Raw genomic sequence first — 57,671 nt, 5'->3', positions numbered from 1 at the left:
ACAACTATTGCCGCCATGATCCAGCACCGCAACGAGAATGCGGATGGGCATATTTTGACTATTGAAGACCCAATCGAGTTCGCGTACCCGAATATCAAATCTATCGTCAACCAACGGGAAATAGGGCTCGATACCTATTCCTATCGCAATGCTTTGAGGAGTTCAATGCGTGAAGCGCCTGACGTCATCGTCATCGGCGAGATCCGCGATCGTGAAAGCATGGCCGCCGCACTGGTTCTTTGTAATACGGGGCATCTTTGCGTTTCCACCTTGCACGCCAATAACGCGAACCAGGCAATGGAGCGTGTTGTAAACATGTTTCCTCAGGAACACCATAAACAACTGTTCCTGGACCTTTCGATGAATCTTCGCGCAGTGATCTCGCAACGGCTGCTTGAAGGGTTTGATGGTAAGCGTTGCGCAGCGATCGAAACTATGATCAATACGCCGCACATTGGCGATCTCATCCTCAGGGGGCACGTGGATGAGATCAAAGAGGCGATGGAGCAAAGCGGAGCGCGCGGCATGCAGACGTTTGATCAGGCCCTTTTTAATCTTTATAAGGAAGGGCGTGTCAGTCTGGATGAGGCGCTGAATAATGCAGATTCCCGTACCAATTTGGAGGCGAAGATCAATTTCGGTTGAGTGCTGCCATCCTCTGTGGTGCTTCGAGCGCCTAGGGCGCTAGCGTGGCTCGGCAAAGGTAAAGCGCCTGCCGGCTTTCCCAGTATTTTTTTTCAAACGGCGATAACGGGCGCAAAGGGATGAAGCGACTCACCTCCGCGTTCCTTCCTGTTGCCAGTCTTATCGCCTCAGCAAATTCCAACGCGTAGTTGTGCCAGTTGCTTCTCAGCTCGATGACACCACCTAGACTGAGCAGCGTGGGGAAGACTGGGTGGGCATGCCAACGCCGTTTTAGGTGTTTCTGCTTGGGCCAAGGGTTTGGGTAGAGCAGGTAATGGCGGACCAGGTGCCAACCGGCGTGCTTGGCAAGGCGCCAAAAGTCGACCAGATCAGCACGGACTAAGGCGTAGTTATCCTTGAGTTAGATGGGGCGCCCGCCTGTACGGCGATAGAGGCGGTGCCGTGACTTATCAATACCCACGACAAAGGCCTGGGGGTGGCGTTCAGCGAGGATCCGGGTGCTCTCCTCAATACCACAGCCCGAATCCAATACCAGCGCCCCCTGATGTCGGCGCCAGGTGCGATGGGTAAGCTGAAACGCGTGCAGGTTATGGGTCTTAACCGGCCTTAAGAACGGTGTGGTGAGATGCCTTGCAAGCCGTGTTCCGAGGCCCCTATGGGGATAGGCTTGGTTAGTTGAGACAGGCCGCGATGTGCCATGCATCGATGTTTCCTAAGTGGCTTTGCATGCCGCCGTCGGCGGCCGCGGATCGGGACGGTATGGCCGTACAGCTATACGGGGTAGATACGTTTAGCATCGAATACTGGACCATCGACACAGACGCGCTTCATGGTCGGCCCTTGGTCCGTTAGCACGTGTACAACACAGCCCGCACACCCACCAACCGCACAGGCCATATACTCCTCTACACAGACTTGGCAGGGCAGTTGCAAGGAGCGCGCAAGCGCCGCGACCGCACGGAGCATGGGATCAGGCCCGCAGGCGAATACCTCAACCTCGTGCCGATCTGTGTCATCCAGGGCGTGGAGGGTTGCCCGGGCCAGGTCTGTCACATAGCCCTCAAAGCAGCCAGGATAGCCAGCCAGACTGGCCAGCCGGCTTGGGATCCCCCAATCTTCCAGGAGGGGCATGGCAGCAATCACACCGTTGGGCACGCTGGGGACGAGGATCCGCGAGGGGCGCGGCTTAAAGGGAAAGGGGATCTCGGAGCCCATGAGCACCAGGGGCTGGCAGGCATTGGCGGCATTCTTGAGGTGCTCCGCGAAAAAGATCATGGGGGGAATGCCAACACCACCGCCGATCAGCAGCGGTCGACCCCGATAGCCCTCAAGCTTGAATGGCACACCGATGGGGCCGATCACACTCAGGACCTCACCGATCTGCCGTCTCGCGAGTAACTGCGTGCCTTTGCCGTGCTTTTTATAGAGGATTTCGATCCAGCCGGCCTTGGGGGCCGTGCGCATGATCGACATGGGCCGGCGCATCAGCAAGGTGGGCGCGCATTGGAGATAAACAAAGGCGCCGGGACGTGCATGGGCAGCGGTTTGGGGCGCGTTGAGGCGCATAATGAATTGGCCCCCGGCACGGGTCTCGTGCGCGAGCACGTTGGCTGCCTCGACAAAGATCGTGTCGCGCTGGTCCCGCTGCGCCATAGGGGGAGGCACGGCGTCCCCCTTGGTGTTCGTCATTGCATCTACCAAAGGATCCTCTATACGGAGCGGGTCTCTTCATACACAGTGACGCCACCGAGCAAGGTATGCGTTACTTTCCCCGTGAGTTCCCAGCCGATAAATGGCGAATTTTTGCCCGCGCTTTGCATTGCGACATCGGTCAGAAGCCAGTTGCGGTTTGGTTCAAAGATGCACACATCCGCCGGCGCCCCCGTGGCGAGCGTACCCACATCGAGTCCTAGAATCCTTGCCGGTTTGTAGGTCAATGTGGCAAGTGCGGTTTGCACATCGAAGACGCCGTCATCGACCAGTCGTAGCGTCAGGGGCAAGAGGACTTCGAGCGAGGAGATGCCGGGCTCGGTGGCGCTAAAAGGAGCAGTCTTTGCGTCTTCGTCGTGGGGCTGGTGATCGGAACAGACAGCTCCAATCACCCCATCGCCAAGGCCCCCTCTTAGGCGTTGTTTGTCGCGTTCGGTGCGCAGCGGGGGACGTACGTGGCAGTTGGCATTGTAGTGCCCGACATCCATATCGGTGAGGTGGAGGTGATAGACGCTGACGTCCGCGGTCACGGGTAAACCCCGGCGCTGGGCATCAGCGACCATGTCAACCGCGCGGCCAGTGGAGAGTCGGCAAAAGTGGGCACTGACGCCTGTTTGCTCGATGAGCAATAGATCACGACTCACTGCGACCGTTTCCGCCGACTCGGGTATGCCAGGGAGACCCAAGCGCGTGCTAACAGGTCCTTCGTGGACAACGCCCCGATTCCGCAACCAGGGATCCTCGGCATGGAGCATGACGGTAAGACCGCAGGTGGCAGCGTATTCCATGGCCCGGCGCGCAACCTCCGTGTTGGTGATAGGGGATTGTGCGTTGCTGATCCCGACGCAGCCTTCCGACTTGAGTGCGTGCATCTCCGCCAGGCATTCACCGGCGAGCCCCTGGGTCATGGCCCCAAGGGTCACAACTCGCGCCATGCCCGCATCGTCCGCACGTTGGTGGATGAGCTCGGCGACGGCTGGGGTATCGATGACCGGCCGGGTATCGGGTGGACAGCACAGCGTGGTCACGCCCGCGCTGGCCGCCGCGCGGGTCTCAGAGGCGATGCTGGCCTTGAATTCCTCGCCCGGCTCGCGCAGCCGGGCGCTGAGATCAACCAATCCGGGGCAGATGATCTGTCCTCTTGCATCGATCACCCGGTCCGGTTCAAACCCCACCGGGGCCTGCCCGATGGATTGAATGCGTCCCTCTGCGATATAGAGATCACGGATGCCGTCGATGCCATTTGCCGGGTCGATAAGACGCCCGTTGGCGATCCGTATGCGCATCAGTTGGCTTCGGAGGATACGCTGGCCTGGCTTGCCATGGCTATGGCCATCACCGCCATGCGGACGGCGATGCCATGGCTCACCTGCTGTAAGATTAAAGAATGGGTCCCGTCGGCCACACGCGATTCGATCTCAACACCGCGATTAATAGGCCCGGGGTGCATCACGATGGCGTCAGGTTTCGCAGCCGCCAGCTTTTCTTCAGTGAGCCCGTACATCCGAAAATACTCCATCTCGCTGGGTAAGAGCGCGTATTTCATGCGCTCGTGTTGTAGACGGAGCATGATCACGACATCGACGTCAGCAAGCCCTGCGCTAAGGTCGTGGAATACTTGGACGCCCAGCGATTCGATGCCGGCAGGAATAAGGGTCTTGGGTGCGATCACGCGCACCTCACTGACGCCAAGCGTGTTCAGCGCATGTATTTCGGAGCGCGCTACACGTGAGTGGGCAATATCACCGACGATAGCAACACGCAGTGCGGTGAACTCGCCTTTGTGGCGCCGGATCGTGAAGGCGTCCAATAGCGCCTGGGTTGGGTGGGCGTGGCATCCATCGCCCGCGTTAATGACTCGAATGTCCGGGGAGACGTGGGTGGCGATGAAATGCGCGGCGCCGCTGTTGCTATGGCGGACGATGAACATATCACAGTGCATCGCTTCGAGGTTTCTGAGCGTGTCCAGCAAAGACTCGCCCTTGCAGGTCGCAGAGGTGTCCACGTTGATATTGAGAACGTCGGCAGAGAGCCTTTTGGCGGCCAGTTCGAACGTCGTGCGTGTGCGCGTGCTGGGCTCAAAAAAAAGGTTAACAATGGTTTTGCCGCGAAGCAGGGGGACTTTCTTGACAGCCCGTTGTCCCACTCCGGCAAAAGATTCGGCCGCATCCATGATCCCAAGTAACAGTTCGCGGCTCAGCCCTTCAATGGTTAGGAGGTGCTTTAGGCGACCCTGGTTGTCGATTTGGATACTGTGCTCCGTCATGCCGCCTTTTGCACCACGAGCGCCAGGGGTTCGGGGCCGGTGAGTTTAACATGTTCACCTTCATTGAGCGGCATGTGCTGGCCGACCACATCCGCCTGTATGGGGAGCTCCCGTCCGCTACGCTCCACGAGGACTGCAAGGCGAACACTTGCTGGACGGCCGTAGTCAAATACTTCGTTGAGTGCGGCCCGCACGGTGCGCCCTGTGAAGAGCACGTCGTCCACGAGCACGACGTGACGCTCTTCCACCTGGAAGGGTAGCTTGGATGGTGTCACAGTCGGGTGCATGCCGATGCGGCTAAAATCATCCCGGTAGAAGGCAATGTTCAATTCGCCTAGCGGTGTCTCAAGGCCGAGCAGCTGATGTAGACGTCTTGCAACCCAGACACCTCCGGTATGAATACCGATCAGAAGTGGAGATGTATGGTTCTGGTCGGCAAATTGACGGCGAAGATCCTGTGCCATGCGAGCAAGCAACTCGTCCACGGCGTTGTCAGGCGTCATCGGTCGCCCTTTCCCACGGATGCCTCCCCATTTCTATTGTCATCCAATTTGCGTTTGTCTCGATTCAGAGCGAGCCAGGTCTCAAGGATCACCTGCGCGGCGATCGCGTCCACGGTTTGTCTTGCGCTTTTGCTGCGATCTACGGCTTCGATGGTAGACAGACGCTCATCTACCGGTTGCACTGGTAGCGGGTAGCGGCCTTGCAACTGCCGCATAAAGCGCTCCGCAGCCCGAGTCATCGCTTGGGGTGTGCCATCCATGTTAAGGGGCAGCCCCACGATCAAGGCGTCGGGTTTCCAAGTTTCTATGAGGCGGGATATGGTATCCCAGTCGGGCTGGCGGTTTTTGACCTGTACTGTCTCGAGCGGGCTCGCAGTCGCCGTGAGTGTCTGTCCGACTGCAACACCAATGTGTTTTTCACCGTAGTCAAAGCCGAGCAGCGTCTTTGAGCGCCCTGTCACGCGTGCCCGATATCGTGGGAAAGTCGATCAAGGTCCACACCAACGAGGGCAGCCGCCGAATGCCAACGTTCTTCTGGTGGCGTGTTGAACAGGATTTGCGCATCTGCCGGGCAACTCAGCCAGGCATTCTCAACGATCTCTCGCTCGACCTGGGCAGCTCCCCAGCCAGCATATCCGAGTGCCACAAGGGTGTGTTCCGGGCCGCTTCCATTGGCGACGGCCTCCAAAATATCGCGCGACGTGGCGACGCCAATGTCATCGCCTACATTGATTGTCGCTTCCCACTCCCGCGAAGGCTTGTGGATCACAAATCCCCGCTCTTGTTGTACCGGACCGCCGTGAAAGACCATAGTAGCATTGATAGCAGACTCCGGGCGCTGCATCTTCATTTGTGACAATACATCACCGAGTTCGAGGTCTAACGGCCGGTTAATGATGATCCCCATGGCGCCTTCGTTATTATGGGCGCAGATGTACGTCACCGTCTGGAAAAAATTGGGGTCGGTGAGCGCTGGCATGGCGATAAGAAAGTGGTTTGTCAGATTGGTCGGTTGCATTTCCATAGTATCGGTACTCCGAAAAGAACTTACAAGGGGAATACAACGTCTCCTCAACTACGACACTGCAAAAACGAAACGTTCTATTTACTTAGGAGTCGCTGGCTGCTCAGGAACTGCCAGGTGCGAGTGATATGAAGAATATCAACGTCCTCGCGTATGCCTTCTGGGAAAGGCGAAAAGGGTGCTGCCAAACGTACGATCCGAATCGCGGCGTCATCAAGTATCTTATAACGAGAGGGCCGGCGAATGGTTATTTGATTCACCGTTCCGTCCGGATTCAAAGCAACTTCCAATATCAGACTCCCAGAAAGCTTTCGTTTTCTCGCGTCGTCAGGATAGTTCAGGTTACCGATACGTTCGACCTTCGATCGCCACGCTTCCATATATGCTGCATACTTGTATTCTTTTGTACTTGCGGAGATGAACTTCCTTTTCGGGCGTTTTGCCTTGATCGCAAGTTTTCGCTTTATTTCGGCGCTTAAGCTTGCAATCGCAAAGCTGTTACTGATCAAAGCAGCGGCGCTTGGTGCAGGTCGAGTTTCCGTCAGGAGGGTTTTGCTGCTCGCAATGGGCTTTGGTCTTGGTTCTGTTTTCGCCTTTCCTATTTGTGTGACTGTCGGATCGGTGTTTTCGATCTTCTGATCAGGTTTATTGTTTTCGACGGGTTCTGGTATTTCTGGTGTAGTGCTTTCCGTGGCCAGCTGCCTGACTTCATGTCGTGGCGGAGGTTGCGGTGACAGCTCCTCTGGCTGCGGGGGTGCTTCCCGGACGGGAGGGTGCGCTGCGGTCGGCGGTGGGGCCGTAATCTCAGGTTGAGGAGCAGGGAACGGCGCACGCAGCGGTGCCGCGGCGCTCTCTTTGGTGTCGCTTTCTCCACCTCCTTCGAGGTTGGTTTGGGCGAGATAATCCACGTCTTCAGGGGGCGCTACGCTTTTCTGTTGCACCAGGATGATCTCCATGGCGTCGAAGCGAGGCTTGCGTTTGTCAGTTGGTGTAAACGTTATCCCTAGGATGACGATGGCGTGGACGATAATTGCAAGACAAACCGTCAGCCCAAGGCGATCCGCCGGGGTTACGCTCACGGTGCTAGAAACAGACGTCAAGGATGGGCGAGTTTCCTCAGCATGTGGTGGGCGATTATACCGCTCAGGACGCCGAACAGTAGAGCTGCGCTCATGACGATCGGCAACAGGCGGAACAGCCCTGGGTGCGGAATGAATAGCAGGTAGGCGACCGCGAACTGCCCTGACACGTGCGCCATAGAGGCGAGGATGCTGTAGCCGACCGGTCCGAGTAGGGTCCGGCCCGTTGATAACGTGACAAGACCCAAGACAAAAATGCTCGCCACAGCGCCACTCAGGCTCAAGACGAAGGTCGGGGAAAGAAACGTTCCGAGCAAGACGCTCCCTGCTGTGACACGCAGAAGCGATATCCATGCGGCCATTGCCCAACCGAAATAGATCAAGACAGCGACGGTGATGACATTTGCAAGTCCGGGTTTAACCCCCGGCAGAGGGCTCGGCAGGGCGCTCTCAAGTAGATGAATGGACACCGCGAGGGCCGTCAGCCAGGCGATTCGGAGATCATCACGGGTGGGCTGGAGTACCATATCAACTTACACCAAGCGCCCTCCCCGGCGGTCTTCGTGGAGATAAACATGTAAATCTTGGTCGGCTGCCCATGCCTAGAAGTTAATGGCATCGAATCGGGGGTGTCGGCCCAAGATTTGGATGCTGATCCGGTTGGGCAGACAGGCAGTAAATTCCCCACCATATGAAAGCCAACCGCTGTGAACGCACTGTTTCCCACGGCATGGGGAATCGATGAAACGGATCTTTCCCTCGCGCACTTCTAAACGGCTCGTGCCGAGCGTCCCTGCAACGCGAATTTCATGATCGGTTTGAAGCGACACTATCTCGTGTTCGTTATTGCCCACCAATATACGCGCATAGTGCCCGGGCGCGTCCGCTCCCCAATAGTGGGCGTACAGCCAGGCAACGAGCGCGATCCCCAGTACCAATACGACACGGTCAGCGTAGGTCATCATGACTCTGGTATGCCAATGCCGGTTTGTGGGTCGACTGTGAAGCTGATGCGTTTGGCCATCTCAGGACTCATATGGATATGCCCTCTGTGGTCAATCAGTAGCACGTAGGTTATACCCATGTCGCGCGCCGTTTGTTCCCATAGTTCTGGGCCCGCAACAAACAGCGCGGTGGCGGCAGCATCTGCGATCGCAGCCTCTGGGTGTACTACCGTAACCAGGATGGTGTCATCTGTTGGATAGCCGTTCCGAGGGTCGATAATGTGATGATAGCGCCTGCCCTCGTAGAAGAAAAAGCGCTCATAGTCTCCCGAGGTGAACACGCTTTCGTTACCGACTGTCTCAAGCCAGGCGATAATGCCGTTCTGGCGCGGATGACGAATGCCAATGCGCCAGTGGCGCTCGCCGCGCATACCGATGGCGCCAAGATCCCCGCCGGCATTGACCAGTGCGTTATCGACGCCCATACGACGAAGCTTCCGGATGGCAAGATCAATGGCACGGCCCTTGGCGAAGGCACCAAAGTCCAGCTTGATGGCAGGATTAGCACTCTTTAGCTTGATGCCGTCGATGGCGAGATCATTCATGCTGGGATGTTGTGCGACCAGCGCTCGGATCGCTGATGGCTCAGGGGGCACTGTGGGCAGATCATCTAGGTGGAAGCCCCAAAGCTCAACGAGCTTCCCAATGGCCGGATTGAATAGTCCCCCACTGGACTCGAAGGGCGGTATCGACGCATTGATTAAGCCCATTACTGATGGCGGGGCCGCGATTGGATCGCCCGTGTGCAACAAGGCGTTGATCCTGGCTAATGTGCCCGTTTGCCAAGGGTGCCAATCCTGGTGCAAATAACTGAAGTCTTCAAAAATGGTTTCCTGAGCCCGTTCTGCGGTTGCCTGGTCCACTTCCCAAAGGCTCAGTTCGATAAGGGTGCCGAAGGCGAAGAATTGGTATTGGAAAAGTTTATCTTGCTGATGACATCCCGAGGTCAGAGTAGAATACAGCAGCAGAATAATCGGCGCGGCGTATCGGATCATCTCTTTTGGGCGCCGCTGAGCTGGTGCTCAATAGCGTCGATGACTTGTCCTGCAATATTGGCCTGATAGATCGCCTCAAGCTCACGGATGCAAGTTGGGCTAGTGACGTTAATTTCCGTGAGGTAATCACCGATTACGTCTAATCCAACGAACAACAAACCTCGCTCACGTAATACAGGGCCCACCTCGGCGCATATCCATCGATCCCTATCAGTCAGTGCAACGCCTCCGGCGCTTGCGCCGACAGCCAGATTGCCGCGTATGTCACCCGGCGGTGGTACACGGGCCAAGGCGTACGGGAACGGTTCGCCGTCAATCATGAGTATGCGTTTGTCCCCTGCCGTAATCTCGGGGATGTAGCGTTGTGCCATGGCAAACTGTGCTTCATTTTTTGTCAGGGTCTCGATAATCACGTTAATGTTGGGGTCAGCGTCGCTGATGTGAAAGACTGAAGCACCACCCATGCTGTCCAATGGTTTAAGCACGATTTCCCCATGATCAGCCAAAAACTGACGTATCTGCTCGCCCTTTCGGGTGACCAGCGTCGGGGGCCGGCATTGCGGGAACCAGCTTGCGAACATCTTTTCGTTGGCGTCTCTTAGGCTTTGTGGTTTGTTGACGACTAAGGTGTCTTGGGCTTCCGCATGCTCCAAGATATAGGTGACGTAGACATACTCCATGTCGAATGGAGGGTCCTTGCGCATCAAGATGACGGAGAGTTCAGCGAGAGGGGATGTTTGCTCGCCAGTGATCTGATACCAATTACTGGGATTGTCCTCGAGTGTAATGCGCCGCATGCGCGCACACGCATATTCATTCCTTAGAAACACGTCGTCGAGTTCCATGTAGTCGATCGGCCAACCCCGTGCTTGCGCAGCCAGCAGCAGTGCGAATGTGCTGTCCTTTTTGATGTTGATCCCGCTGATGGGATCCATAATGACGCCGAGTCTTATGCTCATGTGACGTATTTTGGTAAGCTTTATTACTTCATGTCCGAGAGTGTATTCGAAGTGTATGATCGGCGCATGAGGAGCGCACGACCTAATTTGGGATTCTACCTCTGTTTCTTCCCCGCCAGATGACATCGCGCACCCTTCGCATAGCAACACGCAAAAGTCCTCTTGCCCTGTGGCAGGCGGGACATGTTCGTGACAGCCTTTGCAAGGCCCATCCGGGTCTGGAGGTTACAATTATTGGCAGCGAGACGCGCGGCGATAAGCTCGTGGATGTATCGCTGGCCAATATGGGTGGTAAAGGATTATTTATCAAGGAACTTGAGCAGGCGCTTTTGGACGGTAACGCGGATATCGCGGTACATTCCATGAAAGATGTCACCGTTGAGTTGCCCGAAGGCCTCGACGTGCCCGTGATGTTGGTGCGAGATGATCCCCGCGATGTGCTTATATCCCATCGATATACTAGCTTAAATGCCCTACCCGAAGGGGCGAGCGTCGGCACGTCAAGTCTGCGTCGGCAGTGTCAGTTGCGGGCCTATCGCCGTGATCTGATGATCAAGGATCTGCGCGGCAATGTCGGTACTCGGCTAAAAAAGCTGGACGAAGGGAATTTCGATGCCATCGTAGTAGCGGCTGCCGGTGTTAAGCGCTTGGAACTAGCTCGGCGCATCACGGAGTATCTAGAGCCCGAAACGATCTTACCGGCTATTGGCCAAGGGGCCATTGGAATCGAGTGTCGTGCAAACGATAAGAACGTCTTGGATCTTATAGCGCCTTTGAATCATACGGAGACACAATTGTGTGTGGGTGCCGAGCGGGCTGTGAATCGACGCCTCTATGGCGGCTGCCAGTTACCCATTAGCGCCTTTGCCGAGCTTTCCGACGGTGTGCTTTCGATCCGCGCGCTGGTTGGACGTATTGATGGTTCGCGGCTTTTACGCGCCAGCATTCGCGGGCGCGCGGAGGATTTTGACGTACTCGGCACTCACTTAGCTGAGGAGCTCTTGTCCCGCGGGGCCGATGAGGTTCTTGAGGAACTCGTTCCACGTGAGTGACGTGGCACCGTTCCTGTTGACGGACATTTGCGTGATGGTCACGCGGCCAGCTCATCAGGCAGATGGACTCTGCAGACGTATCGAAGCCGAAGGGGGCAACGTGATGCGTTTTCCGGTGATAGCAATTCGAGAACCTGCCGATCCCGGACGCGTGGCGGCCGTAGTGGATAGGCTCGCCGAATTTGAGGTCGCCGTCTTTGTAAGTCAGAACGCTGTTGACTGGGGAATGCGGCTCATCCAGGATCGGGAACAGTCGAGCACGCACCTCAAGATCATTACCATCGGACCCGGGACAGCCGCCGCATTGCATCGTTACGGCGTTACTAACGCCGTCTTTCCCACTGAGCAGGCCAACAGTGAAGCGTTGTTGACTCTACCGGAACTCGCGCCAGGCGCGGTTAATGGGCAGCGCATCCTCATCTTCCGGGGGGAGGGGGGGCCCGATTTTTTGGGTCAGGAGCTTAGCGTTCGTGGCGCTCTGGTTGACTATGCGGAGGTCTATCGACGGGTTCGGCCTGTGGCGAAAGCTGCTACCATCACAGATCCGGGGGGACTAAAGTCCGTTGATATTATTATGACCACCAGTCGTGAGGGACTTCTGAACCTGTTTAATATGATCGGTAAGGACACGCGCGAGCAGTTGCTGCAAATCCCGCTTGTTCTCGTCAGCCAGCGGATGGTGGGGCTGGCGAAAACACTCGGGTTCACCTCAGAATTGTTAATAGCAACGGCGGCGAGCGATGAAGGGTTGGTGGAAGCCGTGAAGGCTTGGTCTTATACATATAAGGAGTCGGAGGAATAAGCGGTCATGGTAAGCGATCCATCTGATCAATCTGACGAGATGACCGAGCAAGGGAGTACCAAGGGCACAACTGGCGGGGATCACACCGAGCGTGCGGTGGCTAGCGCCCCTAACACAGGTCGCAGCCCAACCACTTGGGGTTGGGCCTTTGGCGTCTTGTTGGTCCTCGTCATCGTGGGATTGGGTGTCGGCGCCCACTGGATTTGGGGCGACTATACAGCCAGAAGTCAGCAGATGGCGGAGCGCATCCAGACCCTAACCCGGCAGCTCGCTGCGGTGGAGATGCACCTCAGTGCCCAGGGGGAGGCGAGGCAGCACGATCGATCCGAGGTCGAGGCATTGCAACGTGAGCAGCACGCACTGCAGGAGTCGCTGGCGAAAGTCTATTCACGCGCTCGCACGGGCCCTGTTGAGTGGACGCTCGCGGAAGTGGAATATCTTCTCATTATCGCTTCTCAGCGCCTTGCGCTTGAGTCGGATGCGGAGACGGCGCTTGTGGCACTAGAGGCCGCTGATGCGAGGTTGCGGGATCTCGGCGATCCGGACCTCATCCCGATACGGGAGCAACTCGTCAACGACATGAACCGGCTTCGCGCGGTCGAGACTGTGGATATAACGGGGCTCGCATTATATCTTGCGGACCTACAATCACGCGCAGCTGAACTGCCACTGAAGCAGACGGTGCTCGCAAGAGACCCTGAGCCCGTAACGCCTGCAAGCCCAAAGCACGCAGGTAACTGGCGGGAGTTGGTAGACATCATTTGGAAGGAGATTAAATCGTTGGTCGTAGTGAGAAAGGATGCGCAGGATGATTCGGTATTCTTACTGCCGGACCAGCGTTATTTTTTGTATCAGAATCTGCGACTAGAACTCGAAAGTGCTCGGCTGTCAGTGCTTCGCCGGGATACAGCGAATCTGAATGCCTCCATCACGGCCATCCGGGAATGGTTGGTCCGCTACTTCGACATCAAGACGCCAGCGGTGGCCAACGTTCTGGAGACCCTCGATCACATGGAGCGGCTTAATCTTGCCCCTTCGCTGCCGGGTGTTTCCTCATCCCTTGCTGCCCTTCGGACCTATGTCGAGAAAAAGGAGGCTGAGATCGGTGGAACGACGCCGAACATGACGGAGCCTCCCTCATGAGGTTGCTCGTCATGACATTGCTGGTGTTGCTGGTGGCGGTGGGGCTCGGTATTGCCGCCCGCTACGAGCCGGGGTCCGTCGTCGTTGGCTACGGCAGCTGGACCGTACAGATGAGCCTTGCCTTTTTTGTGACGGCGCTGGCACTTGGGTTTTTCCTCCTCTACGTGGTTCTGCGTCTCCTCGCCCAGCTATGGGGGGTGCCGCAGAGACTGCACTTGTGGGCTCAGGGGCGGCGCAAGCGGTCGGCCGAGAAGGCACTCTTTCGGGGACTCATTGCCCTGTCAGAAGGTGATTGGCGTCTGGCTGAAAAGACGTTGACACACGCCCTACCGGAGAGCGAAAAGGCAGTCGTCTACTATCTTGCAGCGGCACGTGCGGCACAGAAACAGAATGCCCTGGACCGTCGTGATAGTTATCTGCGGTTAGCCCACGACAGCATGCCTGAGGCGGATATTGCAGTGGGTCTGACCCAGGCAGCGCTGCAAATTCGCCAGCGGCAGATGGAGCAAGCGCTCGCCACGTTAACGCACCTACGCTCTGTCAAACCCAAGCATGCCTACGTTTTGTGGATGCTGATGCGGCTCTACCGTGAGATGCAAGATTGGGATGGGCTATTGGCTCTTCTGCCGGAGCTCAGCCGTCGCCATGTGGTCTCAGCAGAGAAGCGCAAGGGTCAGGAACTTGAAGCCTATACGGCACTCCTGCAGTGTGCTGTACAGACACCCACGGTCGAGTCCCCGGATGCCGTGTGGGCGCGCGTGCCTAGGTCCCTACGTCAAGAGGCCAGTTTGCTTCAAGCCTATGTCGAGGAAAAGGTCAAACTGTCGGATACTACTCGTTGTGAACGACTCGTTCGGGAAGCGTTGCAGCATGAATGGCATAGCTCCCTGGTCCGGTTGTATGGCTTAATTGAGGGCAAAGACGAAGCAAAGCAGCTTGCCCATGCCGAAACATGGCTCGAGTCTCATGGGAAGGACCCAGTGCTGTTAGTTACTATTGGTAGATTGTGCATGCGCAATGCCTTGTGGGGCAGGGCGCGAAGCTATTTGGAGGCCAGCATCAATCTTCAGGCCTCTCCAGAGAGTTACCGTTTGTTGGCGGATCTGTTAGAGCAGATGGGGGAGCCCGCGGCGGCAGCACTGTGTTATCGGGAGGGGCTGGTGCTCGCCACCGGTGAGAACAAAAGCGAGCCCCAGGCCGGGCTTCTTGGTGACTCGTCTAATCAGTCAACCCCCCGCCGCGTCGCGAGCGAAGCGACCAGTGGATCTTCTCCCGCTTAATCATTAGCCATCTCAAATGTTTTGGAGTAGATAAACTCGGGCGGGTCATTTATGTGCGAGTGGTGGAGCCAGCGATGTCTCGCATCAGTCGGATCACCCAGGGATGCTCCTTGTGCTGTTTAGCCATCGCAATAGAGGGACCCATTGTTCCATGTCGTAGTAGGTCATGGATGGTGCTAATTCAAAAATGGTAAGCCCCTGGTCCGCTGCGCGGACGTAGTTTTGGCTGGCTCGGAGCACAGTGAGAAACGGTAATCTCTTGCCGTTCGGGAGCTTCAGCCCCTCAAGATAGGTTTCAAGGCGGTAGGAGACGAGTGTGTCTTCGCGCACCCTGTTAGCCACTGTGGCCAGTTTCACGTTGTGGCTTAGAATTCGACGCAACCTTGTCAGTTCCACAATGAAGCGGCTTGCGGCCCGCATGTCAAGCGGTGACGGAAGGATCGGGATGACGAGGCTCTGGGCGCGGCGCACCAAATCCGCTAGGGGCCTATCATGAGTAGCGGCCTTGGCATCCATGATTACGTACTCGGTTCCCCGGGGTACGTGAAACCCGCTTGAGAATGCCTCGATTCCGTGGATTGGGGGACGATCGCTCGACCGTTCCATTAGCCAGTCAGTGCTGGATCCCTGCGGATCGCAGTCCGCAAGGACCACCTTCTTGCCGCGTAGCGCGTAATATCCGGCAATATTCACAGCAAGTGTGGTTTTCCCGCAACCCCCTTTTGGATTAAGGACCAGAATTGAACGCATCGGTGAGCTCAAATCGGTTGATTAGTGGCGATAGTATATCGGTTCTCATTCGCCTGCACCTTATTCTGCATAATCGTACGCGCGGGCGCGACGCATTTTAATTATTTTTTTCCAACATCATACGGGATATCGCTGGGCCCAGGATCGTTTGTAAGGCATCAATCATCATTACACCGGGTACTACGATGGTTGTGGGCCTTGATAGAAATGATCCATCAAAGTCAGTGACGAGCGCTTTCAAGTCTACCTCGATCTTGCTCGGATCTTTAACGTGGATCACAACGTAACTCTCAGCACTTGTGGGGATCTCCGTCACAGCAAACGGATTGGCTGTGTCAATGGTCGGGACGCGTTGAAAGTTAATATGGGTATGTGAAAACTGTGGCATGATGTATTGCACGTAGTCGTGCATTCGTCGCAAAATCATGTTGGCAGCTTCTTCAGTCGTATAACCCCGCTCTTCCTTGTCACGATGAATCTTCTGGATCCATTCAAGATTGACGATGGGCACGACACCGATCAAAAGATCCACATAAATAGCAACATTTACCTTATCGGTAACGACACCCCCATGAAGACCATCATAGAAGAGCAGATCCGTGCCCTCAGATATGGGCTCCCACGGGGTAAAGGTGCCGGGTGGTTGTTTGTAACGGGCGGCCTCGGCCGCATCATGTACATAGAATCGACGCTGACCCGTGCCGTTCGTCGAATACTGTTTGAAAAGCTGCTCTAGCTCCTCAAATAGGTTCGCTTCCGGTCCGAAGTGGCTTAGGTTTCTTCCTTCTGCTTCGGCGGTTTCCATGGCTGTCTTCATTTCAGCACGCTTAAATCGATGGAAGCTATCCCCCTGGATAATCACAGGATCGATGCGCTGCGCGTCGGCGATCCGTTCAAACGCGGCCGTCACACTGCTCGTTCCTGCCCCAGATGATCCGGTGACAGCGACAATAGGGTGTTTGCTTGACATGCCGTACTCGCAAATAGATAAATTTTTCGCCCAACTGTCGATGTTGGCACTCGTTGGCAGTGCTTATTGTATATAAATTTGAGAGACCGAGTCTCGAAGGGCGGAGGCCGGCTGCGTTAGGGTATAATCACGGCCTTGATCAGGAGAGGCTCAACCATGCGTTTTCACTGGGCTTGGAATCCTCCGGGATGAAGTTCGAGACGGCAAGCGGCATTCGATTATATTTGCGACTGCTCCGCTATGTCGTGCCGTACAAGCGCATCTTTATTTTAAGCATACTCGCCATGGCGGTATACGCGGCAACAGATCCCGCTCTGGCGGCGCTGATGAAACCGCTGCTCGATGGCACCTTGATCGAGCAAGATCCAGATGCATTGGTACAAGTGCCGTTGCTGTTTCTGGGCGTGTTCCTTGTACGTGGTTTGGCCGCGTTCTCAAGTGGCTTTTCAATTCACTGGGTCGCCAATAAGGTGCTCATGGATCTGAGAGCCGAGATGTTTGAACGGCTAGTCGCGTTGCCGGCCAGTTTCTACAACGATAACCCCTCCGGCACGCTGATCTCCAAGTTCACCTATGACGTGGCACAGATCAATACTGCCGCGACATATGCGACCTTGGTGTTGGTGCGCGATTCGCTCGCAGTACTCGGTCTTCTTGCGTTTATGTTTTATGTCGATTGGTTCTTGGCGTTAATCGCATTGATTAGTGCGCCCGTCGTTGTACTGATCGTGCGCTATTTTAGCAATCGCCTGCGGACTATGAGTCGAAACCTTCAAGGATCGATGGGAGAGCTGACCCATTTTCTTGAGGAGGCAATTAAAGCCCATAAGATCATCAAGGTATACGGTGGCCAGCAAGAAGAGATTGGACGATTCCGCCATACCATCAACTGGGCTCGCCGCTATACGATGAAGTTTGTCACGGCTGCAGTGGCGACGGGGCCATCGGTTCAGTTCATCTCTGCTGTGGTGCTCGCTTTGATCATCTATGTTGCTGCACTGCAGTCGGCTGCTGGCAAGCTTTCGGTTGGTGACTTCGTGTCCTTTTTTGGCGCGTTGGCGCTCCTGATGGGTCCTCTGAGACGGCTGGTGAAGGTCAATGAGTCCCTGCAGCCGGGCTTGGCGGCATGTGAAAGCATTTTTGGCCTCCTCGATCAAGAAACAGAGCGGGATACGGGCACGCAAGTCATTGCACGTGCCAAGGGAAAAGTTGAGTTTCGGCAGGTTTCTTTGCGTTACGCCCGTATCAGCACGGATGCGCTAACCGACATATCGATTAGAATCCGCGCAGGGGAAACGCTAGCACTGGTCGGTGCCTCCGGTAGCGGCAAGACGACGTTTGTGAATCTGATACCGCGTTTCTTTGAGGCAACATCCGGTCGGATTATGTTAGATGGGGTGGATATCCGGGACATTACCTTGGCGTCATTGCGCGCAAACATTGGCTTGGTCAGTCAGGAGGTCGTGCTATTTAATGACACCATCCGAAATAACATCGCCTATGGCGCGCTACATGAGGCGGATGACCAATCGATTGTTAAAGCGGCCGAGGCGGCCCACGCTATGGAGTTTATTCGGCAGAAGCCCGAAGGGATTGACACCCTCATTGGAGAGGATGGTGTCATGCTCTCGGGCGGTCAACGCCAGCGGCTAGCGATCGCTCGGGCGCTGTTGAAGGACGCACCTATCCTGATCTTGGACGAGGCGACATCGTCTCTCGATGCGACATCTGAACGGCACATCCAGGCAGCGCTGGAATCCCTGAAAAGAAACCGCACGTGCATCATTATTGCTCATCGATTGTCGACAATTGAAAATGCTGAGCGCATCGTCGTGATGCAAAAAGGACGCATTGTGGAGACCGGAACGCACAGCGAGTTGCTCAGACAGAATGGAGTTTACGCCAGTCTGTACCGTGTCCAGTTTGCAAACGATGTGGAACCGCCTGATAGTGCGCGGGTATCAGCGCGTTGATCAACTCGTGGGTCTATGATTCTTGAGTGCCTAGTCGCAAACGCGATTTCGACCTCCGCGTTTGGCACGATACAATGCCGCATCGGCTGCCGCGATCAGTCTTTCCGGTGTATCGTCCGGGTGCATTTGCGCAATCCCGAGAGAGATGGTCAGAGATGGCAGCTTGGTGCCATCCGATAGACTGATATCGGCTAAACCAACCACGATTCGCAGCCGCTCCGCTACCTGTCGTGCGTCCTCCAAATTGGAGCCCGGAAGGAGCGCGATGAGTTCCTCACCACCGTAGCGCGTCATGAGATCTTTGGGGCGCAGGTTATTCATAAGGCAATGGGACAGTGTGCGCAGCGCCCGATCGCCGGCGATGTGGCCGTGCGTATCGTTGTACTGCTTAAAAAAATCAATGTCGATCATGATAGCTGAAAAAGGTTGATGGCTGCTTCGGCACCGCTGCATCAGGCGCATCAGCATATTGTCTAGCCACCGGCGGTTGTAGAGCCCGGTAAGCGGGTCCACGGTGGCGTCGTATTCATATTCGCGTAAGAGTTTTTTGATCTGGTGGATCACGGAATTGCCATACCGAAGGCGCTGGGCGAGGGTGAACAGCATGTTAACTGCGACTGCATGGGAGCGCTGTATGAGCTGCCACAGGGTGCGTTCGTCGACGACTAAGACGCGAGCGCGTGTATCGGCTATGACATTGGCAGAAGCGGGCTGGTGATCCATGATCGAAATCTCACCAACGCTTTCCCCGGGCTCAATAACAGCAACGGGGCTGGCGTCCTGTGGAGACAAGTGCACCCGAAGACGACCGGAAAGTACAAGGTATAGGTGCTTACTTGCTTCGCCTGTCTTGATGAGCGTCTCGTCGGGCATGAGTTCCTGTACCGGGCAATCCCCTAACACCGCCTCAACCACACTCGGATCCGCTGATTTAAGGAGATGAAGCTGCTTGAGTTCTTCGGTCGTGGCGAGCGCTGCTGGGTCCGTCTTCAAAGACCTCGAATGGGAGTCACCTGCATCTGCTTCATGTGATGAGGAAGCTTTTGCTGGGTTATCGCCGTGCAGGTTCTTGAGCGTCATAAGCGAACAGCTGTGTCACCTAGGGATGGAAATGGCGTACGCGTGCTTTAAAGACGCTGAGGTTCCCAGGCCTTGCACTGTAACGTAGGCGGATATATTGATTGGTGATGTCATCGATCTCGTCGGCTCTTGCAGGGTAGCGCACTGAGGCGCGCCGGGCGAACTCGATAGGTCCCTCAAAGGTTGCCCGTGCGATCCCGCGCCGCGCAAGCCGCCGACAGAATTGATCATAAGCCGCTCGAATGGGATCGATTGAAGATTTGGGCCGCCAGAATAGCCAGAGTGCGACGCCAAATAGGATCGTCGTGCTGGAGGCAACGAGTCCCAACGTCATGCCGCGCCAGTCAATTTGGCCGATACCGAGCTCCGAGAGTAATTGAACCTGTCGTTTCGGCCCGTAACCCAAAACCCATTGGTTCCACTGATTTTTCGTAGCGTCCCACGTGTTGTGTAGGCGCCGCCAGAGTTGGCGAATGGTTGCGTTGTGTTCCAAGGTGAGTGAAATAGCGGCGATCCCCGGTGTGGTCACTAGCCCCGCTGCCAACTCAATCCGGCTTGGGTGGATCGCTGTGGTGGGATCGATGCGTACCCAGCCACGTTCGCTAAACCAGACCTCGGCCCAGGCATGGGCATCACGCTGGCGCACGATGAAGTAATCTCCGATGGGGTTGTATTCGCCTCCGTGATAGCCTGTCACGATCCGGGTAGGGATCCCAGCGGCGCGCATGAGCGTTGCAAATGCGCCAGCATAGTGCTCACAAAATCCCCGTCGCGTATCAAACAGAAACCCGTCGACGCTATCGCCAGTGATCAAGGGTGGTGTCAGCGTGTAATAGAATTCCTCTGCGTGGAAGAACTCCAGCGCCCGCTGCACCACTTCCTCCGCGCCGCTGCTCTTCTCGCGCCAGGTTCTGGCCAGGGCGAGGGCGCGCGGGTGTCGAGCGACGGGTAACTGCAGTGCCCGGCTCTTTTCAAAGATATCGGTCGTGCTAATGCGATATTGCGGGTACGAGTCCGCCGTGTAGCGCAGTCGCCGACGCACGGGCGCCAGGGCAATCATCTGGAAATCCCGTGTCAGGCGGCCAACCGGGAGGGACGAACTCGGCATGTCCAGGACAAAGAGCCAGCGCTGGTTGTGTGGCTCCAACGTGACCGTGTACGTAACGGGTCTGTCGTACACGTATACGGGTACGAGCGCCGCATTGCGGCTGATTCCCGGGGTCCATGTTTGGCCATCGGTTGCCCAGAGCACAGGGCCGCGCCAGTAGCGCAGAGATGGGTCGGGCGCCGCGCTGTGAAATTTGACACGAAAGGCTACGGCGTTTGACTGACTCAGCTTGCTGATCGTCCCGGGTGCCATTTCGTCATTCAGGACGGGCAGGTTCGCATAGGCCTCAATCGGCACGCCCCATAATGGGCCTGAGATGCGTGGGAACAACAAAAAGGCGACCAGCATGATCGGTAGTGACTGCATCACCAATGAGGCAGAAAGGCGCAGGCGGTGTGTGGCTGTAAGTTTGGCATTGGCATCGTTGAGCGCAATGAGGCTGGCTGTGATGACGATCACGATCCCAAACATGTAGAGTGCCGTGGGGATGGATTGAGAGTAGAGAAAGTTGGTAATAACGAGAAAGTAGCCTATGAATACCAGCACAAAGTGGTCTCGCCTGCTGCGTATCTCGAGCAGCTTTAACCCCAGCAGCACCACTAAGAGCGGAACGCCCGCATCGCGACCCATGAGGGTACCGAAACTTAAGTACACCGCGACGACGAGGCCGAGCGTCAGCACGTGGCGCACGCTTGATAAGCGTCGGAGCCAGTGACTGATCGCCTGCGAGCCCTGAAGGTGCTCGAGGAGGCGCCCGAGGGCGATCACAGCGAACCACACCGGTATCCAAAGAGGCATACGTCCTGTGTGTGGCGCGATCACAAGCCCGAGACCCAGGACTAACCATGCCATTGGGTTATTAAGATCAAGCCATCTGGTGCGGGGGCTGCTCACGAGGCAATCCCGTAGAGCGCCAGTGCCTCGAGACATTCGCGACGATGGCCCTCGCCGTGATCAAGGGGACGTATAGTTCCCGGGACGCGAAGGCTGTAGCGCAAACCCTCTGCGTGGGCACCAATGACCCAGAGGCAGAGTTGTGACAGGCGTGCCTCATCATGGGGCAAATGTGCCACATTAGCCCAGGAGAGCCACAGCGCGGCGCCGCTGCCACCAAAGCGTTTAATCAAAAGCCGCTGGCCCCGCGCCACGGCCTTCCAGGCGATGTATCGCGTTGAGTCACCGGGGATGTAATGGCGGAATCCGAGAAAGTCCTCCGTGCCGGCCTGGCTCCCTGCGCGAGCCTCGGTCCCATCGGGGATGGTTGACGGCAGGGCATGTTGCCCTGCCGGACGAGGGTAGACCAAGCACGATAGCCCCGGATCGATATATGACCAGGCACAAAAAAGCCCCAGCGGAAAACCGGTGGACAGTTTTAGGCGACCTAATGTAAGTCGGCCCCTTTTCACGGCGGGTACGGGGACGGACGCAGACAGGAGTTGATCGTTTGGCACGTCGACCAGCGTGGGCAGGCTTTCACCCTTAGATGGGTGTCGCGGGGAACCATTTTTCTTCTCCCGCTTTGGCCAGCGCTCAAGTGCTACTGCGAAGCGGGCGTCACTACCGCGATTATCGAGGCAGATTCGAAAGACCGCCTCATCCCCGGCGAAGACCGGCGTCACGGTTGCTCCGTAAACAGTGAGGCCGGCAAGGTTGCGGTAAGTGTGCAGGATGGTGACCAGCATCAGGCTGCCCAATAAGAAGGTGAGAAGATAGCCGAGGTTGTTGTTGTAATTGATGGAACCGAACAGCATGACAAGCAGTGCTATGGCAAACGTATAACCGTAGCGTGTTGGCAGAATAAACACTTGGTGCCGGTCGAGGCGAACAGGATGCGCTACGGTGTTGAGCCTTGGAAGATCAAGGGATATGCCCATATTTATCTGCTCATTGCTATGGGATAGGAACCTGCGCAATAAAGTCACTGGCGAGTCTGGTGGGTGAATAGTCACTCTCGCCCTGAGTTGGGCGCAGACGATGTCCGATCACGCTGGGAAGGACGGCCTGGACATCTTCGGGGAGTACTTCAGCGTGGCCATGCATCAAGGCCCAGGCCTGGGAGGCGCGTAGAATTGCAAGGCCGGCACGGGGTGATAGCCCGTTTAGGTAGTAAGGTGATTGACGACTAAATTCCAGGAGATCCTGCAGATAATCGAACAAGGCGCTGGCGACATGGACCTGGGCAACCTCTTGCTGGATAGATAAAAGTCGCTCGGCATCGATCACTGGGCCCATATCGGCGAGGATATCTCGACGATCGCGACCCTTTAGGAGATCACGTTCTGCCGCGGCGTCCGGATAACCAAGTTCTAGTCGCATCAAGAACCGATCGAGTTGGGACTCAGGAAGTGGGAAGGTGCCGATCAGGTGCGACGGGTTCTGCGTCGCGATAACAAAAAACGGTTTTGGTAGTGGCCGGGTTTCACCTTCGAGAGTGACCTGATCTTCTTCCATGGCTTCCAATAATGCACTTTGACTTCGGGGCGTCGCCCGGTTTACCTCATCGGCTAGGATGACGTGTGAAAATATCGGGCCCGGGTGAAAGGTAAATGTGGCGGTCTGTTGGTTATAGACAGACACACCAAGAATGTCGGCGGGCAATAGGTCACTGGTAAACTGGATTCGTTGAAAGCTGAGCCCCAGTGCTCGCGCCAGCGCGTGTGCCAATGTCGTCTTCCCGACGCCGGGCAGGTCTTCGATCAACAAATGACCGCGCGCCATTAGGCAAGCCAGCGCAAGGCGGATGACGTCTTCTTTGCCCAGAATGATTTGCGTTGTTTGATCAATCAGCCGGTCCAGGGCGTCTGTGGCGCTGCGATCAGGGGCGCTTTGCTCCAGCATAAGTCTGTCACTCCAACGGGGTTTTGTATCAAATAGTTGAGGCGCCGAGCTAACCCCAATGAGCATAGCCTAGTTTTCATTGTGCTGGGGAACGCGGAGCGGAATTGTCTGGGACACACCCCCTGGATGAGGCCGTAGGCGGGCCACTTAAATCCCCTTGGGTCAAAATGGGGGGCATGGTAAGCGATTGCCATGCTGACCCATCTACAGCAGAGTGACCTCTACTCGCCTGCTATGGTCATGTGTTCGATGAGGACGGAGCCCGTGCGGATATTCCCGCGGGTATCCACATCGCTCCCTACCTCTACCAGCTGCAGAAACATATCTTGCAGATTGCCAGCAATCGTGATCTCCTCCACGGGGAATTGGATGGTGCCCCGTTCCACCCAGAACCCGATCGCACCCTGCGAGTAATCGCCGGTGACCAGGTTGACGCCAAAGCCCATGAGGTCTGTCACCAGAAGGCCGGTGTCCATCATCTGTAAGATGCCAGGGAGGTCACACTCGCCCGGGTCGACGGTGAGATTGTGGACACCCCCGGCGTTGCCGGTGGTCTGCATGCCAAGTTTGCGGGCCGAATAGGCGCTCAGCACATAGCCCTGGAGTATGCCGTCTTTGATGATATCGCGCGCCCGGGTAGCGACACCGTCATTGTCGAACGGCGCGCTGCCGAGCGCCTTCTTGAGGTGGGGCTGTTCGTGGATGCGGATGTGCGGAGCGAACACCTGTTTGCCGAGGTGGTCTAGCAAAAAGGACGACTTCCGGTAGAGATTGCCGCCGGTGATGGCACTCGTAAAGTGCGCGAAGAGACTCTTCGCCACCTCTGCCTCGAAGACAACAGGCACATTGCGTGTGGATAAGCGCTTTGCACCGAGCCGACGTACTGTCCGTTGGCCAGCACGCCGCCCCACCGATCCTGCGCTTTGCAGCTCACGTGGATCCCGGGCGACGGAATACCAGCTGTCCCGCTGCATCCCGCTGGCGTCTTCGGCGATCACCGTGCACTCGATACTGTGACCGGTCCAGGACCAGGCGCCCAGAAAACCCGTCGTGTTGCCGTAGACATGCTGTCCCCGATGGGTGTTGACCGTAGCGCCTTCGGAGTTGTTGATGCGCGCGTCGAGCGTTCGGGCCTCGGTCTCACAGGTCTCTGCGAGCCCAATGGCTTCATCCGGCGCAAGATCCCACGGGTGATGGAGATCCAGATCCGGGATGGTCTTAGCCATCAACTCAGGCTCCACAAGGCCCGCACTGGCGTCCTCCTGGGTGTAACGCGCGATGGCACAGGCAGCCTGAACCGTGTCCGCTATCGCGCGCGCGCTCAGATCCGAAGTACTCGCACTCCCCTTCTGCTTGCCAATGTAGACCGTAACGCCCAAGACCTTGTCTCGATGGTGTTCGATCGTCTCCACCTCCCCCAGACGCACGGTGATCGCAAGACCGGACCCTGTGTCGATACTGGCCTCGGCGGCCGTCGCGCCATGCGCCCTGCCTTCATCAAGCAACTGGGCGATAAGCGAGCACAGGGTATCGGTATTGGGTGCCGAACGGTTGGTCAGCGCGATTTCGGACACGTATCGAGTTCCAGCTTGGATGTGCCCCTATTCTACCGCGTCCTCACAGCATGCGGCGCATCGCGCGCCTGCGCTTTGGGGCGCGTGGCACTTCACAGTGCAAAAGGCCAAAGCCGACGTTAAAATTGCTGGATGGATGTCTCTCCCATCCTCGATCCCCTCAATGAAGCGCAACGTGAAGCCGTTGCGGCACCCCCCGGCAATATCCTTGTGTTGGCTGGTGCTGGGAGTGGTAAAACCCGTGTACTCGCGCATCGCGTTGCATGGTATATCCAAACGGGCCAGGCGAGCCCGTATGGAATCCTCGCCGTCACGTTTACCAACAAGGCTGCCACGGAGATGCGCGCCCGCATCGAGGAGCTTCTGGGGGCGCCTTGCAGCGGCATGTGGGTCGGCACGTTCCATGGTATTGCCCATCGGCTGCTGCGGGCCCATTGGCAGGAGGCCGGGCTGCCGCAAAGCTTCCAAATCCTGGACGCTGAGGATCAATATCGAACCATCCGCCGCGTCATCCGGACACTAGAGCTTGATGAGTCCCGGTGGCCACCAAAAGAAGCACAGTGGTTTATCAATGCGCGCAAGGATGAGGGGCTGCGCGCTCGGCATCTCGAGGATTTTGGTGATCGCTCGCACCAACAGATGATCCGGATCTACCACACCTACGAAGAAGTCTGTCGGCGATCCGGGCTGGTGGATTTTGGCGAACTGCTGCTTTGTGCTCACGAACTGTGGCGGGAGAAACCAACATTGCTTCGGCATTACCAGGATCGCTTCAAACACGTGCTCGTGGATGAATTCCAGGATACGAACGCCCTTCAGTATGCGTGGTTGCGCCTTTTAGTGGGATCGAGCGGCATGCTGTTCACTGTGGGGGATGACGACCAGTCAATTTATAGCTGGCGTGGGGCGCGCATCGAAAACATGCAGCGATTCGAGGAAGATTTTCCGGACAGCCGTCTATTGCGCTTGGAGCAGAACTATCGCTCGACCGGAACAATATTGGCCGCTGCGAACGCCTTGATTGGACATAATCGTTCGCGGCTCGGTAAAGAGCTATGGACCGACGGGCCGGATGGCGAGAAAATTGCGGTCTATCGGGCCTTCAACGAACAGGATGAGGCCCGCTATGTGGTCGATCGGATGAGGGCATGGCGCGGAGATGGGCGGCCTTATCGAGCGTGTGCTCTGCTCTATCGTGTCAGTGCCCAGTCGCGGGTTTTTGAGGAAGGCCTGATTCATGCGGGGATCCCCTATCGTGTGCACGGGGGGCTCAGGTTCTATGAACGCGCTGAGATCAAGGACGCACTGGCCTATGTGCGCCTTTCGGCCTTTCCGGACGATGATGCGTCCTTTGAGCGGGTGTGCAACACGCCGCCACGGGGTATCGGTACGCGCACGATGGTGGCGATACGCACGCTGGCGAGCTCGGAAGGTTTGCCGTTGTGGCAAGCTGCCGTGCGAATCACCCGAGATGGGGGGATCAGCGCACGGGCGCAGAATGCGGTGCACCGGTTTTTGGAACTGATTCGGCGGATGCAAGAAGCCATGACGGGGTTGGCACTGCCCGATGCAGTAGAGCACGTCGTCGCTGAGAGTGGGCTGGTTGATCACTATCGCAAACTGAGAGACGAACGGGCCTTGGGGCGCATTGAGAATCTGGAGGAACTGGTCACCGCGGCCCGTCAGTTTGAGGTCGGCGCAGACGATGATCTGGCGCCTCTGCCCGCCTTTCTGGCCCATGCGGCGCTCGAAGCTGGGGAAGCGCAGGCCGATGCCTTCGAAGACGGCGTGCAGTTGATGACCCTGCATGCAGCAAAGGGTTTGGAATTCCCGTTGGTGTTTCTGGTGGGTATGGAGGAGGGTCTGTTTCCTCACCAGCGTAGCAGTGACGACCCCGCCCAGCTGGAAGAGGAGCGACGGCTCTGTTATGTCGGTATTACCCGGGCAAAGGAGCAACTCGTCATTAGCCATGCCGAGTGCCGCCGTTTACATGGATCGGATTTGTATCAGCAGGCATCCCGCTTTCTGAGCGAGCTGCCCATCGAGTTTGTAAGTGAAGTACGTGTTGGAGGAACGGCGACGGAGCCCATCGTACTCGACGAGAATGCCAGCGAGGTTTGCGGTGAATTGCAACTCGGCCAGCGGGTTCTACACGCCAAGTTTGGGGAGGGCGTGGTGCTCAATCTGGAGGGGCGGGGTGGCCACGCCCGTGTGCAAGTCAATTTTGAACAGGCAGGCCGTAAATGGCTGGTGGCGGCGTACGCGGGATTGCAGACGATCTAGGCATCGACTCCGCCATGAACCTATTCCGCTCTCCATGCTCGCGCATTGTTCGTTACCTTATTGGCGCTTTTAGTTTGTTATTGACTTGTGGATGTGATGGCGGTGATGGCCCTGCCAGGCCGCGGACACCTTCAGATAATCCCAGCAAGGTATTTCATTGGAAGATGGTGACCACGTGGCCGGCCAATTTCCCCGTATTTCAGGAGGGCGCTGAGCAATTCGCGGAGGATGTCCGCGTTATGAGCGGTGGGCGCTTGGTTATCGAAGTCTTTGCCGGCGGGGAGCTGGTGCCACCGCTCCAGGCGTTTGACGCGGTTTCCCAGGGCACCGTGGAGATGGGCCATGGTTCGGCCTATTACTGGGCCGGCAAGATCCCGGCCGCGCAATTTTTTTCCACTGTCCCGTTCGGGATGACGGCGAAGGGGATGAACTCTTGGCTGTACAGCGGCGGGGGATTGGCACTCTGGGGTGAGCTCTATCAGCCGTTTAATCTGGTGGTCTTTCCCATGGGCAACACAGGGGTGCAGATGGGCGGCTGGTTCAACAAGAAGATTGAATCGGTGGCTGATCTGAAGGGACTCAAGATGCGCATCCCGGGCCTCGGTGGCAATGTGCTGGCGAAGGCCGGCGGTAATCCGGTCCTGATGGCGGGCGGTGAACTCTACATCGCGCTTGAGCGGGGCACAATCGACGCCACGGAATGGGTCGGTCCCTATCACGATCTGAGATTGGGGCTGCACCGCGCGGCGAAATATTATTACTACCCGGGCTGGCACGAACCGGGCACGGCGTTGGAGCTCATTATCAGCGCTAGGGCCTGGGACGAATTGCCCGATGATCTAAAGACCATCATCGAAGTGGCGGCACGGGCCGCCAGTCTGTGGATGTATGCCCAGTTTGAGACGCTAAACCTCGAGGCCCTGCAAGAGCTTAAGGAGGTCCACCATGTGGAGGTCCTGGAGTTCCCGCCGGATGTGTTGCGAGAGTTACGGGCATTGACGCACGAGACGCTGGAGGAAGAGGCCGGGAAGGATGCAACTTTCAAGCGCATCTACGATGCCTACCGGGAATTTCGCGCCAGGCACGACGCCTGGAATGCGATCGCCGATGACGCCTACCGACGCAGTCTACAATACTAGCAGTAAGGAAAAAGGGAAGCCCTGAAACTTCCCTCTTCGAATCGATTCTCTAACGTGATTCTATTGGGCTTGGTCCACCATATAGCTCACGGCTGTCTTGACCTCCTCGTCGCTCAAGTCCGTGAATCCACCCTTAGGCGGCATGAGCCCGGTACTCCCTTGAAAGCCCTTGATGGCATGCTCATAGAGCACATCCATACCTTGGTTGATGCGTGGCGCCCAGGCGGCGGCATCGCCCAGTTTGGGGGCGCCGGCGACACCCGCCCCGTGGCAGGCGACACAGGCCTTATCGTATATTTTCTTGCCCTCTTCAGTTAAAGCCACGGCCTGGGGTGCGGGGGAGCCCAGGAGGTCCTCACTGATCATGTTTTCCTCGCGTACGTCCGTCACGCTAGCCACTTTCACCTTGCCGACCGGTTTAATGGTCTCATCGACTGCTTTGGCGATCTCGGCTTTGGCTTCTTTGCTGGTTGGTGCCGCTGCGTAGTGGCCTTCGCCAATGGCACGCGCCACCAAGAAGAAGACCAACACGGCGGCGATGAGCGCGCCCATCACGCCGGCGACGTTTCTAAAAAATAGTGTGTCTTGTTCTTTGCTCATGCTGCCTCCCTTTTGCTCTCTTGGGGTTACCGCCCGGATGCTTGATTATTGGTGGGCCCGAAGATTCGGCGAAAATATTACCAGATCCCGTGTCGCTGAACACTCGGCCGTGGACTGGTCTGCCGCAAACGGGTACGCTACATTTGACGCCCCAGAGCCAGGTTCTGCTTGGATAGGTGGGGTGTTGTGTCCAAATGGGGCCTCATTGGACGGTTGATAAGTCAATCCTGCATGCAGCGAATTCCTGCGCCCTTAGCTCAGTTGGATAGAGCGTTGGCCTCCGGAGCCAAAGGTCAGAGGTTCGAATCCTCTAGGGCGCGCCAGACACGTCTGATCAAGCGTCATTCAAATCGATTCTGGAAGGGGTTATACGCGGTCGGACTTCGCTCTTGTCGGTGTCAGTGCTGGGAATTATTCGAAGCCCGAGTGAGGCTCACCGGCCACCCAAAAGGGAACCCAGCAGCCCGCGGACAATTCGCCGCCCAAGGCGTCCGCCTACCTGGCTGCCAACGGCACGCGCGGCGCTTTTGATAAAGGCTTCACTGACACCCTGGCGCTGCCGCCCGGCAGAGCGCCGGGCACGTTTCTCGACTTCTTTTTGTCGCTTAGTCTCTTCGGCTTCGGCGCGTCTGGCGGCTTCTTCGGTTGCTGCCTTCTCGGCACGTTGCTCCAATAACTCATAGGCCGATTCGCGGTCGATATCCTGGTCGTAGCGGCCGCGCATCGGTGAACGGTCTAGGATTTCTTTGCGTTCGGCATCATCCAACGGCCCGATACGGGATTCGGGTGGTCGCATCAAGACACGTTCCACGGGTGTTGGGCTCCCGCTCTCATCGAGCACCGACACCAAGGCTTCGCCAATGCCGAGTTCGGTGATCGCGCGTTGCGGATCCACACCGGGGTTGGGTCAAAAGGTCTCGGCGACGGTTCTTACGACTTTTTTGTCCTTTGGGGTGAACGCGCGCAGGGCATGCTGTATGCGGCAACCGAGCTGGCCCAACACATCCTCGGGGATATCGAGCGGGCTCTGGGTGATGAAAAAAACGCCAACCCCTTTTGAGCGAATCAGGCGCACCACCTGTTCGATTTTGTCGTGCAGCGCTCTCGGGGCTCTGTTGAATAACAAATGCGCCTCGTCGAAAAAGAAGACAAACTTGGGACGATCGGCGTCGCCGACTTCGGGTAGTTGTTCAAATAGCTCGGCCAGAAGCCACAGCAGAAATGTTGCGTACAGTCTTGGGGACTCGGAAACTAAGCGGGTAACGTCCAGAATGCTGATGACTCCGTTTCCGGAGAAATCATGTTGCATCAGATCTGAAAGTTGTAGTGCGGGTTCGCCAAAAAATTTCTCGGCCCCTTGCTCCGCGAGAACGAGGAGCCGCCGTTGAATGGCCCCAATACTTGCATTCGAGATATTGCCGTACTCATTCGGAAGTTCCTTGGCGTTTTCTCCCATCCAGTGGAGCATGGCGCGCAGATCTTTCAAATCGAGCAAGAGTAAGCCGCCGTCGTCGGCCATCTTAAACGTGCTGTACAAGACGCCAGTCTGCGTGTCGTTCAGTTCAAACAGATTGGACAGCATCAAGGGCCCAAGATCGGATATCGTGGCTCGAATGGGGTGCCCAAGATCCCCGTCGAGATCCCAGAAGAGTACTGGGTTTGGCCGTTGTTGGTAGTCGGTGATTTTAATCTTGCGGACGCGCTCATCGATCTTGGGGTGCGGCTTTCCCGGGTTGGCGAGTCCGGACAGATCGCCTTTGACATCGGTCAGGAAAACCGGCACGCCGATTCGGGAGAAACCCTCGGCTAGTACTTGTAGCGAAACGGTCTTACCGGTGCCCGTGGCGCCGGCGATGAGCCCATGCCGGTTCCCCATTCGCGCCGCCATGCGACACTGGCGGTCTCCGGTGCCACCGATAAGGAGTTCGGGTCCGTTTGTCATTTTGGGCTGTCTCCGTAGCGATTGGTAAGACGGATTTTCCCTTCGGGTTGCGAGTGTATCGCGACCGACAGGTCAATTGAATCAGTCAAGCGGGGTTGTCATGCGCAGTATATGGCTGGCAAAATCTGTTGTCGGTACGTTAAGCAGATTGGACCTCGGGGAGTTGGCACCAGCCGGCATAAAACGGCCAGGCCCTAAGTGGGCCTGGTCGGTCTGTGCTGCGAGGATCCCTTTAAATAGAAAGTTTGCCGGCGTTGGGCCAAGGCGTTCCGGTGGATTCCTACCGAAATCTCAGTACGTCACCACCGGTGGCAGCTCTTTGGCCTGGGCGATCCAATCTTCGATCTGTTTCAGGCTCGGAACTACCCGGCAGAGCCGCTTTGTGCCATTGACCTCTTCCATCTTAGCGGCGAGGTTTTCTGCGTTACGGTGTCTGAGCTCTTTCACTGTATCCACGCCCGACGCTTCCAGCAGCTCAGCGTATTCGCCGGCCACTCCCTTAATCCGAAACAAGTCAGCCATATTCACGCAACGCAAGACGACCGAATCGCTGATACCGGTCTTGGCGGCGATCGTCTGACGACCATCAGGCGTAGCGCCAGCGTTGAGCAGAGCCTCGGGCGTTCCGCAACCGGCATTGCGGAGTTTTTCACCATACGCAGGACCAATGCCCTCGATTGTCTCTATTGATTGACTCATGATATGGGCCTCCCCACTGTTTTTGTCGTTTGTCGCGAAGCCATAGGTTCTCAGCCATGCTGTAAGCCACGGCAACACTTGGTGCTGAACATATCACTATGCCACAAATCCAACACTGGGAGAATACCGCGTTTGGCGAACAGGCACCCCCGGAGCAAGTGGTTTGATCCTGCTGAATTGGAATCGATGGTTCGAATTTTAACCGGGTCTACGGTATCTGGTATCGCATTTCTAAAAGGTGGTGTGGTGGTGTTCAACAATCCGAAACGTTAACTCTTCGAGGGGATAAAAGCGCTACGGGTTGGCTAACAATACGCCTTAGAGGAGGGAGAGACATGCTTAAAGAATTCAAAGAGTTCGCGCTGAAAGGCAACATGCTGGATATGGCAACCGGGATCGTCATCGGTGCCGCAGTCGGCACGGTGGTCAACAGTCTGGTCAATGACGTCCTTATGCCGCCTGTTGGCTTGCTTTTGGGGGGCGTAGATTTCTCCAATTGGTTTTTGGTGATTAAGGAGGGGGCGACCGCGGCCCCCTATTCGATCGTCGAAGCGGCGGCGGAGGCTGGGGCAGTGACCGTGAATTGGGGATTGTTTATCAACAACCTAATCAGTTTCCTGGTCGTTTCGTTTGTAATCTATTTGCTAATACGGGCCATGAATCAGTTGCGGCGTGCCGAAGAAGCCGCACCGACCCGCCACCTAGAGGTGAAATATTACTGGGAGAGATCAGAGATCTTCTAAAGAAACAGCAAGCACAAGCCCACAAACCCCCAAGCCGTGCAAACAGTTTGGGGGTTTTATTTGCGAATGATTGGGGCAGACGTAAAAAAACGTGTGCTCTATCGGAATGTTGGTATCCTGTGCTGCAGCAAGGCCTTTTCTCATTTCTGAAATAATCTAGGGCTGAGCGGCTACCTTACTCGCCTGTCTTTCCTGTTCGATGAGCTCGTTGACGGCCTGGATGAGATTCGCATAGCTCCCGGTAATACTGGCGCTGGACCGATACTTTCCATTCACGATCATCGAGGGCACGCCAGTGACACCGTAGCGTTGACCCATGACGACCGCCTGCTTGACTTTGCTATCGACGGTAAATGAGTTGTAGGCCTTAGTGAAGTCCTCCTCACGTACCCCGTGGCTCACAAAGAATGCCTTCAGCGATGCTTCGTCGTTGAGCTTTTGGTTGTCTTTGTGAATGGCATCAAAGAGCGGTGTGTGGATTTCCTCGACAATCCCAAGTTGCTCGGCCGTGTAGTAGGCCCTCGCATGAGCCATCCAGCTTTTTCTGAAGACACCGGGCATGCGCTTGAACTGCACGTCGGGGGATATCGTGGCGAGCCACTCATTGAGGTAAGGTTCAAAATCATAACAGTGGGAACAGCCATACCAGAACACTTCGACCACCTCCACTTTGCCATCGGTGTCTGTCGGTTGTGGTGGCACGATACGCCGGTAGGCATGTTCCGGGCCAGACTGTGGTTCGGCCGCAGTGGCGAGACCGGCTCCTGCAAATGGCGTAAGCCAAACGACGCATAACAAGACAAGGATTCTTTTCATCGGATGGGGCCCCATTTATTGGGCTATGAATTGTATGGCATGCTCCCTACAACTCGCCGTAAGAATGCAGGCCGGACAGAAACATATTGACGCCAAGAAATGCAAACAATGTGACGAACAATCCCACGATGGCCCACCAGGCCATGGGCATCCCACGCCAGCCCTTGGCAATGCGCATGTGCAACCAGGCAGCATAGTTTAGCCATACGATTAAGGCCCAGGTTTCTTTCGGGTCCCAGGACCAATAACCGCCCCATGCCTCCGCCGCCCACAAGGACCCTAGGATGGTCGCAATGGTGAAGAAGGCGAAACCCAGAGCAATCGCCTTGTACATGACATCGTCAAGCAAATCGAGGGGTGGTAGGCGTGCTGCCATGAACCCATGAGGCCGTGTCTTTTCGCTCAGCGCGCGCAGCAGGTAGGTTACGCCAACCATGGCCGCCAGGCTGAAGCAGCCATAGCCTATAAAATTGGCGGGCACGTGGATCTTCATCCAATAACTCTGAAGGGCGGGCACCAAAGGCTGGATCTCGTTGGCGCCCCGATCAAACGTGTACCACAATAAGAAACCGACTGCTGCGCTGACGATGAGCAGAACGAATCCTCCCATGGCGCGCGTTCTGTATTTCGCTTCATAGAAAAGGTACACAAGCGACGTGATGATGCAGAATAGGATAAAGACTTCATAGAGATTGCTGACAGGAATGTGGCCCACGTCAGTACTGATGAGATACGATTCGCGCCAGCGCACCATCAAGCCAATGAGCCCCATCGCGATCGCTGACCAGGTCATGGCTGTCGCAACCTTGCCGGTAAACTCCGAGTTGGCAAAGAGGCTTCCGAAGTAGGTAAAGGTCGCCATCACATAGAGGGCACTCATCCACATCGTTGCGGATTGACTTGACAGAAGATACTTTAGAAAAAACTTTTCTTCGCCGCTTGCGAGTGAGGTGCCGTATAGGCTAATGCTGAACAGACTCAAGGCGGCTACAGTAATGGTGAGGAACCGAATCGGCTTCCACTTCCATCCTATGACCATCAGCGCGGCGGTGGCCATACCCAGAATGCCCACTTCGTAGGCATCCATAAAATCCCAATAGGCGATAGTGGTGTAGGTCACTGCCCCAGCGAGTACGGCAGACCACAACCAGGCCAAGATGCCCAACGTTTGACGTAGCGGTCGCTGCCCGGGCGCACGCATCAGTGAATCGCGTGTCACTGCCATCGCTTGCTCTCCGTCGTTTTCCAGTGTCTGAGCATTATATTAAAGTATATTAGATGGCGATCTGGCCGGTTTGTTGCCTAAATGTGGGCCGCTATGCGGTGGATGGTCATGTTGATTCATCTAGTTTTTGTTATGGCGTCGTGTAGATTCCGCCGCAGTTGAACGAATTCCTTAGCGAAATCGTGCTGATGCCGCAGCCTGCTACCGGCCAGGAGAATGTGCGTCGCCCCCCCGTTCGTGGCAATGAGCGCCCATACTCTTTGATGGGGAACATAAAGTAGGAGAAAAATGCCGGTAATTAGCATCGCGAAGCCAAGATACACTATATTTTTTCCTGGCGTACGGGTAATGAGTAAGCCGGTCGCCTGTCTATGCTCAAAGTCCTCGAGTTGGAGATAAAATGGCGATCCGTATCTGTGAAGCACGGATAGCGCACTGACCGCGTCCTCGAAGAACTGTCTGTCTTCTGGGCTGATCTCTTTGCTTGTGTCGATCCCTTCCTCTTCCAATACGGCCATATAGATGTCTCGCAGCCCATGATCCAATACTTTAAGGTAGGCCTCGGCTGCGGCACCACGCTTGTCTTCCGGTACGTTCGCGTCAAGATACTCGCTCAATGCGTCGTAGCCACCCGCCCTAAAAATTTCCACGAGCTGCGCCATGGCAGTGCTGACCTCTTCTTGAAGTTTGGTGTCGTCGATTCGCGCTTCAGCGAGTGAACGGCGTGTGGTGTCTTGGGTGATCTCAGCAAGTCGTTTGTCATCGCTTAAAAGCATCTGAAAGCGAAGGAATCGGCCAGGCTCGCCGCTGGCATCCGCAGGAATATGCAGGTACTTGAATTCTTCGGCAGGGGAGGAACGCACGCCACTCAAGTAAAACGGCCGCGTCTCGAATGTGACGGGGTACATGTAGTTGATGTACTCCTTGGCGACGCCATTGGGCCAGCGGAGTTTGAATGTGAAACTTGGGCCGGCGTCCCTGAACGATTTTCCTGACGGGTCGCCTTCGGGGGTGGGTTGGATATTGAAACGACGGAAATCAGTTAGTTCCAGGCGCAGCGGTCCTTCGAGGGTGTTGAGGTTAAGGTCTTCGTTTATCACGCCAGTTAATTCAAGGATGTCGCGTTCGCCGTTGGCGGGGCCCCTCAGAGATGTTGCTTTCAGCTGCAACTTGGAGCCGCCATCCCCGAAACTCGCCTGGTAGAGGGTATAGCCGTTGTAAGTCAACGGCTTGTTGACGCCAATGGTGTACCGCAAGGGCGTAGGCATTTTCGGATCGTGGATCAGCAGATCTGTCTCGAATGATTTGGGTTGACCGTTTGCGTAATGTGCGATCCTAAAGTCTCTTACTTCCACCACAAAGGGTAATTCCTGTACCACGTAGCCCTCGGCGATGTTGATAAATGCCACATCCACGGCACTTCCTTCGGGTATTGAGACGTTTCCCCGAAATGAGGGGTTGTGCGTTGGCAGGCGGCTTTGCGCCGGCACTTCGGAAACTGGGATGTCACGGGTTTCAATAGTGATGTGACCTGAAAGCGCCTTGAGCTTCAGCGGCAGGTTGCCGTCCAAAAGTCCCGCGACGCAGATGGTTACGATTGCTATATGTGTCAGCAGATACCCTGCGCGGTTGCTTGCCCCCTTCATCGCAGCGAGGACGGTATGGGTCCCGTGATCCTTAATGCGCAGCCTATAACCCAGGCCTTTAAGGATTGCGCTGATCCTTGCCAAGACCTGTTCGAGAGGCCTTTGGACCGTCCATTGTGCGCGATTGGGCAAATTTTGGAGCGAACGTTCCTGAATGTTCTCCCGAAATTCGCGCATGCTGCGGATCATGATGGGAGCGTTACGGATTACGCATACACTGGTCGAGAGGACGAGAAAGGTGAGGGCGAAAAGAAACCAACCGGACGCGTAGACATCGTAGAGGCCCAGTGTCTTGAAGACCTCGTGCCAAAACGGGCCGAATTTGATGATGTAGTTTTGGTACGACTCATTCTGACGCAACACCGTACCGATCACTGAGGCAATGGCAATCCCCACAAAAAGCGTGATGGCCAAGTTCATTGAGCCGAGGAATTGCATCCATATCCGGGCAAGGCTGGCAGGAGATCGGGACGTTATCGTCGAGGCGTTCACAATGAAAAGCGTGACTTGCTGTTGAAATTTAGAGCCTTTCGATAGATGCGGGCCAAAGGCGTACTGCCCGATGGCAGATACACACTAATTAAGTCGAGTCTTAACCTGCCTGATGGTTGCTGGCGGAAAAATTTACTCTTGGTGCTCCACGGGTGATCGATGCTTCAGACGACATTGCCAGCGACCTTAATGCAGACCGCTTACGTACTCGGCGACTGCATCGATTTCCTCATCATTCATCCTCGCTGCGATCGTCCGCATCACGCTGTTTGGGTCGTTAGCGCGTTCACCAGATTTGAAGGCGCGCAACTGTTTCGCTGTGTAAGCAGCATGTTGCCCACCCAATGCGGGGTACTTTGCCGCGGGGTTGCCCACGCCACGCGGTCCATGGCAGGCCATACAGGCCGCCACGCCGGTGGCGCGGTTGCCGCCCCGATAGATGCGTTCACCCGCAGCAACCAAGTCGGGCTTCGCAGATCCCACCGTGATCGATTGGGACGCATAGAAGCTCGCGAGATCAGCTATGCCGGCCTCGGTTAAAGGGGTGGCCATGGGACTCATCATCGGATCGATGCGCTCGCCAGCTTTGAAATCGGCGAGCTGTTTCAGAAGGTATTGGGCGTTCTGGCCTGCGAGCTTGGGCCAAACGGGATTGGTGCTGTTACCGTCTGTACCATGGCATGCGGCGCAGGCGACTGACTTGGCTTTACCGGCGGTGGGATCACCGCCTGCTTCGGCGACGCCTAGGGTGGTTATGACCAAAAGAGCCGTGATTTTGAGGAATGTTTTCATGGTCGATTGTTTTATTACCTCGGATCATTGCCCTCTGCTTACGGAGTCCGGGTGGCTCAAGGAAAATCGGCCGCCACAACGTAGCATCGAGTATAACCTTGTGCAACGGTGTGTATACCGTCGAGCCGGGTTTATGCAGCGGACTTGCCTGGCCTTATGTGAGGGACAAGCGAGTGCGGGGTGAAATCTTAGAGGCCAGGGCAAAAAAAGGCCCCGGTCTGAAAGGGGGAGGGAGGGCACACCGGGGCCAGCATCGCCCGGCTGGGGTGCCGGGCTGGGGGTTCCCGCTCAAGGGAGGAAGAGCGGGATTCGGTTCACTAGGACTTAATTAGAATCCGGCCTGTGGAAAAAGTTCCAAAGTGGCCCAAATAAGGCCGCTGTGATTGCCTTTATACACACTTGTGAACGGATGCGCTAGCCCACGGGCTTTGGGCGTCGTCCGAGCCGGATTCCGGGCCGCAATCGAACTATAACTGATTAAAATATATGGTGTTTTTTGGATCGGCTAAATTTTGACTGTTTTGTTACAATCGTAATCACAGGGCCGATTCGAGCCGTGGATCTGGAAGGAGTCCACAGAGTTATCCCCAAAAAATGTGGATAACGATCGAACGCTAAGGCCGGCAATAGCTTAAGCTGGCTACGTTAGAAGTTGCCTAAACATAAGGGGTAAGTTTCTGGGGCCATGAAGTGCCTAACCTCGGATCATTTGCCGCATGATTGTGAGGAAGTTGATTTGGCCCGGGCTCCTCTGTGGGGTAGCAGCCATTCAGGATACGTAACGGTTCCTCGGCGTGATCTATTAACGGCGACTACCCGAGGCGCTCCTCAAAGCGCGTGCCGATCAATACATGAGTGGTTAGGAGGCTGGATCAGCGATCTGCAGGTTGGCCGAGTGCTGTATACGCATGCGGATCTCAGCATTTTTCGTATATAGCCAGCCGCGGGCAGTGATCCGTTTACCGACAAGGCGATGGAACTTAATGCCCTCGAAGTAAGTCAGGTCTTCGCGACGGATGCGAAGGGCCATTCGCGGTGCAATATTTATCCAGATGGATGACCGGCTTTCGCCAACCCGCAATACGTTGCCGGTAACAATTCGGTAACCGCCGTCCTCCTTCGTCAATTCGGTCGCCTCAATCGGCTGGTATTCTGGAAGCGCCCAGATACCGCGCGCCGCATCCCGTGCGCGTGTCTCCGTCACACGGTAGCAGTCAAGATACATCACGTTGGGTGGAATCGTCAGTCGCGTCCCGAGCCCCCGCTCTAGCAACCAAGCTTGAACGTTTGTGCCATCATCAAGGAACAAATGGGCCAGCAGACGCCCATATCGGTCGCTGCGTGTCGCATCAAAGCGTATGCCAACATGCGGTCGGGCGGTGAGCAGCGCTGTCAGCTCGCCGCGTGCGGTGTCGGCAAACGGTTCGACTCCGCCACCAGCGTAATCGATCTCCGGACTATCGATGCCGATCAACCTCACGCGACGGCCATCTGCGAGTACAATGGTGTCGCCATCCACTATCGAGCGAACATCGGCCTCATCGTCAACTTCATCTGTGGCACAGGCCGGATCTGTGGCCGCGTTGGACAGGCTACCCGGGGCCGCAACAAGTACCGAGCTAAGTACGACAGACCGAATGACACGTAAGAAAAACCACTCCGTACGAGCGGCTGTCCGCAAGTTAGCCCCCTTATTGCGTCCGGTTATTGGATGCCGTATTTGCGGCGGAATTTGTCGACGCGCCCTGCGGTGTCCATGAGCTTTTGTTTCCCGGTGTAGAAGGGGTGACATTGTGAGCAGACGTCGATGTGCAGGTCCTTACCAAGTGTGGATTTGGTTTTAAATGAATTTCCGCAACTACAGGTTACGGTAATTTCATCATATGCGGGATGGATGTCCGGTTTCATGGCCCGACCTATTTGTCTTGGTGTCCGCTCTAAAACGAAGCGGCAGAATGTGTAGTGTTGTAATTCAAGTGTTAAAGTCTATTTCAATCTTCGCGACGGTGCAAACCAGCCGAGCGGCTTTTGGTCCCTCCAGAGTTTGGTTACTGTGACCGCTAGACAGGGAAAGTTGGTTTTTCAGCCGCTACAGCGTGAATTCGGCGACAACTGGTACATGGTCCGACGGCCGATCCAGGGCGCGAGGGCGTTTGTCGACGTAGCAAGCAGTGCAACGTTTCGCCAGCTCACTGCTTATAAGAATGTGATCGATGCGCAGACCTTGGTTGCGACGGAAAGCTGCCGCGCGGTAATCCCACCAAGAAAAGTGCCCACTGGCCTGCTCGAACACCCGAAAGCAGTCGACTAGCCCGAGTTCTAGCAGGCGCTTAAACTGGTTCCGTTCCGGCTCGCTGACCAGGACCTTGCCTTCCCATGCCACGGGATCGTGCACATCGCGATCCTCTGGGGCAATATTGAAGTCGCCGAGCACGATCAGGTGGGGTTTTCTGGCCAGGAGCTCTTCGATATATGCGTGAAGTTTCGAAAGCCATTCAAGCTTATATGCATATTTGTCTGAACTCACCTCGGCTCCATTGGGCACATAAACGTTCAGGACCATCACCTCGCCGTACGATGCGCCTAACAGGCGACGCTGTGGATCATTCAATCCGGGAAGGTCTGTAATTACATCGGTACCGGGCTGTCGGCTTAACGTTGCAACGCCGTTGTAAGTCTTCTGTCCCGCATAGATCGCTTGGTAGCTGCTCTGGTGGATGCTGTCGGTAGGAAAGTCTTCGTCGGGTAGTTTGGTCTCCTGCAGGGCAAGGATGTCGGGCTGCGCATGCGCTAACCAGTCTAAAACGTGGGATAGGCGAACTCGCAACGAGTTCACGTTCCACGTGGCGATACGGAGCATGTTCTAGACTCGAAATCCACCATGGCGTTTTCGATGTATGTAGTCGATCAGGTATCCACCGAGGATAAGACCGATCACGAGACTTACCACAAAAATGACGATCATCCCGCGCCATGTGAATTCCATACCAAGGCTATCATCCCCAGCCCTGTTGTCAGGATCAGATGGCGCAGCAGCTCGGCGATCTGCCAATTGTTCTGTGAGTCGCTCGTTTTCTTGTTGGAGGCGTTTTAGCTCATGGGCAAGTGCTTTATCAGTGCCTCCTGATTGAAGCTGTTTAGTAAGCTCAAGCAGTTGCTTCTGTAATTTTCCTACCTTTGATCGCTCTGCTGCGTATTTTTGCTTTAGTTGTTCGTTTTCATTTCTTAGAAGCCGTACGTTGCTTGTACTGCCAGTCCTTTCAGTTTCTGTAGCGGTGCGTTGCATTTCTGAGAACTTAAGCTGGAGTTCAGCAAGCTGTTGCTGTGCTGTCGCAAGCTCGCTCTCTATCTGTTTGTTACGCAATTCCACTTTTTCAAGCATCTGGCCAGCAGGCATATCGCTCATTAGGTAGGCAGCATCAACCCAACCTTTAATGCCTTCGGCGTCGCGTACATATACAAGGTGTCCCTCACGCTTGAGCACCTGCAGGGGTGTTCCGGTGGGAAGCACCTTAATGATAGGGCTCTCAAGTGTCTTGTCTTCGTGAACCCCGACGAGGAGTTTGTCGATGACATAGACGGTCTCTGCCATGATCGCCAATGGCATGATCATGATTGCAAGCACCGAAAGCAGCTTTAAACAAGTATTCAACATGATCGTATGCTGCCTTTATACAGGGATTCCGGAATGGCGCAACAATGGCTCAATCGACGGTTCGCGCCCGCGGAACTGAATGAACAACGCTAATGGATCCCGGGCGCCCCCTTGCTCAAGGATCGACCGCATAAAATGTCGCCCTGTATCAGGATTGAAAATACCGGTTTCCTCGAACTTCGAAAACGCGTCAGCAGATAGAATCTCAGCCCATTTGTAACTGTAGTAGCCTGCCGCATATCCGCCAGAAAAGACATGACTAAACCCATGTTGGAAGCAGTTGTATGGCGGTGGGATCACAACGGCTACCTGCTTACGAACGTTGTCGAGTATCTCCTGGATACGAGCCCCTTTTGCCGGATCATATTCGAGGTGGAGAAGAAAATCGAAGAGAGCGAACTCCAACTGACGTACCATTTGCATGCCTGATTGAAAGTTCTTCGCAGCCAGTAGTTTCTTGTAAAGATCGGGTCCGATTGGCGCGCCTGACTTATGGTGGCCGCTGATGAGGTCTAAAGCATCACGTTGCCAGCACCAGTTCTCCATAAGTTGGCTGGGTAGCTCGACCGCGTCCCAGGGAACGCCGTTGATACCCGCGACTCCCGGGCAGTCAATGCGCGTCAGCATATGATGTAGTCCGTGCCCGAACTCATGAAAAAGCGTAATCACCTCGTCGTGGGTAAGCAGCACGGGATCGCTGGCTATCGGTGGAGTGAAATTACACGTGAGGTAGGCCACTGGGGTTTGTACACCTGACGTTGTTTTCTTGCGCACGATACATTCGTCCATCCAAGCGCCCCCACGCTTATGTGGGCGCGCGTAGAGATCTAGATAAAAACATCCCCGCATTTCGTCGGTTTCATCATAGATTTCAAAAAAACGCACATCTGAGTGCCATGTCTGTACATTCGTTCGCTCGTGAATTGCAAGCCCATATAAACGCCTGGCCACGGCAAATAAGCCGTCAAGTACCCGAGCGATGGGAAAGTATGGGCGCAAGTCCTCCTGCGAGAAGGCAAATTTGTGTTGACGCAATTTCTCTGAATAGTAAGCGATATCAGAGATCTGCAAGTCCCCGATCTTGAAGTATTTCTTTGCAAATCTTTGCAGCTCAGCCAATTCTTTTTGTGCGATGGGGTTTGAGCGCACTGCAAGGTCGTGCAAAAAGTCGAGGACCTGTTGAGGGGACTTAGCCATCTTCTTCGCCAGAGACAATTCAGTGTAATTCGCGAACCCCAAGAGCCTCGCCTGTTCATGGCGCAACGCTAGAACTTCTTCCATAATTTCACTGTTGTCCCATTGACCTGCCGTGGGACCCCTGTCAGAAGCGCGTGTCACGTAGGCTTCATACATCTCGGAACGCAAGCTCGGATCAGCGGCATAGTTCATCACGGGCATATAGGAAGGGCCTTCCAAGGTGAATACCCAGCCAGGCTTCTGCTTTGTTTGTGCTGTTTGTTTGGCGAGCGCAAGCACGGAATCCGGCAGGCCATCCAGTTTTGCTTTGTCGGTGATATGCATTTCCCAAGCGTGGGTGGCATCTAGTAGATTTTCTTCGAACTTCGTCTGCAAGCGGGACAATTCCTTTTCGATTTCTTTAAAACGTGTTTTGTCCTTTCCGTCAAGTTCGATGCCGGAAAGGCGAAAATCCCGCAGGGCGTTATCAATGATCTTCTGCTTGACTGTCCCGAGGCGAGGATACTCGTCGCCATTAGCGACATATGCGTAGGCGTCGTACAGTGCCTTATTTTGCCCCATGTCGGTTGCATACTCCGAAAGCTTAGGTAGACAAGCGTTGTAGGCTTTACGTAGGGCATCATTGTCCGCCACGGCGTGAAGATGGTTCGCCATCGACCAAGCTCGGTTGAGCCTATCCTCAAGGTCTTCGAAGACTTTCAGGGTGTTGTCCCACGTATAGGGGGTAGTTCCCTGTAACCGTGCTGCTATCCGGTTGCGATTCTTGGCCAGCAGATAATTAATCGCAGGTTGGATGTGGTCGGGCTTGATCTGGGCAAAGGCTGGTAGTCCTTTTATGTCCAGCAGGGGATTTTTCTTAGGCTCGCGCACGTTGTATCAAGGTCGGTCTGCACTGTTCTCGTGTTACACACGCGGATGTTCGGTCAAGGTGGTCTATTTCGGACAGCCAGGAAATCACCGGCCTATCGCGAACAGGGACATTTTGGAATCAGTTACCGGATCGCTTGTGTAATTTAACATGACTGCGCCGAGTCGACAAAAAGTTGAAGGAAATTAGGCCATTAGTCGAGCACCAAGCATCCACGTGAATGCAATGGCGGCGAGGAAAAAAGTCGTCATCAGACCAGCGGCATAAAAACGATATTTCTTAATCAGGTTGGGTTGAGCAAGTGCGGCTAGGAGATAGGGGCTTGCAGATGCTTGAATGTCTCGTCCGCTTTGAGATCTGGATAGGCCTCCGCAAGTGCAAAAAGGCCTCTGAGCCCGAGGTGCAATTCAGTCTTGGCCGGACCAAGCGCGCCGGCATCACCTGCTTCGCGGGCTTGGGCAACGGCCGCGCGCGCTTTCATCACCCTCTCCAAAGTTTCTTGCTCGTACTTCATATATTGTTTGCAGGTATCGACGAGCTTGGGTAGTTCATCGTGGCGCTGTTTGAGCAATACATCGATGTTCGACCAAGCTTTGGAGACATTGTGTTTCAACGACACCAGATTGTTGTAAAGCGTGATCGCATAGAACAATAAAGCGGCGAGAAGGCCAAGGATGATGATAGTACCGATGTCCACAGAAAAGTCTCCTTATTGAAATGTCAATTCTTCAGTATAGCAGCCACTGAATGAGCGCTCGTCTTGATCGATAGCACACATTAAGCTCAACATAAATAAACGCGAATAATTCTCACTATAAGTCAATCGGTTGTACCTTGACAGACAATGCGCGCTCTCGATAGTGTGTCGTAATCGATATACGCGTCAAGATTGCTTCGTTAGCAGCAAGCGCGCTCTGAGGGTGTGATCAGCGATTAACCGTGTGATGAGGTAGCATCATGAAAGGAGATCAAAAAGTTATCGACCATCTAAATAAGGTGTTGAAAAACGAACTCACCGCTATCAATCAATATTTCCTTCATGCTCGTATGTTTAAAAGTTGGGGGCTAAAGGAACTCAATGATCATGAATACCAAGAATCCGTCGATGAAATGAAACATGCAGATAGTTTGCTCGAGCGCATCCTTTTTCTTGAGGGGCTACCGAATCTTCAGGATATTGGCATGCTGTCCATTGGCGAGGATGTGAAGGAAATGTTGGAATCCGACCTTGCGCTTGAGCGTCAGGGCGCGCCGTTGTTGCGCGAGGGGATCACTTATTGCGAATCGATCAAGGACTACGTCTCGCGCGAGCTCTTGGAAGCTATCTTAGAAACCGAGGAGGAACACATCGACTGGCTTGAGACACAGCTTGAGCTGATTGAGAAAGTGGGACTCCAAAATTATCTTCAGTCGAAGATGTGAGGTCGCGGGCCGTAGGCGCGATCCCCACCCCCTGTTGTAAGCGTCATCCGCTTGATAGCCGCCCGTCGTCGCGCTTCAGGTACGGGTTGATAGACTGAGCGTACTTGTTGCAAATCGTTCTCATTTGTACTATCGTTATCTTTTGAAGTAATCGCGGGTCAGCGGGGCTCACCCATTGTGGGGGCAAACGATCGATGTATATCTGCGTGTGTCATGCTGTGACGGAAAAGGACATCCGACGCGCCGTCGCATGCGGTGCCGAAAGTCTCAGCCAGTTGACTGAGACCCTGCTGATTGCCGCGAGCTGCGGGGCTTGCCTTGAGAATGCGAAATGCTGTCTCGATGAGGCGAAAATGACAACGCTGAGGATGGCACAAGGCCGACCCTTCGACGGCAGCCTGCAAGGCGTCATTTAACCTCACTTGGCCGCCTGGGTGCGGCACGTGTCACGCCCGTCTTCTTATCATTGTTCCACCAAGCAATCACTTTGTATTGGCCCCCCATGGGCTGGTCCCGCCGGCTGGGATGCGGTTGCAGTAGGCCCATAACATATGCGAATGAAATGCGTTATCGTTTCTATTTAGAGTATGTTTGAATGGCATTCCTTCAACGCATTGTCGCATCTGGCCTCATGGGTGCGCTTTGCTTGGTCGGCGGCCTTTTCGCTAGCGTGCCACCGGGATACGCCCAGGAAGTCAATGTCTACTCGGCCCGCCAGGAGGCGCTGATCAAACCCATCTTAGATAAGTTCACCACGAAGACGGGTATCAAGGTCAATCTCTTGACGGGGGATGCGGATACCCTGCTAAAACGCCTCCAAGTTGAGGGCACAAATTCGCCCGCCGATGTGTTTCTAACAGTGGACGCGGGTCGGCTGCACCGGGCCAAGCAGGCGGGCATGCTGCAAGCCATCGAGTCTCCCGTATTGAATCAGGCCGTGCCCGCAGCCTACCGCGACCCGCAAGGCTATTGGTATGGCCTGTCGCTCAGGGCGCGGGTGATCGTTTACGCCAAAGGTCGTGTGCATGCAGAGGAACTCAGCACGTATGAGGCGCTGGCCGACCCCGTCTGGCAAGGCAAGCTGTGTGTCCGCTCATCTTCCAACATCTACAATCAATCTCTGGTGGCTTCGATGATTGCCCATAAGGGTGTGGACGAGACCGAGGTGTGGGCGAGCGGATTGGTTGAGAACTTTGCTCGTCCCCCTCAGGGAGGCGATCGGGATCAGATCAAGGCGGTCACGGCCGGCCAATGCGACGTGGCGCTGGTTAATACCTATTACCTCGCCAAGATGCTGACATCTAACCACGCGGCGGAGCGCACCGCAGGCTCGGGGGTCACGGTTTTTTGGCCCAATCAAGCGGGCCGGGGTGTGCATGTGAATGTCAGTGGGGCAGGGGTGACACGATCAGCCAAGCACCTTGAGGCGGCCATTCTCCTCCTAGAATTTCTGGCGAGCGCCGAGGCGCAAGCCTGGTACGCGGAAAAAAATCACGAGTATCCTGTCAGAAGCACCGTTGAACCCAGTGCCACGTTGCGTGATTGGGGTGACTTCAGTCCTGATTCACTTAACTTGGAAGTACTTGGACAAAACAATTCCGCAGCGGTGCGATTGATGGACCGTGCCGGCTGGCGGTAGTTCAATGGATTAAAACGGGATGGCCATTGTAATTTGAGGCGTCGATGTCAAGTGAAGCAACACTTCATCGGGCGGCAATGCGATTCCTCTCATTTAGAGCGGGCTTTTTTACCAATGCCTGGACCGCCGGTGTTTTGTTTACTGCAGCCCTGCTGTCGCTTCCAATCATCGTTATATCAGCATCGGTTTTCTATCCGAGCGCAGATATCTGGCGACATCTGGCAGAGACTGTCCTCGCGGACTATGTTGGTAACTCTGTTGTTTTGATGCTCGGGGTCGGCGCGGGCACGTTAGTCTTGGGTGTCGGACCGGCATGGCTTGTCACGATGCATCGCTTTCCTGCGGGCCGAACCCTGGAGTGGGCACTTTTGTTGCCTATGGCCGTGCCCGCCTACATCATCGCCTATGCCTACACGGGCCTCCTTGATGTTGCGGGACCCGTCCAATCCGGGCTCCGCGCTTGGTTTGGCTGGTCTTATGGCGACTACTGGTTTCCCGAGATCCGCTCATTAGGTGGCGCCATCGTCATGTTATCTCTGGTGCTCTATCCGTATGTTTACTTGCTTGCCCGTACAGCGTTTATCGAACAATCAATTTGTGCACTCGAGGCCGGTAGACTTCTTGGCTGTGGACCGTGGCGGAATTTCAGTCGGATCGCGTTACCGCTCGCGCGACCGGCGATTATCGCCGGCGTATCTTTAGCGTTGATGGAGGCGCTAGCAGATTATGGAACGGTACAGTACTTTGGTGTTGGTACGTTTACGACGGGGATCTACCGTACGTGGTTCGGTCTTGGCAATAGCGTTGCTGCGGCGCAGTTATCAGCCTTCTTAATGTTGTTTGCTTTTTCGCTCGTGATGCTCGAACGTTACTCACGTAAGCAAGCCCAATATCATCATACCAGCACCCGCTACCGTCCGCTGCCGGAGCGCAGCATGCAAGGTTGGCGCGGTGTGTTCGCCTTTTCCGCGTGTATGATTCCTGTGTTATTCGGATTTTTGCTGCCAGGTGGCCTATTGGCGGTATTGGCAATGCAATCCGGGGAAGCGTTTGTTAATCGCGAATTTTTGGTGCTCGTAGGTCACAGTGTGACGCTGGCGCTCTCAGCGACCATTCTCGCGCTCGGGCTTGCCTTATTTATGCTCTATGGCAAGCGACTGCATGGGAGGGCGTCTACCGGATTTGCTATAGGCCTTGTGGGCATGGGCTATGCGGTGCCTGGTGTTGTGATCGCTGTCGGGGTGATGTTGCCGTTTGGTTGGCTGGATAACACCCTCGATGCATGGTTGAAAACGGCCTTTGGTGTGTCGTCGGGTTTGTTGTTCAGTGGCACGTTATTGGTTTTGTTGTTTGCCTACATGGTTCGTTTCCTTGCAGTTTCCCTGAATACGGTGGATGCTGGCCTAAGTAAGATCAAGCCCGAAATAGATGAGGCTGGGCGGTCACTCGGCTTGAGCCCCCGAACTGTCTTGCGCAGGGTGCATATGCCAATCATGCGCGGCAGTCTCTTTACCGCATTATTGCTCGTATTCGTTGATGTATTAAAGGAATTGCCGGCCACGCTCGTGCTAAGGCCGTATAACTTCAACACATTGGCTGTGCGCACATTTGAGCTAGCCAATGACGAACGGCTTGTCGATGCGTCTCATCCCGCGCTTGCAATTATGTTGGTCGGCATTCTTCCTGTCATTGTGCTGAGTTTGTCCATTTCGCGTTCTCGTCCCGGTTATGAAGGAAGTCCTCGAAATTAGAGAAATTGTGCTTGGATATGGCGAGCACCACGTTATTGAGGCGATGTCGCTTTCGCTGGCCGAAGGTCAGATCGGTTGTCTGTTGGGGCCGAGCGGTTGTGGCAAAACGACGGTGCTGAGAGCTATTGCTGGGTTTGAAACGCCTTTCTCCGGGGAGATCTTAATGAAGGGGGTTAAGGTCAGTGATAAAGCACGCGTCTTACCTCCGGAGCGGAGACAGGTCGGTATGGTGTTCCAAGATTTTGCTTTGTTTCCTCATCTGACGGTTCAAGAGAACATCCAATTTGGTCTTGCTGCACTTACCAACGTGGAGAAGGCACGTCGAACGACGGAACTTGCAAAGATGTTTGGTATTGAGGACATTCTTTTGACCTATCCACATCAGATTTCGGGCGGGCAGCAGCAGCGGGTGGCCCTAGCACGTGCCATCGTCCCCCGCCCTGAAATACTGTTATTGGACGAGCCATTTTCAAGCATGGATGTTGAGCTCAGAGAACAGCTCGCAAAAGAAGTGCGAGCTATTTTGAAACAGGATCGGATCACCACAATGCTGGTAAGTCATCATCAGCTCGAGGCCTTTGTCATGGCGGATGTCGTGGGCGTTATGAGAGACGGGCGGCTGTTGCAGTGGGACACGGCCTACAATTTGTATCATCGGCCTGCCTGTACGTACGTCGCAGATTTCGTTGGTGAAGGAGTGTTTCTACCAGGCAACGTCGTGGACGAAAATCATGTTCAAACAGAACTCGGTGTCATTTGTGGCTTCGTGCCCCAAGAATATGAAAAGGGCACGCCCGTCGCGGTTTTGATCCGCCCTGATGACATTATTCACGACGATGATAGCAACCAAACAGCCACTGTGGTCGATAAGGTCTTTCGCGGTGCGGAGTTCCTCTATACGTTGTGCCTCGATAGCGGTGCTCAGGTTGTAAGCCTAGTGCCCAGTCACCACGACCATCGCCTTAATGAACCCATCGGGATCCGGCTCGAGATTGATCATTTGGTGGTGTTTGGGCGGGAAGGAATTCAGGTACCCAGGCCCTCATAAGCTTAGGGGAAGACACGGTGATCGGCTATGATCCATATTAGGGGGCGGCCTGAATTGGGTGTGTTCGTTAAAGCCCGCAGGTAAGGCGAACGGAGAAAGCTGCCAGCGTTCGTATGCAAAACTTCGGCGCTTATGGGCCTGTCGTAAGCAGCGTGCCAGAATTGAGTTGTGTCTCGCGCAGTTCCGTTCCTCGCGGAAAGCGATGTCCCCGGGCGGTTGAAAGTTAGGTCAAAGAATAATCGGCGGACGGACCCATGGGTAACGTAGCGAATGAGTTGAGATACACGTCGTCCCATGAATGGGCGCAGCTCTTGGAGGATGGAACCATACGTGTCGGTATTACTGATTATGCCCAGGAACAGCTAGGTGATATGGTTTACGTAGAACCGCCTGAGGTGGAGCGAACGTATGAGGGGGGAGAGGAGTGTGCGGTGGTAGAGTCGGTCAAGTCTGCATCGGATATCTTTTGTCCTGTGTTGGGTAAGGTCCTGGCTGTTAACGAACTGCTTGTGGAGACACCGGAGCTGATTAATCAGGATCCCTACGGTGATGGCTGGATCTTTAAACTGGAGCCCGCGGATCCGAGCGAGCTGGACGACTTGCTCGATGCCGATGCATATACCGAGCTTGCAGAGAATCAGGAAGCAGACTAAGTATCCCTTGAATTTCCGGCAGTGGCTGCACGGCAGCCGTCGATTGCCATGGGCTTGATGGAATCGGGGATTGTGGTGATGACGTTGTGGAGTCCATTCAAGATCTTGGAGCATGGATCAATGGATCGGTTAGTTATTATGACACAGCCGGATCGTTGAGAGTGTTATCGATCATCTGATAGGGCACCATGAGGAGGTTAATAATGGCAACGATCACGTTACAAGGTAATGAAGTTCACACGAACGGCGAATTGCCGACTGTCGGCAGTGATGCTCCAGATTTTGTTCTGGTGGACGGAGACCTCAACGAATTAAGCCTTAATTCATTTAAAGGCAAAAAAAAGTTGCTCAATATCGTACCCAGTCTTGATACACCTGTTTGCGCGACGTCGACTAAAAAATTTAACGATGCAGCGATGGCACGTCAGAATACGGCTTTTCTAATAATTTCCGCAGACTTGCCGTTTGCGCAAAAACGTTTTTGCACTGCCGAGGGGGTGGAAAATGTGATCGCGTTGTCAATGATGCGGTCACGAGATTTCGCGAGTGACTACGGTGTCCTCATCGAAAACGGTCCCCTTGCGGGGGTCACGGCACGGGCGGTAGTTGTTATTGATGAGAATGATAAGATTCGGTATACGGAGCTGGTACCAGAAATTGCCCAAGAGCCCGATTACGATGGGGCGTTAGCTGCTTTATAGCTGCGGAGTTTTCATGGGGCCGGGCGTGTGCGCCCGGCATCCGCCGCCGCGCATTCGTTGCAGTCCAACAAACCGTGTGCTCAATAGATGCTGAGCGCGACCTCCTTGTACGATGCACCGTCTAAGTAAAACGCGCCCATCTGCGCCTCCGGTTTGGCGAGTGAAATAATGAGGTAGACCACGCCGGGATAAGCCGCCAGTTCGACATCGTGGACTGAGGGTTGGGCAGGTGTACTGGGATGAGAATGGTATATGCCAAAGAGGGTCTCCCCTGCTTGGCGCATCGTACGCATGGCGTCGATTTGTCCGCGAGGTTCCATAAGAAAGTAACGTCTTGGATCATCCGCTGTGTTCGGTACGGGGTAGACGCTCGTTACCTGCCCACGACGTGCGCCTAAGAGTCCGCAGACCTCAAGCTCGGGCACGCCTTGTGCATGTTCAAGCATCTGCTTGGCGAGCGGGCGCGGAAGTTTGACTTGGCTCCTGGTCACGTTGATAGGGGCTACACACTGGACAATCGGGATCTCGATTGAGCGTTGACGTACGCCATTCCATGGTTAGTGCATTCACACGCAGCAGTCGGCCCTGTAACGTTTTACCGACTCCAATAATAAGTTTCATGGTCTCAATTGCCTGCAGGCTGCCAATGATGCCTAACAGGGGCGAGATTACTCCAGTCGCAGCGCAGGTCTCGGCGGGGGCTTCCTCATCGTTATAGAGACAGCGGTAACACGGACTATTTTTATTGGCGCCGAAAACACTGATCTGTCCCTCGTAGCTTATTGCAGCGCCGGATACGAGCGGTGTTCTGGTTTTAACGCAGGCTTGGTTGATCGCGAAGCGCGTGGGAAAGTTATCACTCCCATCAACGACGGCATCCGTATGAGCGATCACTTTTTCTAGGGCGTCGTTGTCTAGCCGGTTACCGATGGTGTCGATCTCCACTTCGGGGTTTAAACTAAGCAGGTGGTCGCGCGCCGAATCCACCTTCGCGCGTCCAATATCTCCGCTGCTATGTACGACCTGTCGCTGTAGATTGGCAAGTTCTACGCGATCATAGTCTATAAGGACCAGGTGCCCCACACCGGCCGCGGCTAAGTAGACCGATGCCGCAGATCCTAAGCCCCCCAGGCCAATGATGATTACGCGGGCTTGCAATAATCGCTCTTGCCCGGCCACATCGATTTCCGGCAGCATAATCTGGCGGCTGTAGCGGAGTAAGGCTTCGTCGTTCATCGATTGTTAAAGGTTACACGTTAGCTCCGAAAGGCGACAGTAAAGCTCACCTGAACGTTGCTGTGCCGTTGGTGCGTGTCACCTGATCCCTCTATCGGTCATCAATGGGTGAATGTAAATACTTGCGCCACTGTTGAGGTCGATCATCTCGAGCACCATGGCGGCGGGCTTGGTAGCGACTGACATAGATGTCACGGACATAAGTGTGCCAGCCCGATGGTGCTGTGGCGTTTTCTTGTTGAATCGTTTCTATATAGTGAATCATAAACCGGCGGAGTTTTAAGTAAATGGAATTTCCTAATGTGATACCCGCAGACGTGAGCACCTCTATTATTTTTTCGAGATTTGTCACACGTAGATCATAGGTAATCGATAGGCGGTCGTTGGAGCGGGTCTTGGCGGATTTCACGCCGTCACTCTGACGGATGTCGCGAAGCCTATTCTCAATATCATCACGAGATTCAAAGGCGCTATGACGGAACGTGAGCGTGCGCTGCTTTAGCCACTCGCGTTCATCACTCGCGCGGCTGCGAATATCAGGAGTCGGCCCGCTGTCCTTCTGTAACCCGTTCATGGCCTGAATAATCAAAATAAGTGTGAATGCAATTAAAGCGGTTTTTCCCAAAGCGCTTCCGGATTGAGGGCCCCTGATCAAAGCCGTGTTCTAGCAACAACCAGCCACCCGGTTTGAGGTGATCAGGCGCTTGGTGGATGATGGCATAAGCCGCGGCAAGGCCGTCCGGTCCGCCCCGAAGTGCACAACCCGGCTCGAAGCGCACATCGCCATCGGCCAAATGTGGATCGTCGTCACGGATATAGGGTGGATTCGAGACGATAAGGTCATAGGCTTCGTCGTTGAGCGCATCACACCAGTCACCCTGTCGGAAGCGGACCCGGGTGATCCCAAGGCGCAAAGCGTTCCGTTCCGCCACGGTGAGCGCCTGCTCGGAGATATCGCTTGCAACAATCTGGGCATACGGTCGCTCTGCGGCGATGGCTAACGCGATGGCACCCGATCCTGTGCCGAGTTCGGCAATCTCAACAGGGCGATCGGCTGGTACGTGCCGCACGGCCGCTTCGACTAGGTGCTCGGTCTCGACCCTTGGGATCAGGGTGTCAGCCGTGACTTCAAGTTGAAGAGACCAGAATTCTCGGCAACCGGTCAGGTACGCGAGAGGCCAGCCGTCAGCGCGGTGCGAGACGAGTCGTTGGAAACGTAAGCCCGGTCCCTCTGCCACCATCCGCTCCGGCCAGGCATAGAGTTTGGCGCGATCGGCACCAAGCACGGTACACAGAAGCACCTCGGCGTCGAGCTGGCCCGAGGGCAAATGGCCCAACGTGCGCGCTGCTTCATTTAGGAGACTTTTGATCGTCAGCGCCATGAGGGTAGGGTCGTATTTGTAACGTGTCGCAACGTCAGTCACCCATCGCGGTGAGTAAATCGGCCTGATGTTCATTGATCAGTGGATCGATGAACATATCGAGCTGGCCTTGCAGCACCCCATCCAGTTTATACAACGTCAAGTTGATCCGGTGGTCAGTCACACGGCCTTGAGGAAAGTTGTATGTACGGATGCGCTCGGAGCGGTCACCGCTGCCGACAAGGCTGCGTCGGCTCTCTGCCTGTTCAGCAATCTGGCGTGCTCGCTCAGCGGCCACCAATTTTGTTTTTAGTAACACCATGGCTCGCGCACGGTTTTTATGCTGAGAACGGTCGTCCTGGCACTCGACCACCATACCTGTGGGTAGATGCGTGATCCGAATCGCCGAATCGGTCTTATTAACGTGTTGGCCGCCAGCACCCGAAGCACGGAAGGTGTCGATCCTGAGATCATTCGGGTTGACCTCGTAGTCGATTACCTCATCAACTTCAGGCAATACGGCAACCGTGCACGCGGACGTGTGAATACGCCCTTGGGATTCAGTCTCAGGAACGCGCTGTACGCGGTGTGCGCCGGATTCGAACTTGAGCCGAGAGTACGCTCCCTGGCCGATAAGGCGCAGGATGATCTCTTTGTACCCGCCCAGATCGCTGAGGTGGGCACTTAACATTTCCATTTTCCATCCACGGAGCTCTGCATAGCGCGTATACATTCGGAATAAGTCCCCTGCGAAGAGGGCAGCCTCCTCTCCACCAGTGCCGGCCCTGATTTCTAAGAAAAGGTTGCTCTTGTCCGCCGGATCTTTGGGGAGCAGGAGCCGCTGAAACTCCATCTCTAAGCGAGTGTTATCTTCTTCGGCTTGTTCGAGCTCCTTCACTGCAAGCGCACGTATTTCGGCGTCCTCGTCCTTCATCAGCTCCCGTGATGTCGTGATGGTAGCTGTGTTTTTCTCATACTCGTTAAAGCAAGAGACGACGGGGTTAACTTCTGCGTATTCTTTGGACAATTCCCGGAAGCGGTCCTGGTTGTTGATCACGGCGGGATCAGCGAGCAGGAGGTTCAACTCCTCGAGGCGATCGGAGAGCTTTTCGAGCTTGATACGTAATGATTCCTTCAGCATGGCTAGCGGTCTTTAATGATGATATTCATGCCCGGATATGGGCCGAAAAGTAAACGGGATATCGAATTATTATAACTCGGCAGCTCAAATGAGCGTAAGGTTTTGTTTAAAAGCGCTATTTTTCCTTTTCATCTACGGCGGCCATTTTTGAGATCAAACAGCTCTTGCGCGGCTTCCAGTAGATCATGTCGCTTCTCTGTAGCCGCCGACCGAAGTTGAATGCTGGGGGTATGGATGAGCTTATTGGTGAGGGTGTGGGCGAGTTCTTGAATGACCTTCTCCGGTGCGACACCTTGTGCGAGTTTCCTTTGCGCTCTAGCAAGTGCTTCCTGCCGGAGGGTTTCGGCATTCTCGCGTAGTGCACGGATCGTCGAAACTGCATCAAGAGACTGTAGCCACGTCATGAAGCGGAGAACTTCCGTTGCTATGATCTCCTCGGCCTGCAGTGCGGCCTGTTGGCGGGTCTGGAGGTTTTGTTCAATAACCCCCTTGAGGTCATCTACGGTATAAAGGTACACGTCTTCTAATTCACCTACCTCCGGTTCAATGTCTCTGGGGACTGCGATGTCCACCATAAAAATAGGGCGGTGTTTTCTTAGCTTCACTGCGCTTTCTGCCATGCCTTTACCGAGGATAGGCAGTTGACTTGCCGTTGACGAGATGATGATGTCAGCTTCGGCGACATGCTTGGGCATGTTGCCAAGCGTGATTGCATAGCCACTGAATTCGGCGGCGATACCCTGCGCCCGCTTCAGATTACGGCTTGCAATAATCATGCGCCCGAGTCCGTTCTCATGGAGGTGTCTTGACGTTAACTCAATCGTTTCCCCTGCGCCTATCAAGAGCGCAGTTTTCTCAGACAGATCACCAAATATCTGTTTCGCGAGTCGCACGGTTGCAAAGGCGATGGAAACCGGGCTTGCGCCGATGGCGGTATCCGTACGGATCTGTTTTGCCACCGCGAAGGTGTGTTGGAAAAGCCGACCGAGTAATTTGCCAATGGTGCCGGTTTGCACAGCTGTTTGGTAGGCTGATTTGAGTTGCCCCAAGATTTGGGGTTCCCCGAGGATCATGGAGTCCAGACCGCTAGCGACTTGAAGTACATGCTCCACCGCGCGCTGGTCGGGATAGGTGTACAAATAGGGCACTATCTGCGAACTTTCAAGGTCGTGGTAGTGAATAAACCATTCGATGACGCGCTGACCGTCCTGGTCCGCAAGCCCGCAATAGATCTCCGTCCGGTTACACGTCGATAGGATCACGGCTTCGCTCACGCCCTGCTGCTGTGTAAGTTCCGTTAACGCATCGGGCACGCGGTCAACCGCGAAACTCACCTTTTCCCGGATTTCCACCGGCGCGGTTTTGTGATTGACTCCAATTGCTAACAAGACCATGGGTGCGACGGGACGGCCATGAGGGTATGAAAATTCTGCGGCAAGGGCTGTGTGAATACAAGCAACGTAGGGCGATTGGCCACCCATTTCTCCCGGCCGTGCCGGATGAGAAATCAATTTAAGTGACTGTTTTGCCTAGAGCAGGCCCGTGGGGCATGACGATGATAGACAAGCTCGGGTATATTGAGTCTTTAAGCAAGTTCAGCGTGCCGCCAGCGGCTTGATTCGAAGCCACACGGCGAAGGAAAATAAGTTTGGTGGAAAACGGCGACGGGGTTTATTGTGTCAACCCCTAAAGGGGTTTTGCGGTCACTCAGGCTGCTTGTGCATGTTCGCATGTTCTATAGCTATATGGGCACTCATTTTCACACAAAAATGATACATCGCAATGTATGGGTCCAGGCGCTTGTTTTGGGCGCGGTGGTTGGGCTGTTGAGTGGGTGTGCCGGTGGCACACTGAAGGGGACGCCAGCGAGCCCTGAAACTGCGGCACAGCCGGCGGCGGGCGCAAAGGCCGGCGAACCCGCCGTGCGCCCGCAGCAGGAACTCACGCAAGAGATCCTTTACAAGCTGCTGGTGGCTGAAATTGCAGGTCAGCGCGGTCAGCCTGATCTTGCAGTCAATAACTATTTGGAGCTTGCACGTAGTATTCCTGACCCACAGCTCGCTGAGCGGGCAACCCGAATCGCCGTTTTCGCGAGGAAGGACGACAAGGCGCTGGAAGCCGCACGCCTTTGGGTGCGCGCAGACCCCGATAACATTGAGGCCCGGCAGGTACTGGTGGCGATGTCTATTCGCACAGGTGATACCAAGGAGGCATTGCGCCAATTTGACTACATTCTTGCGACCCCCAGTGGCAATTCCAACCAGAAGCTTTGGATGATTGCCAATTTGCTCGGTCGGGAAAAAGATCAGCAGGTGGCACTAGAGCTTATGCAAGAGCTGGTCGCCGAACGCCGAGACGATCCGGAGGCGTTATTCGCGTACGCTCACTTAGCGGTCCGTGTGGGGGATTATGACACGGCGCAAACCGCGCTGGAGCAGGTCCTCGTACTCGATCCAGATAACTTCAATGCGGCCATGACCTACGTCTCGGTCCTGCAAAAGCAAGATGATATGGATGCCGCCTTGGCTTGGCTGAATGAAAGGCTTGGTGAGCGGGAAGACGATTTCAATGTGCGCATGACCTACGCGCGGCTCTTAACGGAAGCCAAACGGTATGACGAAGCGCGTGAGAATTATGAGCTTCTAATCCTCCAGCAGCCAGATAATGCGGATGTCCTTTATGCACTCGGCCTTCTTTATCTGCAGGACAATCATTTTGATGATGCTGGGCAGTACTTTGGTCGTCTTGTCGATAACAATCAGCGTGTGGATGAGGCGCGCTACTATCTCGGGCGCATCGCCGAGGAGCAGAACGACTATGAATCGGCGACCACATGGTATATGGGGGTCGAACGCGGTGAAAATTATCTCGACGGACAGGTTCGCCTTGCGCTACTACTTGCGAAGCAAGGTAAGTTGGAAGAGGCAAGGGCCCACCTCAACGCGATTCAAACCCAGAATCCCCGTCAAGAGACCGTCTTGGTCCAAGCCGAAGGTGAGATCTTGACGACTGAGGGTCGCTACGCAGAGGCGATGGAAGTCTATGATCGTGCCTTGGAAAACAATTTTAACCCGGATCTTTTATACGCGCGGGCCATGCTAGCTGAGAAGATGGATCGGCTTGATATTTTGGAACAAGACCTGCGTGAGATATTGGAGCATCAGCCGGACAACGCCCAGGCCCTAAATGCGCTGGGCTATACGCTGGCCGACCGGACAGATCGCTACGAAGAAGCCTATGAATTGATCAAGCGCGCTCAGGAACTGAGCCCTGACGATTTCTATATTTTAGATAGCTACGGTTGGGTACTCTATCGGCTTGGTCGATATGAGGAAGCGGTCACGTACCTACGCAAGGCAAGAGCCATGCGCGACGATCCGGAGATTGCAGCCCATTTGGGTGAAGTACTCTGGGTGATGGGTGATAAGGAAGGAGCACGTGAGGTGTGGGATAGTGCATTAGCGACCACACCGGATGATGAGCGCCTGCTCAACGTGATTGAACGCTTCAACCCGTGAATACGTAATCACGTCCATTACCGTCCCAGGCCGTTCAGGCCATCAGAAATAATCCCTATAATTCAGTACCTTAACGTCAATTATAGTCCTTGTAAGAAGGAAGCTCTTCCCCCGCACCCGACAGCTTGCGGCTTTTTTATGTCTCCTGCTCTTGGTCAGGTTTCGGTGGAAATACAAGACCCGCGAGGGAAATACCACTGGCCGTCCTATGGCGGTTACGAATCACCCGACCACCCATTCACCCAACAAAGACGGGAGGACACACCATGACAACTGCAGCCTTTACTAACAGCGATCCAATTGCCGATGCTTATGATCGCCTTACACTGAAATTTGAAGAGATTGACAC

At 55.2% G+C, this 57,671-nt stretch carries 54 protein-coding genes, 1 tRNA gene and 2 pseudogenes (1 of these 57 running past the window's edge); 18 read left to right on the top strand and 39 right to left on the bottom strand.

Annotation, left to right across the window (positions count from 1 at the left end):
• Positions 1 to 645, top strand: partial view of a PilT/PilU family type 4a pilus ATPase gene (locus O6944_11680; protein MCZ6719794.1) — the 3' portion only. It extends 414 nt beyond the left edge of the window; only the last 645 of its 1,059 coding nucleotides appear in the window; its start codon lies off the left edge, out of view; it ends in the stop codon at positions 643 to 645.
• Positions 646 to 676: 31 nt separating this feature from the next.
• Here O6944_11680 and O6944_11675 read toward each other — a convergent pair whose 3' ends face one another.
• The 13 genes from O6944_11675 to gshB all read right to left on the bottom strand — a co-directional run bounded on the left by O6944_11675 (position 677) and on the right by gshB (position 10,185).
• Positions 677 to 955, bottom strand: a complete 279-nt coding sequence (locus O6944_11675) for a hypothetical protein (protein ID MCZ6719793.1) — start codon at positions 953 to 955, stop codon at positions 677 to 679.
• A gap of 90 nt (positions 956 to 1,045) precedes the next feature.
• Positions 1,046 to 1,348 (bottom strand): hypothetical protein, encoded by a 303-nt coding sequence (locus O6944_11670; GenBank protein MCZ6719792.1) that lies wholly within the window; start codon positions 1,346 to 1,348, stop codon positions 1,046 to 1,048.
• Positions 1,349 to 1,416: 68 nt separating this feature from the next.
• Positions 1,417 to 2,334 carry a dihydroorotate dehydrogenase electron transfer subunit gene (locus O6944_11665; GenBank protein MCZ6719791.1) on the bottom strand — a complete coding sequence of 306 codons (918 nt, stop codon included), beginning with the start codon at positions 2,332 to 2,334 and terminating at the stop codon, positions 1,417 to 1,419.
• Positions 2,335 to 2,354: 20 nt separating this feature from the next.
• Complete coding sequence (locus O6944_11660; protein ID MCZ6719790.1) at positions 2,355 to 3,641, bottom strand: dihydroorotase; 1,287 nt, start codon at positions 3,639 to 3,641, stop codon at positions 2,355 to 2,357.
• Positions 3,641 to 4,621: an aspartate carbamoyltransferase catalytic subunit gene (locus O6944_11655; GenBank protein ID MCZ6719789.1), complete on the bottom strand. Its 981-nt coding sequence runs from the start codon at positions 4,619 to 4,621 to the stop codon at positions 3,641 to 3,643. The genes O6944_11660 and O6944_11655 overlap by 1 nt, the downstream gene beginning before the upstream one ends.
• A complete protein-coding gene (pyrR, locus tag O6944_11650; protein ID MCZ6719788.1) occupies positions 4,618 to 5,124 on the bottom strand; it encodes a bifunctional pyr operon transcriptional regulator/uracil phosphoribosyltransferase PyrR in 507 nt (168 codons plus the stop codon). Before pyrR ends, O6944_11655 begins: the two co-directional genes overlap by 4 nt.
• Positions 5,121 to 5,585 carry a Holliday junction resolvase RuvX gene (gene ruvX / locus O6944_11645; protein MCZ6719787.1) on the bottom strand — a complete coding sequence of 155 codons (465 nt, stop codon included), beginning with the start codon at positions 5,583 to 5,585 and terminating at the stop codon, positions 5,121 to 5,123. Before ruvX ends, pyrR begins: the two co-directional genes overlap by 4 nt.
• Positions 5,582 to 6,142, bottom strand: coding sequence for a YqgE/AlgH family protein (locus O6944_11640; GenBank protein ID MCZ6719786.1), 561 nt, complete (start codon positions 6,140 to 6,142; stop codon positions 5,582 to 5,584). The genes ruvX and O6944_11640 overlap by 4 nt, the downstream gene beginning before the upstream one ends.
• 83 nt (positions 6,143 to 6,225) lie before the next feature.
• Complete coding sequence (locus O6944_11635; protein ID MCZ6719785.1) at positions 6,226 to 7,227, bottom strand: TonB family protein; 1,002 nt, start codon at positions 7,225 to 7,227, stop codon at positions 6,226 to 6,228.
• 17 nt (positions 7,228 to 7,244) lie between these two features.
• Positions 7,245 to 7,754: a Gx transporter family protein gene (locus O6944_11630; protein MCZ6719784.1), complete on the bottom strand. Its 510-nt coding sequence runs from the start codon at positions 7,752 to 7,754 to the stop codon at positions 7,245 to 7,247.
• A 75-nt stretch (positions 7,755 to 7,829) separates the two neighbouring features.
• Positions 7,830 to 8,192, bottom strand: a complete 363-nt coding sequence (locus O6944_11625; protein MCZ6719783.1) for a NusG domain II-containing protein — start codon at positions 8,190 to 8,192, stop codon at positions 7,830 to 7,832.
• Positions 8,189 to 9,226 (bottom strand): FAD:protein FMN transferase, encoded by a 1,038-nt coding sequence (locus O6944_11620; protein MCZ6719782.1) that lies wholly within the window; start codon positions 9,224 to 9,226, stop codon positions 8,189 to 8,191. The genes O6944_11625 and O6944_11620 overlap by 4 nt, the downstream gene beginning before the upstream one ends.
• A complete protein-coding gene (gene gshB, locus O6944_11615) occupies positions 9,223 to 10,185 on the bottom strand; it encodes a glutathione synthase (GenBank protein ID MCZ6719781.1) in 963 nt (320 codons plus the stop codon). Before gshB ends, O6944_11620 begins: the two co-directional genes overlap by 4 nt.
• Positions 10,186 to 10,304: 119 nt before the next feature.
• Here gshB and hemC point away from each other — a divergent pair, with 119 nt between their 5' ends.
• The 4 genes from hemC to O6944_11595 are packed head-to-tail and all read left to right on the top strand — an operon-like array spanning position 10,305 to position 14,462.
• Complete coding sequence (hemC, locus tag O6944_11610; protein MCZ6719780.1) at positions 10,305 to 11,237, top strand: hydroxymethylbilane synthase; 933 nt, start codon at positions 10,305 to 10,307, stop codon at positions 11,235 to 11,237.
• Entirely contained in the window at positions 11,230 to 12,039 is an 810-nt protein-coding gene (locus tag O6944_11605) for a uroporphyrinogen-III synthase (GenBank protein ID MCZ6719779.1), read from the top strand. Before hemC ends, O6944_11605 begins: the two co-directional genes overlap by 8 nt.
• 6 nt (positions 12,040 to 12,045) lie before the next feature.
• Positions 12,046 to 13,182, top strand: coding sequence for a uroporphyrinogen-III C-methyltransferase (locus tag O6944_11600; GenBank protein ID MCZ6719778.1), 1,137 nt, complete (start codon positions 12,046 to 12,048; stop codon positions 13,180 to 13,182).
• Positions 13,179 to 14,462 (top strand): heme biosynthesis protein HemY, encoded by a 1,284-nt coding sequence (locus tag O6944_11595; GenBank protein ID MCZ6719777.1) that lies wholly within the window; start codon positions 13,179 to 13,181, stop codon positions 14,460 to 14,462. The genes O6944_11600 and O6944_11595 overlap by 4 nt, the downstream gene beginning before the upstream one ends.
• Positions 14,463 to 14,555: 93 nt before the next feature.
• On the opposite strand, the gene O6944_11590 is transcribed toward O6944_11595, so the two are convergent.
• A complete protein-coding gene (locus tag O6944_11590) occupies positions 14,556 to 15,212 on the bottom strand; it encodes a ParA family protein (GenBank protein MCZ6719776.1) in 657 nt (218 codons plus the stop codon).
• Positions 15,213 to 15,309: 97 nt separating this feature from the next.
• Positions 15,310 to 16,182, bottom strand: a complete 873-nt coding sequence (locus tag O6944_11585; GenBank protein MCZ6719775.1) for a phosphoribulokinase — start codon at positions 16,180 to 16,182, stop codon at positions 15,310 to 15,312.
• A gap of 188 nt (positions 16,183 to 16,370) precedes the next feature.
• Between O6944_11585 and msbA the strand changes: the two genes are divergently transcribed.
• Positions 16,371 to 18,155, top strand: coding sequence for a lipid A export permease/ATP-binding protein MsbA (msbA, locus tag O6944_11580; GenBank protein MCZ6719774.1), 1,785 nt, complete (start codon positions 16,371 to 16,373; stop codon positions 18,153 to 18,155).
• A gap of 30 nt (positions 18,156 to 18,185) precedes the next feature.
• On the opposite strand, the gene O6944_11575 is transcribed toward msbA, so the two are convergent.
• From O6944_11575 to pmbA, 5 genes are all read right to left on the bottom strand, one after another.
• Positions 18,186 to 19,235, bottom strand: coding sequence for a GGDEF domain-containing protein (locus O6944_11575; GenBank protein MCZ6719773.1), 1,050 nt, complete (start codon positions 19,233 to 19,235; stop codon positions 18,186 to 18,188).
• Between the two features lie 19 nt (positions 19,236 to 19,254).
• Positions 19,255 to 21,195, bottom strand: a complete 1,941-nt coding sequence (locus O6944_11570; GenBank protein ID MCZ6719772.1) for a DUF3488 and transglutaminase-like domain-containing protein — start codon at positions 21,193 to 21,195, stop codon at positions 19,255 to 19,257.
• Positions 21,196 to 21,233: 38 nt separating this feature from the next.
• On the bottom strand, positions 21,234 to 22,217 hold the full coding sequence (locus O6944_11565; protein ID MCZ6719771.1) for a DUF58 domain-containing protein: 984 nt from the start codon (positions 22,215 to 22,217) through the stop codon (positions 21,234 to 21,236).
• Positions 22,218 to 22,233: 16 nt separating this feature from the next.
• The gene (locus tag O6944_11560; GenBank protein MCZ6719770.1) at positions 22,234 to 23,181 is read right to left on the bottom strand and encodes a MoxR family ATPase; all 948 of its coding nucleotides are present in this window, start codon (positions 23,179 to 23,181) and stop codon (positions 22,234 to 22,236) included.
• 221 nt (positions 23,182 to 23,402) lie between these two features.
• Entirely contained in the window at positions 23,403 to 24,746 is a 1,344-nt protein-coding gene (pmbA, locus tag O6944_11555; GenBank protein MCZ6719769.1) for a metalloprotease PmbA, read from the bottom strand.
• A 141-nt stretch (positions 24,747 to 24,887) separates the two neighbouring features.
• On the opposite strand from pmbA, the gene uvrD reads away from it, so the two are divergent.
• Both uvrD and O6944_11545 read left to right on the top strand, forming a co-directional pair.
• A complete protein-coding gene (gene uvrD, locus O6944_11550; protein MCZ6719768.1) occupies positions 24,888 to 27,038 on the top strand; it encodes a DNA helicase II in 2,151 nt (716 codons plus the stop codon).
• A gap of 14 nt (positions 27,039 to 27,052) precedes the next feature.
• Positions 27,053 to 28,177 carry a TRAP transporter substrate-binding protein gene (locus O6944_11545; GenBank protein MCZ6719767.1) on the top strand — a complete coding sequence of 375 codons (1,125 nt, stop codon included), beginning with the start codon at positions 27,053 to 27,055 and terminating at the stop codon, positions 28,175 to 28,177.
• Between the two features lie 60 nt (positions 28,178 to 28,237).
• Here O6944_11545 and O6944_11540 read toward each other — a convergent pair whose 3' ends face one another.
• Entirely contained in the window at positions 28,238 to 28,777 is a 540-nt protein-coding gene (locus O6944_11540) for a c-type cytochrome (GenBank protein ID MCZ6719766.1), read from the bottom strand.
• 246 nt (positions 28,778 to 29,023) lie between these two features.
• Here O6944_11540 and O6944_11535 point away from each other — a divergent pair.
• A tRNA-Arg gene (locus O6944_11535) sits at positions 29,024 to 29,100 on the top strand.
• Positions 29,101 to 29,210: 110 nt separating this feature from the next.
• Here the strand turns inward: O6944_11535 and O6944_11530 are convergent.
• Together O6944_11530 and O6944_11525 are read right to left on the bottom strand one after the other, a co-directional pair.
• Positions 29,211 to 30,719: pseudogene (locus tag O6944_11530) on the bottom strand (DUF853 family protein).
• 291 nt (positions 30,720 to 31,010) lie between these two features.
• A complete protein-coding gene (locus O6944_11525; protein ID MCZ6719765.1) occupies positions 31,011 to 31,418 on the bottom strand; it encodes a DUF4332 domain-containing protein in 408 nt (135 codons plus the stop codon).
• Between the two features lie 335 nt (positions 31,419 to 31,753).
• Between O6944_11525 and mscL the strand changes: the two genes are divergently transcribed.
• Complete coding sequence (gene mscL, locus O6944_11520) at positions 31,754 to 32,161, top strand: large conductance mechanosensitive channel protein MscL (protein MCZ6719764.1); 408 nt, start codon at positions 31,754 to 31,756, stop codon at positions 32,159 to 32,161.
• 156 nt (positions 32,162 to 32,317) lie between these two features.
• Here mscL and O6944_11515 read toward each other — a convergent pair whose 3' ends face one another.
• The 10 genes and pseudogenes from O6944_11515 to O6944_11470 form a co-directional block, all read right to left on the bottom strand.
• Positions 32,318 to 32,977, bottom strand: coding sequence for a thiol:disulfide interchange protein DsbA/DsbL (locus O6944_11515; GenBank protein MCZ6719763.1), 660 nt, complete (start codon positions 32,975 to 32,977; stop codon positions 32,318 to 32,320).
• Positions 32,978 to 33,023: 46 nt separating this feature from the next.
• Positions 33,024 to 34,178 (bottom strand): c-type cytochrome biogenesis protein CcsB, encoded by a 1,155-nt coding sequence (gene ccsB / locus O6944_11510; GenBank protein MCZ6719762.1) that lies wholly within the window; start codon positions 34,176 to 34,178, stop codon positions 33,024 to 33,026.
• A gap of 140 nt (positions 34,179 to 34,318) precedes the next feature.
• Positions 34,319 to 36,268 (bottom strand): cytochrome c biogenesis protein ResB, encoded by a 1,950-nt coding sequence (locus O6944_11505; protein MCZ6719761.1) that lies wholly within the window; start codon positions 36,266 to 36,268, stop codon positions 34,319 to 34,321.
• Positions 36,269 to 36,526: 258 nt separating this feature from the next.
• Complete coding sequence (locus tag O6944_11500) at positions 36,527 to 37,132, bottom strand: c-type cytochrome (GenBank protein MCZ6719760.1); 606 nt, start codon at positions 37,130 to 37,132, stop codon at positions 36,527 to 36,529.
• Positions 37,133 to 37,991: 859 nt separating this feature from the next.
• Entirely contained in the window at positions 37,992 to 38,813 is an 822-nt protein-coding gene (locus O6944_11495; GenBank protein ID MCZ6719759.1) for a thermonuclease family protein, read from the bottom strand.
• A gap of 23 nt (positions 38,814 to 38,836) precedes the next feature.
• Positions 38,837 to 39,040: a 50S ribosomal protein L31 gene (gene rpmE / locus O6944_11490; protein MCZ6719758.1), complete on the bottom strand. Its 204-nt coding sequence runs from the start codon at positions 39,038 to 39,040 to the stop codon at positions 38,837 to 38,839.
• 181 nt (positions 39,041 to 39,221) lie between these two features.
• Positions 39,222 to 39,992 carry an exodeoxyribonuclease III gene (gene xth, locus O6944_11485; GenBank protein ID MCZ6719757.1) on the bottom strand — a complete coding sequence of 257 codons (771 nt, stop codon included), beginning with the start codon at positions 39,990 to 39,992 and terminating at the stop codon, positions 39,222 to 39,224.
• Between the two features lie 3 nt (positions 39,993 to 39,995).
• Positions 39,996 to 40,787, bottom strand: coding sequence for a TIGR04211 family SH3 domain-containing protein (locus tag O6944_11480; GenBank protein ID MCZ6719756.1), 792 nt, complete (start codon positions 40,785 to 40,787; stop codon positions 39,996 to 39,998).
• A gap of 15 nt (positions 40,788 to 40,802) precedes the next feature.
• A complete protein-coding gene (prlC, locus tag O6944_11475) occupies positions 40,803 to 42,854 on the bottom strand; it encodes an oligopeptidase A (GenBank protein ID MCZ6719755.1) in 2,052 nt (683 codons plus the stop codon).
• A gap of 308 nt (positions 42,855 to 43,162) precedes the next feature.
• Positions 43,163 to 43,549, bottom strand: a pseudogene (locus O6944_11470) (LemA family protein).
• Positions 43,550 to 43,809: 260 nt separating this feature from the next.
• On the opposite strand from O6944_11470, the gene bfr reads away from it, so the two are divergent.
• The 7 genes from bfr to tpx all read left to right on the top strand — a co-directional run bounded on the left by bfr (position 43,810) and on the right by tpx (position 50,066).
• Positions 43,810 to 44,274 carry a bacterioferritin gene (gene bfr, locus O6944_11465; protein ID MCZ6719754.1) on the top strand — a complete coding sequence of 155 codons (465 nt, stop codon included), beginning with the start codon at positions 43,810 to 43,812 and terminating at the stop codon, positions 44,272 to 44,274.
• A gap of 194 nt (positions 44,275 to 44,468) precedes the next feature.
• Positions 44,469 to 44,690 (top strand): (2Fe-2S)-binding protein, encoded by a 222-nt coding sequence (locus O6944_11460; GenBank protein ID MCZ6719753.1) that lies wholly within the window; start codon positions 44,469 to 44,471, stop codon positions 44,688 to 44,690.
• Between the two features lie 215 nt (positions 44,691 to 44,905).
• On the top strand, positions 44,906 to 45,913 hold the full coding sequence (locus O6944_11455; protein ID MCZ6719752.1) for a Fe(3+) ABC transporter substrate-binding protein: 1,008 nt from the start codon (positions 44,906 to 44,908) through the stop codon (positions 45,911 to 45,913).
• A 77-nt stretch (positions 45,914 to 45,990) separates the two neighbouring features.
• Positions 45,991 to 47,664, top strand: a complete 1,674-nt coding sequence (locus O6944_11450; GenBank protein ID MCZ6719751.1) for an iron ABC transporter permease — start codon at positions 45,991 to 45,993, stop codon at positions 47,662 to 47,664.
• Positions 47,642 to 48,712: an ABC transporter ATP-binding protein gene (locus tag O6944_11445; protein ID MCZ6719750.1), complete on the top strand. Its 1,071-nt coding sequence runs from the start codon at positions 47,642 to 47,644 to the stop codon at positions 48,710 to 48,712. The genes O6944_11450 and O6944_11445 overlap by 23 nt, the downstream gene beginning before the upstream one ends.
• 254 nt (positions 48,713 to 48,966) lie before the next feature.
• Complete coding sequence (gcvH, locus tag O6944_11440; GenBank protein ID MCZ6719749.1) at positions 48,967 to 49,365, top strand: glycine cleavage system protein GcvH; 399 nt, start codon at positions 48,967 to 48,969, stop codon at positions 49,363 to 49,365.
• A 203-nt stretch (positions 49,366 to 49,568) separates the two neighbouring features.
• Positions 49,569 to 50,066, top strand: coding sequence for a thiol peroxidase (gene tpx, locus O6944_11435; GenBank protein ID MCZ6719748.1), 498 nt, complete (start codon positions 49,569 to 49,571; stop codon positions 50,064 to 50,066).
• A gap of 80 nt (positions 50,067 to 50,146) precedes the next feature.
• Here tpx and O6944_11430 read toward each other — a convergent pair whose 3' ends face one another.
• The 6 genes from O6944_11430 to hemA form a co-directional block, all read right to left on the bottom strand.
• Positions 50,147 to 50,512 carry a M67 family metallopeptidase gene (locus O6944_11430; GenBank protein MCZ6719747.1) on the bottom strand — a complete coding sequence of 122 codons (366 nt, stop codon included), beginning with the start codon at positions 50,510 to 50,512 and terminating at the stop codon, positions 50,147 to 50,149.
• On the bottom strand, positions 50,505 to 51,302 hold the full coding sequence (moeB, locus tag O6944_11425; GenBank protein ID MCZ6719746.1) for a molybdopterin-synthase adenylyltransferase MoeB: 798 nt from the start codon (positions 51,300 to 51,302) through the stop codon (positions 50,505 to 50,507). Before moeB ends, O6944_11430 begins: the two co-directional genes overlap by 8 nt.
• 91 nt (positions 51,303 to 51,393) lie before the next feature.
• Positions 51,394 to 51,876 carry a hypothetical protein gene (locus O6944_11420; protein ID MCZ6719745.1) on the bottom strand — a complete coding sequence of 161 codons (483 nt, stop codon included), beginning with the start codon at positions 51,874 to 51,876 and terminating at the stop codon, positions 51,394 to 51,396.
• Positions 51,839 to 52,726 (bottom strand): peptide chain release factor N(5)-glutamine methyltransferase, encoded by an 888-nt coding sequence (gene prmC / locus O6944_11415; protein MCZ6719744.1) that lies wholly within the window; start codon positions 52,724 to 52,726, stop codon positions 51,839 to 51,841. Before prmC ends, O6944_11420 begins: the two co-directional genes overlap by 38 nt.
• The gene (gene prfA / locus O6944_11410; GenBank protein MCZ6719743.1) at positions 52,719 to 53,801 is read right to left on the bottom strand and encodes a peptide chain release factor 1; all 1,083 of its coding nucleotides are present in this window, start codon (positions 53,799 to 53,801) and stop codon (positions 52,719 to 52,721) included. The genes prmC and prfA overlap by 8 nt, the downstream gene beginning before the upstream one ends.
• A 131-nt stretch (positions 53,802 to 53,932) precedes the next feature.
• Positions 53,933 to 55,198, bottom strand: a complete 1,266-nt coding sequence (hemA, locus tag O6944_11405) for a glutamyl-tRNA reductase (protein MCZ6719742.1) — start codon at positions 55,196 to 55,198, stop codon at positions 53,933 to 53,935.
• A 375-nt stretch (positions 55,199 to 55,573) separates the two neighbouring features.
• On the opposite strand from hemA, the gene O6944_11400 reads away from it, so the two are divergent.
• Complete coding sequence (locus O6944_11400; GenBank protein ID MCZ6719741.1) at positions 55,574 to 57,322, top strand: tetratricopeptide repeat protein; 1,749 nt, start codon at positions 55,574 to 55,576, stop codon at positions 57,320 to 57,322.
• Positions 57,323 to 57,671 lie beyond the last annotated feature (349 nt).

The sequence above is a fragment of the Gammaproteobacteria bacterium genome, from assembly GCA_027296625.1.
Classification (GTDB): Bacteria; Pseudomonadota; Gammaproteobacteria; order JAKEHO01; family JAKEHO01; genus JAKEHO01.
This window is presented reverse-complemented; position numbering and strand designations above follow the sequence as displayed.

Bases quoted from the DNA above. Each gene is read 5' to 3' on its own strand.
- O6944_11670 (MCZ6719792.1), bottom strand. From the start codon at position 1,348: ATGCATGGCACATCGCGGCCTGTCTCAACTAACCAAGCCTATCCCCAT.
- O6944_11665 (MCZ6719791.1), bottom strand. From the start codon at position 2,334: ATGACGAACACCAAGGGGGACGCCGTGCCTCCCCCTATGGCGCAGCGG.
- O6944_11660 (MCZ6719790.1), bottom strand. From the start codon at position 3,641: ATGCGCATACGGATCGCCAACGGGCGTCTTATCGACCCGGCAAATGGC.
- O6944_11655 (MCZ6719789.1), bottom strand. From the start codon at position 4,621: ATGACGGAGCACAGTATCCAAATCGACAACCAGGGTCGCCTAAAGCAC.
- pyrR (MCZ6719788.1), bottom strand. From the start codon at position 5,124: ATGACGCCTGACAACGCCGTGGACGAGTTGCTTGCTCGCATGGCACAG.
- O6944_11640 (MCZ6719786.1), bottom strand. From the start codon at position 6,142: ATGCAACCGACCAATCTGACAAACCACTTTCTTATCGCCATGCCAGCG.
- O6944_11630 (MCZ6719784.1), bottom strand. From the start codon at position 7,754: ATGGTACTCCAGCCCACCCGTGATGATCTCCGAATCGCCTGGCTGACG.
- O6944_11625 (MCZ6719783.1), bottom strand. From the start codon at position 8,192: ATGATGACCTACGCTGACCGTGTCGTATTGGTACTGGGGATCGCGCTC.
- O6944_11620 (MCZ6719782.1), bottom strand. From the start codon at position 9,226: ATGATCCGATACGCCGCGCCGATTATTCTGCTGCTGTATTCTACTCTG.
- gshB (MCZ6719781.1), bottom strand. From the start codon at position 10,185: ATGAGCATAAGACTCGGCGTCATTATGGATCCCATCAGCGGGATCAAC.
- hemC (MCZ6719780.1), top strand. From the start codon at position 10,305: ATGACATCGCGCACCCTTCGCATAGCAACACGCAAAAGTCCTCTTGCC.
- O6944_11600 (MCZ6719778.1), top strand. From the start codon at position 12,046: ATGGTAAGCGATCCATCTGATCAATCTGACGAGATGACCGAGCAAGGG.
- O6944_11595 (MCZ6719777.1), top strand. From the start codon at position 13,179: ATGAGGTTGCTCGTCATGACATTGCTGGTGTTGCTGGTGGCGGTGGGG.
- O6944_11590 (MCZ6719776.1), bottom strand. From the start codon at position 15,212: ATGCGTTCAATTCTGGTCCTTAATCCAAAAGGGGGTTGCGGGAAAACC.
- O6944_11585 (MCZ6719775.1), bottom strand. From the start codon at position 16,182: ATGTCAAGCAAACACCCTATTGTCGCTGTCACCGGATCATCTGGGGCA.
- msbA (MCZ6719774.1), top strand. From the start codon at position 16,371: ATGAAGTTCGAGACGGCAAGCGGCATTCGATTATATTTGCGACTGCTC.
- O6944_11575 (MCZ6719773.1), bottom strand. From the start codon at position 19,235: ATGACGCTCAAGAACCTGCACGGCGATAACCCAGCAAAAGCTTCCTCA.
- O6944_11570 (MCZ6719772.1), bottom strand. From the start codon at position 21,195: ATGGCATGGTTAGTCCTGGGTCTCGGGCTTGTGATCGCGCCACACACA.
- O6944_11565 (MCZ6719771.1), bottom strand. From the start codon at position 22,217: ATGGGCATATCCCTTGATCTTCCAAGGCTCAACACCGTAGCGCATCCT.
- O6944_11560 (MCZ6719770.1), bottom strand. From the start codon at position 23,181: ATGCTGGAGCAAAGCGCCCCTGATCGCAGCGCCACAGACGCCCTGGAC.
- uvrD (MCZ6719768.1), top strand. From the start codon at position 24,888: ATGGATGTCTCTCCCATCCTCGATCCCCTCAATGAAGCGCAACGTGAA.
- O6944_11545 (MCZ6719767.1), top strand. From the start codon at position 27,053: ATGAACCTATTCCGCTCTCCATGCTCGCGCATTGTTCGTTACCTTATT.
- O6944_11540 (MCZ6719766.1), bottom strand. From the start codon at position 28,777: ATGAGCAAAGAACAAGACACACTATTTTTTAGAAACGTCGCCGGCGTG.
- O6944_11525 (MCZ6719765.1), bottom strand. From the start codon at position 31,418: ATGAGTCAATCAATAGAGACAATCGAGGGCATTGGTCCTGCGTATGGT.
- mscL (MCZ6719764.1), top strand. From the start codon at position 31,754: ATGCTTAAAGAATTCAAAGAGTTCGCGCTGAAAGGCAACATGCTGGAT.
- O6944_11515 (MCZ6719763.1), bottom strand. From the start codon at position 32,977: ATGAAAAGAATCCTTGTCTTGTTATGCGTCGTTTGGCTTACGCCATTT.
- ccsB (MCZ6719762.1), bottom strand. From the start codon at position 34,178: ATGCGTGCGCCCGGGCAGCGACCGCTACGTCAAACGTTGGGCATCTTG.
- O6944_11505 (MCZ6719761.1), bottom strand. From the start codon at position 36,268: ATGAACTTGGCCATCACGCTTTTTGTGGGGATTGCCATTGCCTCAGTG.
- O6944_11500 (MCZ6719760.1), bottom strand. From the start codon at position 37,132: ATGAAAACATTCCTCAAAATCACGGCTCTTTTGGTCATAACCACCCTA.
- rpmE (MCZ6719758.1), bottom strand. From the start codon at position 39,040: ATGAAACCGGACATCCATCCCGCATATGATGAAATTACCGTAACCTGT.
- xth (MCZ6719757.1), bottom strand. From the start codon at position 39,992: ATGCTCCGTATCGCCACGTGGAACGTGAACTCGTTGCGAGTTCGCCTA.
- O6944_11480 (MCZ6719756.1), bottom strand. From the start codon at position 40,787: ATGTTGAATACTTGTTTAAAGCTGCTTTCGGTGCTTGCAATCATGATC.
- bfr (MCZ6719754.1), top strand. From the start codon at position 43,810: ATGAAAGGAGATCAAAAAGTTATCGACCATCTAAATAAGGTGTTGAAA.
- O6944_11460 (MCZ6719753.1), top strand. From the start codon at position 44,469: ATGTATATCTGCGTGTGTCATGCTGTGACGGAAAAGGACATCCGACGC.
- O6944_11455 (MCZ6719752.1), top strand. From the start codon at position 44,906: ATGGGTGCGCTTTGCTTGGTCGGCGGCCTTTTCGCTAGCGTGCCACCG.
- O6944_11450 (MCZ6719751.1), top strand. From the start codon at position 45,991: ATGCGATTCCTCTCATTTAGAGCGGGCTTTTTTACCAATGCCTGGACC.
- O6944_11445 (MCZ6719750.1), top strand. From the start codon at position 47,642: ATGAAGGAAGTCCTCGAAATTAGAGAAATTGTGCTTGGATATGGCGAG.
- gcvH (MCZ6719749.1), top strand. From the start codon at position 48,967: ATGGGTAACGTAGCGAATGAGTTGAGATACACGTCGTCCCATGAATGG.
- tpx (MCZ6719748.1), top strand. From the start codon at position 49,569: ATGGCAACGATCACGTTACAAGGTAATGAAGTTCACACGAACGGCGAA.
- O6944_11430 (MCZ6719747.1), bottom strand. From the start codon at position 50,512: ATGCTTGAACATGCACAAGGCGTGCCCGAGCTTGAGGTCTGCGGACTC.
- moeB (MCZ6719746.1), bottom strand. From the start codon at position 51,302: ATGAACGACGAAGCCTTACTCCGCTACAGCCGCCAGATTATGCTGCCG.
- O6944_11420 (MCZ6719745.1), bottom strand. From the start codon at position 51,876: ATGAACGGGTTACAGAAGGACAGCGGGCCGACTCCTGATATTCGCAGC.
- hemA (MCZ6719742.1), bottom strand. From the start codon at position 55,198: ATGGTCTTGTTAGCAATTGGAGTCAATCACAAAACCGCGCCGGTGGAA.
- O6944_11400 (MCZ6719741.1), top strand. From the start codon at position 55,574: ATGATACATCGCAATGTATGGGTCCAGGCGCTTGTTTTGGGCGCGGTG.